The organism is Amycolatopsis sp. NPDC059657 (assembly GCF_042734395.1).
GTDB lineage: Bacteria > Actinomycetota > Actinomycetes > Mycobacteriales > Pseudonocardiaceae > Amycolatopsis.
On record NZ_JBHWEB010000016.1, the window covers coordinates 54,722 to 112,392 of the forward strand.

Here is a 57,671-nt window from a genome sequence, read left to right on the forward strand (position 1 = left end):
CGAAATCAAAGCCCTGTCAGGCCCATACGATCATAAGGAAAAACGAGATGCCGAATTGGCGATGCGCCATTAAGAGTGGTTTGTGATTTATTTACAGCATAGCGTCCAACCTGCATGTACCACCTCCTGTGCCGCTGCATGGGAAGACGCGCGAGCAAGCCCGGATTCACGCCTGCCGAAGGTCGGTCACCGAAGGCCATCCGGCCTAGTAGTACTTTGACCCCGAAGTGGCAAATGGAGGAACTGTGATCCCGGCTTTCGCGGTGACGGTCGCGCTCTGTGCAGCTCTCGTAGCTGTCTGGAGTTTCGTCCAGTCAGCCCGCAACAAGGCCCCCGACCGGGCCCTGCTCGGCGCACTCGCGATCGTCGAGCTACTGCTGATCGCCCAGCTCGTGGTCGGCATTGTGCTGCTCATCGGCGGCCAGCGCCCCGCGAGCATGGCCACCTACCTGGCCTACCTGATCGGCTCCCTGCTGGTACTGCCCGTCGGAACCATCTGGGCACTAGCCGAGCGAAGCCGGTCCAGCACGGCCGTGCTGGGCATCGCCTGCCTGGCCATCCCGGTCATGGTCCTCCGACTGAACGAGGTCTGGCATGTCTGAGCAAACCCGCGTCACAGGCGGCTCCCGAGTACTGGTCGCCGTCTACGCCATCTTCGCGCTGGCCGCCACCTCCCGCGCCGCGGTCCAGATCACCACCAAGTACCACGAAGCCCCGCTGGCCTACCTCCTGTCAGCCTTCGCGGCGGTCATCTACGTCGTCGCGACAGTGGCACTCGCCAGAGCCTCCTGGTGGCGCGTAGCGCTGGCCGCCTGCGCGGTCGAGCTACTCGGCGTCCTGACCATCGGCACCCTCAGCATCTTCGACGCGGCGGCCTTCCCCCACGCCACGGTCTGGTCGGCCTACGGCCAGGGCTACCTCTTCATCCCCCTCGTCCTGCCGGTCATCGGCCTCTGGTGGCTCCGCCGCACCCACCGCACAGAACCCGTTTGACCGCCCGGTAGGCTTGGACGCACGGGTCGTTAGCTCAATTGGCAGAGCTGCGGACTTTTAATCCGTAGGGTTTCATCGGCCCCTTTGTCGTCGGACTGCTACTCGCAGGCGTTCTAGCTGCTGTTTTTACTGCTTCCGTCGAGTCGATTGACCGCGTCGCAGCTCGTGCAGTGCTCCATCTGTGCTCCAGTGTCGACGGGTTGCTGGACGAGCTCACAGCATGGCGTGCGTGCCTGGCTTGCGCCGTACCGCACGGCCCGCTTGCAGGTCGGTCCACAGAGCCTTGCTGCCAACGTTGGCTCGCCCTGGGCCTCGCCACGCCGGTACGGTGATCAACGCGGCGACGCGGGCCGACCGTGAGGTCGACGCCTATGCGCGCTCAATCCAAATCCCCGACCGTCCCCTGGCTCGGCCCCCTGCCCCTTCACTACCAGTCAGGTTTCCCAAACCCTGACCTGCGATGATGGAGATCCACTAAGCAAGCGCTGCAATTGGCCACCGTTGGGCGCCGTTCACTGTCACTGCAAGCACCGCGGAAACGGACTACGCCCCATGATCAACACGTGAAGGGTCAGGTCGCCAGTCGATAGACACGGTGATCGACACACCAGAACTCGACGTGAAGGTGGCCATGTCACCGGTGACGGTGGTTTCCACAAATGGATTGGACTCGGTCAGGAAAACAACCCAGACGAGTTCACGCTTGGCGTCGAGCCGTCCGAAGAAGCCCTCCGAGCCGTGCGAACCCTCGCCGCGCACGAGGAAGCCGCCGGGGATCGGGGTCTCGTTCGTGATATCGACGTCGGACACCCAGTCGGGGTCCTCGGCGAGCATCTCCGCCAGGTCGAATTCGTCGCCGAGCTCGAATCCGCCCGGTGCCTCCGGGTTCGCGTCCAGTTCGCGGGATACTCCGGAGGCATGGTGGATCGCGTCCTCGATCGGCAGCTTTCCCTTGCGCCACAACGCCACGATCGGCGAATCCGCCATGTCCGTCACCTTCTCCGTCGCCTCCTGCCGCCGCCGCATCCCGGCGCTTCCGGCGTCGGCCGTTCACTGAGTCCGTTGTCGGGCACGGGTACGCCGTCGAGCCGGTTTCGTGGGCTGCGCATGCGCTCCCGGAACTTGTCCGCCCACGTCTTCCCGGTCGTGGAGTCGGGATGCACCGCGTCCGGATCGACCCGCGTGATCGCGACCGGGCGGCCGACCTCCCTTGCCGCGTCCAGCCTGCGGTTGTCATAGCTCACGAGCTGCCCATCCACCTCGATCACGTGCAGCGGCGACCGTTCCCAGTCCCAGCCACCGTTGCGCATGATATCGGCGTACTCGTTCTGGGTGATCGTGCGCTGCGAGAAGTTGATGTCCGCCGGGTCGGCCCACTCGATGTCGCCGGACTCGGTCAGCCCGAGTGCATCGGTCCATCCGATCGGGTTGTGCACATAGGCGTGTGGAGACGGGCCACCGGGCAGTCCGAGCGGGTCGCCACTGCCGTAGCGGCCTGCCGCCGGGTCGTAGTAGCGGTGGTAGTTGTAGTGGAGCCCTGTCTCTTGGTCGTGGTATTGGCCGGGGAACCGCAGCGGGGTATACGCCCGGTTGGTCAGTGCGCCGACGACTTCGCCCCAGAGCGTGCTCTCCTGCCGCCAGCTCAGTTCCCCATGAGCGTCGACCAGCTCGGTCGGCGTGCCGGCGATATCGGTCACGATGGCGTAGAACTGCCGGTCCACCCACTCCTGGTCGACCGGCGCCCGTTCGACCTGGGTGAGCGGGCGGAAGCTCGCCGGGTCGAATTCCCAGGTCGTGGTCTGGCCCGCCGAATGCGTCTGCTCGGCGAGTACGACACCGTCCCAGGCGAACTCGACCTGCTCGGCGACCGAGCCGTCCGGGGCGAGGCGTTGCTTGGCGATCCGCCGGCCCAGCGGGTCGTACCGATACCGCCACCTGGTCCGATCGGGGGTGGTCACCGCGACCAGACGGTCGTCGGCATCCCACTCGTAATGCCAGGTGTCCGGCTTGCGCGACAGTCTCTTCTTCTGCCGCACCACCATCCGGCCCTGTGCGTCGTGCTGATAGTGGATGTCCCCGGCCCGGCGGATCAGCGTGCCACCGTACTCGAGGGAATCCTGGCCTGGCGCCGACGGCCGGGTCGCTTGTGTGAGGTTGCCGGCGACGTCGTAGGCGTAGCGCTCCTGCCAGCCGGTGCCCTCGACGGCGAGCACTCGCCCGGCCGGATCGAGGTCGAAACGGCGGGTGCCGCTGAGCTGGTCCTCGATCGCCGATACGTGATCGTCGGCGCGGTAGTGATACCGCCGCTGCTGGATCTGCCGGGCTTGCGCGGCAGATCCGCCGCTGACCGCGCTGACCGTTTGCGCGACGAGCCGGTGGTTCTCGTCCCATGCCTGCGCCAGCATCGTGCCGGTGTCGAGCAGCCGCTCAACCTCACGACCCGCTGGGTCATACCCGAAGAACAGCGTACGACCGCCGGTTTCCAAGCTGGACGGCTTGCCGTTGGCCGCATAGCCCCAATGACTCTGGGCGCCGGTGGGGGTACGGCGCTGGACGCGACGGCCCAGAGCGTCATACGTGGAGGAAACGGTTCGCCCGTTGACCGTTTCCGCGAGCACCTGCCCCAGCGCGTCCCGCTGATACCGCAGTTCGGCGTCGACGTTGCTAGCGTGCATCAGCCGTCCCGCGGCGTCGTAGCCGATGGTGGTGACGGTGTCCCCGCACCGTCGCTGCACGATGGCGCCCATCGCGTCGCGGACGAACCGCGTGCTCTGTCCCGCGCCGTTGACCCGCTCGGTCAACCGGCCGGCGGCGTCATAGGCGTAGGTGACTGCCCGGCCGTTGAAGTCGGTCTCCCGCACCAGGTTTCCGGCGTCGTCGTAGTCGTACTGCCACCGCAGGCCTTGGGCGTTGGTCACCGAGACCAGCCGGAGGGTGGCGTCGTAGCCGAATTCGAGTCGCGTGCCGTCCGGGCCGGTCTCCGCCGCGGGCAGGTTGAAGTGCGTGGTTTCAGTTCGCGTGACCTGGCCGTGTGCGCCGATGTGTTCGACCCCGTTGCCTTCGGCGTCGTACCGCCACCGCTCCGCGCTCCCGTCCGGGCGGGTGCGGGAGACCAGCTTGCCCTCGACGGTCCAGGTGAACCGGGTGGTGCCGCCCAGCGGATCGGTGATCGCGGCGACCCGGCCGAACTGGTCACACTCATAGCGAGTGGTCGCGCCGGCCGCGCCGGTGATCGCGACGGGGATGCCCGCGTCGTTCGTCTCGATGCGCCGGACACCGCCCAGCGCGTCGGTCACCGCGACCCGGTGTCCGCGGTCGTTGTAGCGGTACCGGGTGGTCGCACCCGCCGGATCGGTGGCCGCGACCAGATTGCCGCGATCGTCGAACTCCTGCCGCCACACCGCGCCGTTCGGGTCGATGAAGGTCGTCAACCGGCCGGAATCGTCGTATTCGGCGAGCACCTGCACACCGTCAGGACGGGTCGTGGTGACCAGGTTCCCGACTTCGTCGTAGAGGAACCGCGTCGTCTGGCCGAGCGGATCGGTGCGCGAGAGCAGGCGGTCGTGCTCGTCCCATTCGCAGGTGGTGGTGTGGCCGAGCGCGTTGGTCTCGGCCACGATCTGACGCGCCGCATTGAGCTGGAACGTCGTGGTGTGGCCGAGTGCGTCGGTGAAGCGGGTGGTCAGGTTCTCGTAGGTGAAAGTCCCGTTGAGGAAGCCGCCCGAGCCCACATTCGCCACACATCGGCCCTGCGCGTCGTAGAGATACCGGTACCACTCGCCGTTGCGGTCGGTCCACTGGGTGATCCGCCCAGCCAGGTCATAGGTGAACTTGAGCGACTGTCCCGAGGAGTTGGCCACCTCGGTCAGCCGGTCATCGTGGCCGTAGGCGTACTGGACGACAGTGACGGCGGCATCGCGCATCCGCAGTTCGGTGACGCGTCCGCCTGCGGTGTCGACCTCGAGGTGGTAGCCGCCGGAATGCCGCACGGCGGTGAGCATCCCCGCCTCGTCGTGGTCGAACTCGATGCTGTTCCCGTTGCGATCCACGATCGCGGACAACGCGCTTTCGCTCGCACCGGTCGCGAAATGCAGCGTGTGCCCGTTGTCCCGCCTCCGGATCGCAAAGCCGGTGTCAGTCCGCCACAGCGGCCATCGGGGCCCGGCCACAGGCATGACCTCGCCGCTGACCGGCGGGTCGGGATAGACCAGCAGCATCCCGTCCTCGGCGACGAAGACCACGCCCTGCTCGTCGAACTCAAGCCTTTGGTCCACAGTGGACGCCCACGAGCGGCCGAACAGCCTGCCCGCGCGGTACGAGGAAACGTGGGTTCGCCGCAGCACCAGCGGAAGCACACCGGGCAGCTCGATGTCAGTGTGCCCCAGCACCATCTCACCGGTGACTACGTCGATCGGGTCGTTCTCGCACCGGCGCTCGGTCTCGGGGGTCTTGGTGTCGTCAGGATCCTTCGGCCGATTCGTCCCGGTCTTGTCCTTCGCCGACGAAGACGACGTGTCGCCACTGCGCGTCGACGACGGCCCTGTCTCGTCCGGCGTATGCGAGGCCGACGGGCTCGTATCGCTCTTAGGGACGTCCGGGCCGTCGGTCTTCTTCACGGCCTTCGCCGCACTGGGGCTCGTACCGCCGCCCTTGCCGAGCTTCTTGCCCAGCTTGGACAGCTTCTCGATGATCTCACCGAGCTTGTCGATGATCTTCCTGAGCTTCGGAGCCACGTTGCCGATCGTCTTGACCAGCTTGCGGATCAGATCAGAGACCTTACTGATCGCCTTCGTGATCGCCGTGGTCGCTTGAACCGCCACCAGCGGGGTCGCGAAGCCGAGGGTGCAAGCCTCTTCGAGCGCCCAGCTGATGAGCTTGCCGACCAGTTCGGCGACCAGGTCACGCACGGTCTCCCGCACCATGGCCACGACCTGGCCCATCACCATCACGCCGGTCGACACCCCGTCGGCCAGCGTGGCAGCGCCCTGCATCGCGTCCACCTGCTCCGCGACCTCGCCGCGGTAGGCGTCACCCGCCTGCCCCGACCACCCCGCGGTGCCGTTCTTCGCCTCGTTCCCGAAGTCCCCGGCGACCGCATTGACCTCTTTGGCCACATTCGCCCAGGTATCCGAGTACGACTGGATGACAGGCGGGTCGCCGGCAAGCCAGTCCAACGCCTCCTTGAGCGGCTGCACATGCTCGATCAGCCACGAAACCCCATACTGCGCCAACGTCCCGATCGGGTCGATCGCCAGCGACAGCACCTCCAGGCCCACGCCCAGCGCGCCAAGCCCACCCTCGACCCACGAGCCGTCCTTGACCCCGCTCGCCAAGTCGACCGCCGACTCGGCGATACCGATCCCGGTGACCGCCGTCGTCTGCGACTTGGCCTGTGCGACCAGTGGATTCCCCTCCGGCACCCGCAACCCCCTTCGACCCCGCTACGACGCCATCCGAACCTAACCGGTTCCCCGACATTCAAAGCCTTGATACGACTCCCGACACTCCGATCGGCGACAAAGTCGACTTGCACGAACTGTGCAACCGGCCCGGGCAACGGCCGACCAAGTGCCACCGTCAGCACAACAGCGCGAGGGCCTTCACCAGTGTCTCCAGAACAGTCCGGCGTCCGCGGCAATCTTCGCGAAGTCGCGAGCGCACAGCCATCGCTCATCCGCCCAAACACCAAGTCGGACGAATACGGTGACCGATTTGACATCCCTGCTTCGGTTCCATTCGACGGTATTGCCGGATGACGGCCTACGAGACGCGCTCCGTACAGGCATCTGGCGCAGCAGGTCGAAGATCGTGTTCAGCCGAGACCCGGCGCCTACGAGCAAGCGCAGCCGGGCGTGAATCGACTCGGGTCAGCGCCTTCTCCGCGGCCGGAGCCGCATCAATATGCATCTCGGCGGCAACCATCCCATTCGTCGGCGCCACCCAATCGACCAGATAGTCTTGTCTATCAGTTCGACGCGTTGGCAAAGTCAACAGGAATGACACCAGGACTCGTGGGCGCTACGTGTACTCTCGATGTCATGCAGGCGGACTTCGCAGACCACCCCGGGTCGCTGGTGACCGCGGCCGAGATCGCACGACTGGCCAACGTGACACGGGCTGCGGTCTCCAACTGGCGGAAGCGGTATCCCGACTTCCCCACACCCACTAGCGGAACCGGCCGCACCGCCAGATTCGCGCTGACGGAGGTCGAAGCATGGCTGACCCAACAAGGTAAAAGGGACGGCGGTCCTTCACCCGAAGTTCTCGTCTGGCAGGCGCTACGCGCCCAGTACGGCGATGAACTCGTCCGAGCACTCGCCGATGTCGCCGAAGCACTCGCGACCGGCGCTGCCGGTGACCTGGCGCCGGGGACGCGCGCCCGGCTGCTCGATCTGGCTCGAGAGAGTTCACCAGCCGAGGTCATCGACTCACTGATTGACAGGTTCCTGGCCTCCCCCGGCCGCGCCGGCTCCGAGCCGATGTCCACGCCACGCCTAGTCGCGGCGGTGCGCCGGTTCGCAGGCCCCGTGACGGGAACGGTGTTCGACCCCGCCTGCGGGATCGGCTCGTTGCTGCTCGCTTTCGGGACAGCGGCTGAGATCTCGTTGACGGGGCAAGAAGTGGATTCCGCCGCAGCACGCCTCGCGTCTTTCCGCGCCTCGCTCTGCAACGAATCCGACTGCGTAATCAGGACTGGCGATTCACTGCGAGACGACCTGTGGCCGGAGCTTCGCGCAGATCTCGTTGTATGCGAAACGCCGGCGAACATCAATGACTGGGGACGCGACGAACTCCTTCTGGATCAACGGTGGGAATTCGGCGTACCCACCAAGGCGGAATTCGAGCTGGCCTGGCTCCAGCACTGCTACGCCCATGTAGCACCGGGCGGCAGAGCGATCCTCGTCATGCCTGCCTCGGTAGCTTATCGGAAGGCCGGTCGCCGCATCCGGGCCGAACTTGTCCGCTGCGGTGCCCTCACCCAGGTTGTCGCACTGCCGGGGGGCATGGTCGCGTCACATCAGCAACCGGTGCATCTCTGGTTCCTGACCCGACCGGTGAACGCGGAACTTCTCGGCTCCCATGTCCGCATGATCGACCTGGTTGACGAAGACCCAGACGCCACGGCCGGGCCGGCCCCAACGCAGGTGGTCGACGTGCCTGTGATCGATCTGCTCGACGACGAAGTCGACCTGACTCCGGCCCGCCACGTGATGGCGGCACGAACGGATCATCTCACCGCGTACCAGGCTGCTCGCGAAGAAGTGGTCGCGCGCATGGATGAGCTGCGTGGTCTTCTACCGACAGTCGCAGCGGGTCCGGGCTCTCTCGACGGCGCGGTGATCCGGGTCGCTGATCTGGCCAGGGCAGGGCTCGTCGAGATCTCCGGCGAGTCGGTGGCGGCCACCAGCGATCGGCTCGACACCGACTTTCTGACGGGGTTCGTGCGGAGTCTAGCGAACACGAAACGAGCCACGAGCGGCAGCGGCACATTTCGCGTGGACGTCCGCGGTGCGCGGATTCCCCAGATGAGCATCGCCGACCAACACGCTTACGGCGCCGCGTTCCGCGGTCTCGACGAGTTCGAGAGATCTGTGGCGGAACTGGCGCAGTGGGGACGGCGCGCTGCCGAACTGGCTCGCGACGGGCTGACTCGCGGGTCGCTGCTCCCGGAGCGCGACGACGCCGACTAGCGCCTGCCGGTGGACGGCAAGAAAGGACTGGCGATCCCACTCCACGAGACAACGAGCGCTTCCCTTGCCCTGGTACACGCTACGAAAAGCAGGCAACGCTCCTTGAGCAGGTCACTCTCGTGCTGCTGCGGGTCGACGTCGGCTGGGGCTATTTCCTTCGCGAAAGGCAGCGCCTTCTCGGTCACACCAATCACCGCGACGCAACGGAATTCCAGGCCTTTCATCGAATGCATGGTGGCCAGTCGGACTCCTTCGACGTCGGCCCCCGGCTGATCCTTCACTCGCACCGAGACGATCCCGTTAGCCTTGAGTTGGTCGAACACCTTGTCCAGCAAGAGATTGAAGCGGGAGCACACCGCGATCTCGCTGGGAAGAACTCCCTGCGCGATCCACTCACCAACCCGCTCGGTAAGAGCGGCCACTTCGACTTGCTCGTTCGGGTATCCGGTTGCCTCGGGCCGCGTGCCGTGTAGGAGGGACCGGTAACCGGCCAGGCTGTCGCTCCCGTCGCCGCTGAGTTCGCCGACGCTGGAACCATCGAGGACGCCGGTCGACCAGACGAGGATTTCGGCGGTACTGCGATAGTTGATCCGCAACCGGGAGCTGCGGCCGGTGACCGAGATGCCGACTGCGCGCAGCGACACGTGAGAGTCGTAGATCCGCTGGTGCGGGTCACCGGTGATGAAGAGATCGTCGGGCCCTGTTTTGACGGCGGCACGCAGCACCCGCCACTGAGCCGGATGCAGATCCTGGGCCTCGTCGACGACCACGTGATCAAAACGATGATCGCCGCTGTCACACAGAATGTCCGCGGCTTCCGCGCAGATCTGCAGATGAGTCGCTTTCCCCGCAGTACGTAACTCTGCCGTGAATGCCTCGACAGCCGTCCAGACCTGCGCACGTTGTGCCGCACGCAGGGAAGACCCACGGCCACGACGCTCGACTTCGAGATACTCGCCCTCGGTTCGCACGTGCTGGGCGAGCACGACGTGCCGGAACTCTCTCGCGAGGAACTGCTCTGTCCACGGCAGGTTCTGTTGCTGGCAAACGCGTCGCCAGATCTGCCGTTCGTCGGCGTCGGTAATAGGAGACGGCGAACGTCCAGCATGGTCCCGGACGATCCGGTTCGCGAAGGCATCGACGGTCGTGATCTGCACCCGAGCGAGTTGCTCGTCGTCGTCGAGCAACAACGTCAGGTTGTCGCGCAACGCCCTGGCGAGGGCGTTGGTGTAGGTGGTGAGCAGCACTCGGCTGTCAGGAGAGCGGGACAGCAGGTGCTTCACCCGATGCAACGCGACCACGGTCTTGCCAGTGCCGGGGCCGCCGGTCACTTGCGCGGAACCGTTGAAGGACACCCGGTAAGCCACGCGGCGCTGGGATGGGTGCAGGAACACCCGCCAGGCCGCGAACGGCTTATCCAAGATCTCGGCCAGTTCGTCAGGACTGGATACCAGCGTAATGCGCGTCCTGGTATTGGCTATTGCCCTGGCCAGACTGTCCTCTGTCTCGGAAGGCTCCTCGGCAGGCCTGCGCTCGGCGACCACATCGCGGTAGACCTCCTCGGGCGAAAACCCCTCGGCGAGGAACTGCAACACCTCGAACTGGTCTTCCGGCAGCAAGCTGCCGAACGCCTCCAACTGCGGCCGGTCACTGATGGCGCGCGCCGCGCGGAGCACCTGGTCGTCGACACCGAGATCACGCAGCACCGTGTCGGAATGCTGGGCGAACAGCAGCACGGACGCGTTTGCGGCAGCCTGCTCCAAGGGCGGCGTCAGCTCCTCGATCGCAACGACGTTGCGAACTTCGAGCGCTCGCGTGGCCGTATTCTGCGTGTAGAGGCGCTTTGCGGCCCAGCTGTAGGCATCATCGTGAGGAACGACGTTCAGCAGCAGGAAGATGTCGCTGCCGTCGTCGGGCGCAAGTACGACACCGCGCCAGAAGTCGGTGACGCGGATGGTCCGCATCCGCGGGTCGCGCGCCTTGTCGACAGATTCCAGATGCAGCCCTTTGTCGGCGTGCAACCCGGCGACCGTGAGCAGCTGGAATTTGGCCATGGCCTTGCGTACCCCGGCCTTGATCTGCTTTTCCAGCCGATCGTAGGTCTCCCAGAAACTGCTGGCGAAGGCGAGCTGCGGCATGATCGGCTACTCCGTCGGCTGGTCGACTCGAGCGGGATGACGCGGACCGTGTCCCGGTGGCGGGTTGAGCGTGGAGGTGTAGTTCTCGCCGTCGACGAGCGGGTTGGTGGGGCTGATCCCGGCGGCAGCCATACGGTCGTACTCGGCGAGGATCAGATCCTTGGTGCGGTAAGTGCCGTACTTGGCCTCATCCTTGCGCTTGACGATCGGAAAGGTGTCGAGGATGTAGTCGACGTCGTCACGGTCGATCCCGTAGAGGTGGAAGAAAAGCGCGTCGAGCTCGGCGCGAATGATGGCGCGCCGAGCCTCGTCCCAGATGAAGGGCTCTGCCGTATCACCCAAATCCTGAGCGAACGGCGCCATGTCGTGAGCTGTGTAGACTAGCTCGACAATTCGCCTACTGATTCCTTCACGATTCCCAACAATCTTCACAGGGGGAATAACAGGAAGCTGGTTCATAGTGAAGAAACTCAACGATGTTCCGCCGAGTTTCTGCCGGACCACGTAGTCGAGGGCAAAAGTTGCCAAAATAGATTGAAGCAACTCGCCATTCTTGCCGGGAATCATCAGTAGATACTTGTGACCTACAGCCGTTCGCGGAAGCGCTCCGGTAACCAGTGTTCTAACATCGGTCACACGACAGATGTCACGCCAGCCGATCAGCCAGTCGTTGGTCCACCCCCTCGCATCAAGTCGACTGACAACCCCAAGATCCATGATCTCCCGACCGTTCTTGTCCAGTTTGCCAGTCGGCACGTCATGCTCAGGGGCCCAGTAGCGAGGGAAGACTACCCCATCTGGGTCCTGTTTTTCCTCAAGAGCGAGATCACGAGTCGAATCATCCTTCGCGTAGGTCGCCCAGCGATGGTCATAGTGATGAAGCATCTTCGCTTCGTACAGCGGGAGCATACGCTTTGAGCCCTTGATAAAGATATTGCCGGAAAGCATCCATCCCTCTCGCTCCAACTCGGCGTACGTACGGAAGAACCGGGAATCGTGAGCCATGTCGAACATTCTCAGGAACGAAATCTCCCATGGGTTGCTACCGCCTCGACCGTGTTCGTCCGGCTCCTTGACGAGGATCGGGACGTTGCTGTAGATGCCGAGGGTGATCTCAGCGTCGCGGCGGGAGCGGAAGATCGGGCAGGTACCCGTGTTGGGGTTGAGCAGGGTGATCTCTTCCGGCGACAAGGGGAACGTCTTGTCGGCATCGTCCAACTCCGCCGGGTCGTGGAGGAAAAACGCAAACTTCGCGGCAGGTTCGTGCAACGCCCGCCCGGCGACTGAAAGCACGCAGAACTTGAACGACCGATGAACACCCGGGAAAAGCGGAGTAGCATTCTCGAAGTCGTACAAGGCCGTGAGCGACCCGTTCAACACCAAATCCTTGAAGAAGTACTGGGTTCTGGCGTCGGTGGCAATCCCGGTTGGCACGATGACACCAGCACGTCCTCTATCGCCGGTCAAGATGCGTGCGGTCTCCGAGAACACGGCATAGGTGTTGAGGTTGCCTTTTCCCGTAAGCGGAACCCGGCCCGAACGCCGCAGGAAGTGGCTCTCGGCATAGACCGCGCGCTTCGCATCGGCATACGCGCGGAACAACGTCAGTGTGTCCGGGTCGTCACGCAACGCCGCGATCAGCTTCTTCCGGGCATCCGCCTTGCCCACCGCGGCGATCTCGGGCGAGCGCTGGGCGAAGAACTCCTGCTCCTTCAGCTCCACGCTGTCCCACGGCGGATTGCCTAGAACACAACTAAAACCGCCTCGCCAGCCTTGCCCAGGCAACTCGTCGTCGGCACCCGCGGCAAAGATTTCCGGGAATTCCAGATACCAGTGGAAGAACCGGTACTGATCGCGCAGCCGCACGATCTCGTTGTGGGTCTCCGGTGACGCGCCAGCCGCAGACGGATCCTCGAGCGCTCGGAAGACTCCCTCGGTGACCGCCCGTGGGCCGTCCGCAGTCTTGATCCACATGAACGCGGCGCACCAAGCATCCGCGAGATGCAAGGCGTTGACATACTCCGGCGATTCAGTCCAAGACGTGTAAGCCTCCGCCTTCTGCCGCACGTCACGGAGTTTGCCAGAAGCCTTCCCGGTGATCTGCCGCACGCTGGCCGCAAAAGCTGTGTTGGTGACCTTCATCGTGGTGTTCTCAATATCGAAGAGGCTGAACTGACCCTCGCGCTCATCGATGTTCATCTTCTCGAGGGTTTTGGCGAACTTCTTGTCATCGCCTTCGGTGGCGATGAACGCACTGTCCGGGATGCCTTGCCGCAGTAGTGAGGGGGTCGTGCCGAGCAAGGCGTTACCGCACTTGAGGTGAGCATCCAGAAAGTCGAGCGGCTTACCCGGAACGAGGGCTTCCAACCAGAGCGACACCTTGGCCAGTTCGACCGCCATGGGGTTGAGATCGACGCCATAGATACAGCGCGCAATGACCTCGTGCAGCGCGACGCGCACCGATTCCGTGACGGGCTCGGGGTTTCGCTCGCGTACCGCGGCGATCCGCTTGGCGATTCGGCGGGCGGCGGCGACCAGGAAATGCCCAGAACCGCAGGCGGGGTCACATACCGTCAGAGACAGCAGCTCGCTCACTATGGCTTCGGCCGGATCAGGCTGCCCAGCAACCGAAGCAGCAAGCTCACCACGTTTGACCGCGTCGTCAATAACCGGGTCAAGCGTCGAGTCCAACAGGCATTCGATCAACGACGACGGCGTGTAGTAAGAGCCAGTCGTCTTACGGGTGTTGCCTGCGAGTTCGACCAACTCGAAGGTGCGGTCCACCGCGCTGTGCCGCGGGACAAGTTCCAGCAGCGACTCGTAGATGGATCCCAGTTCTTCGGCGTCGAGATGCCGGTAGTCAACAGCCCGGATTCGCCGCGAGCCGACATCGCGAACCTGCGCGAGGTGCCGAATCGCGGTCAGCAGGTACTCGTTCGAGCACGCGAGACCGTCGATGACCGCGTCGGCCGGCGTCGGGTCGAAGATGCCACCAAGGCCGGGCAGCCCCAGCTCGGGACGGCCGTTCTCGTCACCGAGGGCGGCCAAAACGACACGCAACGCCTGATACAGGTCATCATGAGCTGTGCCCCGGCGACGCCGTGCGTGGGCTCGCAATCTCGCTGTCGAGAAGTAGGCGGCGTAGCGTTCTCGCGCTTGCGCTGTGGCTTCCGGTGCGTGCAGCACATCCCGGTCCTCGGCGACGAAAACGAACAACAGCCGGTAAACCAGCCTGAGAAGTCCGTTGTGGAGCACCGAGACATCCACGTTCTCGCGCAGATTGACATTGGCGGGATGACGGAGAAAGCCGGTGCCCAAAGTGGTGATCGCCGCCTGGACGCCGTCGCGGAGCTGATCGAGCGCGCGAGTGCCGGACGTGATGGCGTCGAGACGCCACTTTTCCAGCCAGCAGGTCGAGGGCGTGGCGCCCTCGGCGGTGGCGAAACGCGAGACGTGCAGCAGCCGGTACAGCAGCACGAACTCGCTGAACAGCTCGCCGTCGAAGATGGCTTCCAGGTCGAACTCGACGTACGACGCTGTCGCCAGCGCGCTGGAGTCGCGCAGCAACCGGAGCTGCCGTCCGTTGGTGAGCACCCCCCAGAGGTGTGCATCAGTCCGGTTCAGGCACTCCTGGACCAACGACTGCGGCGGGACCGTGCCCGCACCGCCCGGCCTTTTGTCCAATGACGACTGCCACGGGGCGAGATGCAGAGGAACATGGTTCCAACGGTGGCTAATGGCGAAGGTCTTGCTGCCATCGTCAGAACTGATGCCGGAGGCACCCAGAGCGGTCAGCTCACCAAAGCCGAACTCCGCGAAAAGTGGCAACAACCACTCGGAGATCGCACGGCCGGTGGGGTCGGCAGGCGTGTCCTGTTCCGGTGCGACGGGTAGGTGCGCGCGCAGCTCGGTCCAGGCAGCCTTGAGGTAGTCCCAGCGGCGCTCAGCGTCGTCACGCACCGACCGCGATCCGAGCACGCGGTAGTCGACGGGAGCGCACCCCTTGACATCCTTGCCTTCGGCTATCCGCAGAAGCATGTCGTGAGGCAGCAGCCCGCCGATGGTGTCGACGGCGGGGAAAACCTGATTGCGGGTGACAGCGGACATCAGGCGACTCCTCCAGCGACCGGCAGGTAGACGTAGGCACCGAGGACGTCGGCTGGCTTCTGTGCCACCACCTGCACACCACGGACGATCTCACCGGAAGCGCTGCGTACCCGACGATGAGACGCGAGGAGCTCGGCAGCGAGTTCGTCGCCGAAGGACTCCAGATGCGCGTTCGTTTCCGGCAGCCCATCAAGTACTCGGGTCATGGTGCGTTTACCAAACGCCGGGTCGGTGTTCTCGTCAGCCGTCAGGTCCAGCAGCGCCCGAGCGTCGTCCGGAGCAAGCCACCGGGCGTTCGCAGGTGCGCCCTCGAAGGCGAGCAAGCGAGCGTCCTCCGCGACCAGTTGCCGCTCCCCCGACCGTGACGGCAGCGTGAGGTGGAACCGGTAGCGGACGACCAGAAGTGTCGTCCTGGTCTCGACGCCCTTCGTCCGGACCACCCCGCATCGGCGGGCCGGCCGCGGGCCGGAGACCTTTTCGTCAAGCGCGGAATTGAGAACGTACCCGGCGAGCGCACCTACCACCGGATCAGTACGCACGAGAGCAGCTTCACCTCGGGCTACCGCGGCACTCGCGCGGAAGGGAACCGGCCGCACCACGTCACCTCCGACAACGGGAGCAAGCGCGTCGCGAAGCCCGACCGGTGCGCCGGTCAGGTCGGCGGTGAAGTTGTCGCCGTCGGTGCGGAGCACGGCTTCGAGCGCACCGAGTGACTGCCGGACAAAGTCACGAACCTCGCCCGCACGACCCAGCGTGTCCCGGACAGCCGCCACCTCACGGGCCACTTCCTCGGGCCGGATCGTTCGCTGGGCGAATCGCGAGCGAGAGGCCTTCTCGCGATCGGCCGCGGACTGCCATTCCGCCTCGACCACGGCTGATCGTGCTCCGATGGTTTCCACCTCGAAGAGGCTCGCCTGCTCCGGGCGGCGGTTGCGCATCAACAGCCACTCGACGACCGCGTCGGTCACACCGGACGACATCGCGTCGGGCACTGACACCGAGATACCCAGATCTTTCCAGATCTGTCGATGCTTTCTGATGAGGACTTCCAGCACCTTGCCGTCGATACCGTTGTCACTCCCGTACAGCGTGACAACCTTGACGATATCGGTCTTCTGGCCGTAGCGGTCAACACGTCCTTCTCGCTGGTCGTGCCGAGTCGGATTCCAGGCCAGGTCATAGTGGACGACAGCGTCGAAGTGGTGCTGGAGGTTCACGCCCTCGGACAGGCAGTCCGTGGCAACGAGAACTCGGCGGGCGCCGCTTGATTCTTCGGCCAGCTCTTCGATTCGCTGGAGCCTCTGTTGCGGAGACAACGTTCCGGTCACAGCGCGGACGAAGGTCTTCTTCCCCAGCGCCTCCGCGAGATGTTCGGCTACATACTCAGCGGTCGGGATGTAGCGACAGAAGACGATCGGGTGGTAGCCCTTGCCCAGCAACGCTTTGATCTGCTTGACCAGAGCAGCAAGCTTCCAGTCCTCCTCCGCACCTTCCAGAGTCGCAGCTCGATCGGCGAGCTCCGCTAAGCGTGCGCCAGGCTCACCCAGCTCGGCGCCGGGAGCTACGTCGAGTCCCTCCAACGCGTCGCTGTCGGAGGAGTCACGAGTCAGCGGCGCACCGAGCAGGTCGGCTTCCTCCGCGGTCAATGCCGCGGCCGTTGCCGACCGCGTGCGCAACGTCTGCGCCGCGGCACGCGGCGAGGAGACCAGGGAGCGCAGGAGCGCGATCGCCGACCACCAGGCGATGCGGGCCTCTCGCTTTCCGTGATCACCCGCGGCGCTGACACGTTCCCCCGCGTAGGCGATGGCGTCGTCAAGCAACGCTCGGTAAGCCGAGGACAACCGGTAGGTTTCGTCTTTGAACTCCCGGTCTGCCGGGAACGCGGTGTCTTCCCGCAGACTGTCGTCAGCTAAACCGTCTCGCGCGGAGAGGAACTGCCGGACGTCAGCCCGCTTGCGCTGCACGAAGTGGGCAGCCAGCAGACGCCTGCCCGCATCGGTGTCGAGTTCCGCCGCGGCCAGTTCCGGCTTGACCAAACCAAGCAATGCGCGAAACGCGCTTTCCTTGCCGCTGTGAGGCGTTGCGGTCACCAGGAGAAGATGGCGATCGGCATCATCGGCGATCCGTTGGAGAAGTTCGTAGCGAAGCTGGTTCTGTGCCGAAGACTTCTCGTCGGCGGCGACGCAGCTGTGGGCCTCGTCCACGATCACCAAGTCGGGGCAGTGCTTGACGAAGTCGTCGCGGTGCCGGGTCGACTTGATGAAATCGGTGGAGACCACCACGTGCGGGTGCCTGTCGAAGAGCGATTGACCGAGATCGAGCTTGCGCTCCAGTTTCGACACCGTGGAGGCGAGTACCAGCTCGGCGTCAATGCCGAACTTGGTCCGCAGCTCCTCCTGCCACTGCTCGGCCAGCGCGGGCGCACACAGTACAGCAAGCTTCCGCGCACTGCCTTGAGCAAGCAATTCACTGGCAATCAGCCCGGCTTCGACGGTCTTGCCGATGCCGACGTCGTCCGAGATCAGTAGCCGCACGGTCTTCTGCCGCAAAGCCATCATCAGGGGTACGAGCTGATAGGCGCGCGGCTCGACGGCGATCCCGGCGAGGGAGCGGAAGGGCCCCGCACCAGATCGGAAACCGATCCGCAGTGCCGAGCGCAACATCCCGGCCGCCAGGTCGTCGCCCAGGTCGTCCGGGGACGGTGGAGGGAACTCGGCAGACCGGACGTCCTCGAAGGCTGGGAAGACAGCGGCAACGTCGTCGTCCGAGCCACCGAGCGGCCTCAGCACCAGCATGTCATTGGCGCTTTCCGGCAGGACAACCCAGTCCCTGCCGCGCGCGGAGACCAGCGAGCCCGCGGTGTAGTCACTCATTTGTGTCAGGTTCTCTTTCGTCGTCAAACGCCTGCACCGCGCCCAAAGTAGCGCTCGCACTCGGCCACGATGGCGGACCAGTCACCGTCATGGGGGAATCTCACGACGTCCCACCCCGCGTCTTCAAGACGATTCGCCGCTTCCGCGTCCCGCTGCGCAACCTGGGGGTAGGAGTGCACCGGTCCGTCGACGAACACGGCGACGTTGACACCAGGCAAGCGGTATACGAAATCAGGCCGAGCAAGCGCTTCCGTGACGAATGTCTGCGTTTCGTCAGGGAGCCGCAGGCCGTTCTCCTTCAACCAGGCGATCAGCCGCTTCTCTAATTCGGTCTCCGCCTGACCGGAAAGCCTCTCGAGCTGCTCCGTGCGGGACTCACCTTGACCAGTGGTGGCCGCGCGGGCACCGGCCAGTCGGAGCAGCAGTTCGCGCACCGAATGGCGGTCGATCACACCGTGACTGGCCTGGTTGCCGTAAGTGAGCAGACACTCGTAGCAGCCACGCGCACAGAGCCGGTCCGGATGCGGACCACCGAGATCTGTGCCGTCGAGGGCGAAGTGACAGATCTCCAAGGCTTTCTCGGCGGCTTGCCGAAGCGCATCCCGATCGGATTGCAGCAACTTCAACACACCCGCACCACCTTCTGCCGCTTCGGTGAACAGGAAACGGTCGCGAGGACCACCGTCGGGCGGAAGCAGCTCGCTGGTCAGCTCCGAGTCTTCAAGCTCGAACGCTGCTTCGATACCGCGTTCCAGTGCGTACATCAGCGACAACGCGACCGGCTCGTCGAGCGGGGCAGCGAGCTTGACGACCAACACGTTGCGGCGGTCCTCGACGTACGGGAGGACACGCTTCCTGCGGCGCTTCTCGTTGCCGTCACTGTCGATAACGGGAAGCTCGCTCGAATCCCCAGACGCTTCGCCGGCTTCGCGTTCGTTGAGCCAGCGGCCGTCAGCCGGGTCGAGCCAGAAGCCTGGCGGCTCGTCTTCACGCGCTCGCACCCGGCCGATGTTGGTGATCCGCACTGTCGCCGAGTCTCCATAGGTCACAGTCGCGATCAGACCATCCACATCGGACACCAACGCATCTCTCCGGCCAGGGCGTGCGCCGTGGTCGTGGAAACGGTAGGACGTCACCAGTCGGAAGCCCGCCCTGCGCCGTTCCTCTTCGTCTGAAGAGATCCGCTCACGCTTGCGAGTGAAGACCGTGTGCAGTTGCAGCAGCCCAGTCGTGTTCTCCAGCAATGGCTCGTCGCACATCTGGCAGCGGCTGGCCGATTCCTGGACGTCGTGGTGGTAACCGCAGGAATCGCAGCGCTTGGCGCTCGTGGTCACCAGATCACCACTCGCGTCCGGTGTCAGCTGGATCCGAGTGACCTGGTAACGACTTCCTTCGTGATAGATCAGCGCGCCCGGGCCGAATTCGCGAACGGCCAGGAATCGAGGGCGTTGCAGGTAGTCGCCGTCACGGTAGCCACGCCCCGAAGTGGGCACGTAGGCAGCGAGAGGCAGCCGGGGGAAGGAATAGCCGGGCAGGAATCCCTCACTTGCCAAGTACCGGTAAGGGTTGAAATCGGACAGCACTGATTTACTGTCCGAGCTGTCGTTTTTGAGCAGATTGAGTTGCGTTTCCGCCTCACGTCGACGGGCGCCGGCAATGTCGTGGTCGCGCTTGGACAGTGTGTGGTCCAGCACTCGACGGTTCTGCTCGGCCTGATCCACCAGCGCGGCCCGGAACAGGCCGCGCCAACGGTCAAACGCCTTGTCGAACTGTTCGCCGGCGGCGCGGACCGTGTCCTCGATCCACTGCGGATCCCACCAACCGGTATCGGCGAAATCTGCGCGTAGCTCGCCGAACACGCGGTGAGCTGCTTCAACGGTACGCCGTTGCGCGTTCAGGTCGAGACGTTTTGCGTCGATGTCATCGTGCAGCCGCAGCTGAGGGTCGGGACGCCGGGCGTCTTCGTTGTGGCTGACGTCGATGATGTCGGGAATGGCTCGCCCGAGCTTCAGACCCGACTCCGCGAGCCAGATAGCATGCACGTGCGAGCGCACCAGGTCTTCGTTGGCTAGGTCCAGTCGTGGCCGGGTAATGATCCCGGCGACCATCCGGTCGGATCGGCGGAAGTAATACTGGTCGTGGCTGTTTCCGGTAGCGCAGTAGGTGGTCACGAGCGCGGGCTGGCCAGACCGGCCTGCTCGACCGCTACGCTGTGCATAGTTGGCGGGCGTCGGCGGAACATTCCGCAACATCACGGCATTAAGCTCGGAGATGTCGACTCCGAGTTCCATGGTCGGCGAACAGTAGAGCAGTTTCAAATCCCCTTTGCGGAACGCCTCTTCCCGCTGCTCGCGGGTTTCCGGATCGACCTGCGCAGTGTGCTCCCGCGCGGCGAGGCCTCCGAGTGCATTACCGGCCTCACGATAGAGATCCCGGAAGAAAGTGTTGACGCGGGGGCCGTCGCCGCTGGCGTAAGTTCGGGTCAGCGGGTCGTGGGCGCCGGTTTCACCCGTCCCGGCCTGCCACACCAAGGTTCTCGCCGCGACCCGATATCCGGTAACCGTCGAACCCGCACTTCGCTGAAACCGGCCAGAACGTTGCGGAGCGATATCGACCCGCTCGACGAGACCGGCGTCGGCGAGCAGGTCTAGGAGTTCCTTGATCACGTGCGCGGCATCGTCGGTCGACAGGTCTTTGAAGTGCTCGCGCCGGAGGTACTTGCCGAACTTCCCCCGGCCGGAGACAAAGAGACTCGTACGGCTCATACCTGGGCGGGAACTTCCGGGGAAAGCCGTTCCCACCTGCGGTTGGTCGTTTTTCGACAGCACCCACGGATCGACGAGGCGCTCTTCGCTCGCGCGCTGAAGGGAATCGAAGTCGTCGCGGAAGTACTGCACATCGATCGCGAGGTTCCGACGCAGGTGGTCGAGCAGGGTCCGGAGAATCTCCACCCGGCGACTCGGTTCGGCGTCTCGGATGCTCGGGTGTTTGCCTAGCCACCGATCGCTCGCGTCCGCGAGCCAGTCGAGGTCCTCGTATCGGATTTGGAGCAGCCCGGTCTGCTCCAGGTTCGGCATAGTGATCCTCCAGCCACGCTGGAGGTCGAGGTAGAGCCGGAATGCGATGACATCCTGCAAGGTCTTGGCTGCGTTGCGCTGCAGCGCGGGGGCAAGGCTGTCGGAGCCCGCGTAGTCGACTGGAGCAAGGCCGAGCGCACCGGCAACCCGCGACGCGAGTTCCTCGTGCCGGATACCTGCTTCTCCGGCGGCCACGATGGCACGGTACAGCGCCCCGCGTAGCTGCGTGATCTGCACAAAGTCGTTGAAATGACCGGCCTGTAACGACGCGTCCTGGCGATTGTCCACGAAGGTGAGCAGTTTGCGGGCCTTTTTGCTGAGCGCCCCTTCGGGAACGGCCTTGAGCGAGCGCACGATCGACGTGGACACGAGCGACGTGGCCGAGGACCGCCCCTCCTGGTCCAGGGTGGCCAGCTTGGCGAAATCCTTGCCGCGCGTCTGCTCGTAGCTGACCGAACAGTGCAAGCAGAAGAGGAAAGGCGCCGGAATGAACGCGGCGGCAAGTGCGCCCGGTAGTTCATTGCCGTAGGGGTCGACATTGACGGCGACCGGGAGCCGAGGCCGATACGACTCGCGAACGCTTTCGTCACCATGCTCGTCAGTTTCCAGCCAGGATTCAGGCAAACGACGGTCGCTTATCGCTTCTTCCGCGGTACTGGGCCAAGGCCGAGCAGCGTCGATGTACAGGTAGCCATCACCCGCGCGTCCACCCGTTGCGGAGGTGTCACGCCTGGGCTGATAGCAGACGTTGCCGTCCTTGACCGTCCGCCAAACCGTCAGGTATTCCTGGCCACATTCGCGGCAGAAAGCGAGAGGCAGCAGAATCTTGCCGTCCGAACCAGGCTGAAATCGCTGGTAGTCGCGTGTCAGATGGCGTGTCGGCTTGTCCTCGAGCGTGACGTAGACGGTGTCGCCCTTCGACAGGAACTGGTGCAACCGAAAGGCGAACAGCGGACGGTCAGTGACAGGATGCCTTGCTTCCGAGCCGGCCTTGAGCGTTCGCTGGATCGCCTTCTTGCAATCGCTCTCACTGAGTCCGCTGGTTTCGGCGAGCTCGCGAGCAGCCTCCTCGATCTTGGCAGGTTTCTGTCGGACCAGCCGCCCAGACTCGTCCCTCCGGAGTCCGAAACGTGTTTCGATCCAACAGGCAAGGGGGTCGGCCACGAGATTCGCATACGCGCGTGGTGTCTCGGTTGCCCGCAACCGGTCGGCCGGTACAGTGTCGACTCCGGTATCGGTAGCTCGCACGAGCGTCTCCCCGATGACGTTGTCCGGGCGCACCTCGGTGCCGAAGAGCATCGTCGCCACTTCGGCGACCACTTTCCGCTGGTCTGCGAAGGTATCCTCGCTCGACATCGTGGCGGACGTCCCGACACACTGCAGGCGGTCGGCCTCACAGGCATCGCGAACCCGGCGAATCAGCAGCGCGACGTCGGCCCCTTGACGGCCACGATAGGTATGCAGCTCATCAAAGACCAGGAACTCCAGCCCTTTCGCCATTCTGATCAGCGATTTCCGGTCGTCCGGCCGGGTAAGCATGAGCTCCAGCATGACGTAGTTGGTCAGCAGGATGTCCGGTGGATTGTCGCGAATCTCCTTGCGCCGTTCGTCGGTCTCCTGGCCGGTGTAGCGCGCATAAGTAACGGGTTCGTGGCCTTTGCCGTAGCCGTCGAGAAGGTACTTGTCGAGCTCCTTGAGCTGACTGTTGGCCAGGGCGTTCATCGGATAGACAATGATCGCGCGGACTCGCTTGCGTGCGGCGGGCCTCTCCTCGGCCCGTTCCTTCAGCACGCGGTCGACAATCGGGACGATGTAGGAAAGGGATTTACCGGATCCAGTTCCGGTGGTCAGAACGTAGGACTCACGCGAATCAGCGATGTCGATTGCCTCGCGTTGGTGACGATGCAGGGTAAGCGGACGCCCGTCGCAGACGGTGCCACCCTCGGTCTTGCCCGCTTGGAAGATTCGCGCACATTCGCTGTGCAGTACCCCGTCGTCGCCGGTCAGTTCGAGCATGGTGCCGCCGGAGGCGAAGAAAGGGTTCAACGACAGCCACGGATCCGGCCATTGGGACTTGCTGTCCAGATCTTGCGTGACGAACGCTGCGATGTCTTCATCGCGAATGATCGTGCCACCCTCGGTGAACGCCCGATAGTCGTCGATAAGTTTCTCGTGAACAGCGAAAACATCCATTCCGGACGTCGCCGAGGTCCCGACAGAGGCGATCACCGGTACGCCATGCCTCGCTTCGCGGCTCGTCGTGAGCCAAGCCACCGGATTCAGTGAATCCCATCCCGAGACTATGGCCTCACCTACCGCGAGCGGCAGCAATACCTCTCGCACCGCCACGGCGTCCGCTGGCCGGCTGGCCGGGCTTTTCGCCAGTAGCTTCTCAATCAGCAGGGCCAGCGTCTCCGGCGTATCCGAACGCAGAAGCTTGATCGAGGGCGGTTGTTCCTTCAGGTGCTTTTCACCGAGCTCGTGTGCCGACTCGCTATGGAACGGCGGTACACCACTCAAGAGCTCGAACAATACGCAACCCAATGCGTAAAGATCGGCGGCCTGGGTGACCGCCGAGGCTTCGAACTGCTCGGGTGCCATGTACCGAGCAGTACCGACCGTGACGCCGCTACTCGTTACCTTTTCGCCTTCGACGTCATCGACGATCCGGCCCATGCCAAAGTCGAGGACTTTGACGCCGCCACCTTGGACCAGCATGACGTTGGCCGGTTTGAGGTCACGGTGCACGACATTCTCAGCGTGTGCGGCTGCGAGCCCGTCGGCAATCTGGGCACCGAGTGCCGCAACCCAGGGAATGGGCAGCTGGGGGTGCTCAGAGACAAGGTCTCGGAGGGTGCGGCCGTCCAGAAACTCCATCGCCAGGTAGGGCAGTTGGTCGACGCCACCGTCCATAAGACGAGGGATATTGGGGTGATCGAGCTTGCGCATGATCCGGACTTCGCGCTCGAACCGCAGGACTGCTTTCTCATCTGGACTGGAGTCAAGGAGAGTGCCCGACCGGTCTCGCAGAATGAGTTTCACGGCAACGGCTTCCTCGTCCGCGCTCTCGAGATCTTGCGCGCGGTACACCTCCCCCATATTGCCTTTGCCGACTGGAACCAGCAGCCGGAACCGGCCAGCCACGACATCCACCCTCGCCGTCACCCTCTCGCCCCTCCCCTGTACGCCAACGATCGACATGCCCGCTCGCTCTAAGTCGTCAGCACTAGCCCATTTGCAACAACCGTACACGACAAGCGACTCTGACGGAACGAGTAATCTGTTGGCACTGTCAACATGCGCAGCGGATGGCTGCGGAGAAACGCTCCACCAGGAGATGATTACTCTGCCATCTCATGACGTGTCTCTTCCGCAGTTCGCGAGGTGGTTGGTCGGCCGGTGGCGGATCGTGGCTGAGACCGCGACGTGATCGACCTAGTCAAGCCGGGTTCGATCACTCAAGACCCTGGACTTTCAAGATCTCAAGCAGCCGGGTTGCAGCGTGGGCGAGGGGGATGGCTTCCTGCTCGATACGGCGGAATGGGGTGGGGCCCGCGGTTGCGATGGTGTTGTACGCGGTGGTCTCGGTTTCGGTCAGGTGCGACAGGGTCTCCGGTGACGGTTTGATGAGGCGGCCTGCCTTGTCGTGGTTGACGCCGTGCTGGGCGTAGTGGTGCAGGTCGGTGGCGTCCATGAGGATCGAGATCACGGGCTTGGCAGATGCTCCGTCCGGTGCTGGCTCAGCCAGCGCGGTACGGAACTGGTCGAGAATCGCGTACCCGTCCGCGTCGATGTCGCCCCAGTAGACGACGTGATCCGCGGCGCGGATCCAGGGCACGTTCGCGAGCAGAGCGGCTGCGGCTTTACCACCACCTTCAACCACGATCGTGTCCTTGACAGACGGGAACCAGAGGCGGGAGTCGCGGTTCTCTACAACTAGGACGACACGAGGCCGGTAGGCGATGTCGTGCACGTCGCCGGTGGTCCAGGCGTCGTGCCGGCGGCGGCCTGACGCAGCGTGGTCAGGGTCGACATAGGTCAGGTGCATGACGGTCAGCCGGGGCCGGACTTCGTCTCGAACGTCGCGTCCTGCGACGTCGCGCAACAGCCCGCCGTGCGTATCAAGCCATTTGGTGTGCATACCGGGGACCGGGAGTTGCCTCAGGGTCCATGGGCTGGCGTCGGGGTGCTGGCGTAGCCAGGTAACGGCGCTGAGCAGTACCTCCACGTCGATAGCCCGAAGACGGTAGACGGCCCGGAGCGTGGCCGGGGCAAGGATCGCGCCGGTGGATCGCAGCGCCGACGCGAGCGAACGGGCACGGTTCACGTCCACGGTGTCGGCTACCAGCGAGACGGCACCGTCCAGATCCGCGATGAGCGTGGCAGGGAAGTCGCCAGCGACTTGTCGGATGGTCACCGCTTTGCGAACGACTTCCACGCCGGTGGGGAGCTGGCCGGAGAATTCGCGCCACTGCGTGTGCCAATCGTGCCAAGCGGTGTACCCGAGTTGCTCGACGGCTTTACCGGTGGACACACCTGGGCGAAGCGGAACGGAGAACACGACCTGTTCGCCAACACCGAAGTCCGCGCATATGGCCTCCGCCCACTTCTGATCGATCTTGCGGCGGACAGCCGCGATGGCGTTCTCCGGAGAGACGAGTCCGCTCATGCGTCCGGAACACCGACCAAGGGCTTCGCCCAGGACCGGCCCTGGGCGTTCTTGAGGACGAGGTACTCCGCGTCCACGTGCGGTTCGATCGCGCTGTGCTTGTCATTGGGGGCGCCGATGATGAGCTGGAAACCGAGACCGCGCCACGCGCCGATGGCCCGGCCGGTGAAGTGCGCGTCCGCCTTGATCAGTGCCTCGTCGAGGAAGACGGGAGCGTAGCGGGGACGTGTGGCGCCCGCGTCACCCAGTTGGTATCGCAGAGCGGCGCCGACGATGAACGCGACCAGCTCCTGTGACTCGCCGCCGGACTTCTCGCCGATGTGGTCGTACACAGCGACATGCTCGTCTTCGAGATCGCGTTTCTCGGCGCTGATCCGGACATGGTTGCGCACGTCGACGAGGTCGGCGAAATCCGGCGCGGTGCGTCGGATACGGTCGATCACCTTGGCCATCCGGTGGTAGGCGCGTTCCCGGTCGTCGTCGGTCGCCGCCTGGTCGATGAAGGCGCGCACGTCGCGCAGCTCCTTGCGGAAACGGGCGCGCACCGTGGAGTGGCTCTCCTGCGGGTCGATGCGCAGCCGATGATTGTCGTCGGCGAACGGCAGCCCGGCGAGGATGCGGTTGACCGGGTCGATCCGGTCGCGGATTTCGCGTACAGCAGCAGCAAGCTCGCTGTCCAGGCCGGTCAGATCGTTGCCGGACAGTTTGAGCAAGCTGTCCCGCCACTCGCTCTCAAGGTCATGCAGGCCGTTGGTTTCCAGGTCAGTGAGCAGGCGGTCGAAGTCGCGGTAGGAGGCGTCCGGGTCGGTGCCGAGATTAGGGTTCGGCCAGCGCTCGCGGAACGTCGAGAAGATGTCGAGCAGGGCATTCCTCGACCTGCCTATCGCCTCAGCTGCTGACTGGCGGTCGGCGCGGAGCCGTTCGGCGGCGCGCTTCAGTGCCGCGTCGAACTCCTCGAGAGTCCCTTCCGGTGCGGCGCCGTCGGGCTTGCTGTCGAACAGCGTCTCTAGGTAGGCCTGGTGTTGCTGGCTGACATCGGTCGCTGTCTCCGCGGCCGTGTCGAGTGCCAGCTGGGCGCGGTCCACCTCGTCGACGGTCGACTCCCAGGCCTTGTCGAGCCTCTCCACTGCCTCCTTCTGCCTGCCGACGCGCTCGGTCAGTTCCCTTACTTTCTCCTTGAGCTCATCCACCTGGCTCTGCAGCTGGTCGATCTTCGGGTTGTCGAGGCGGACCTCCTCGACAACGCGGTTCCAGCGGTCCCGCTCCGCCTCGACCGAAGAGACATCCACCTGGTCCCAGGACAATTCGGTGAGGATCTGGTAGGTCGCACGCCGGTCTTCGAACAAGTCGAGATTCTCCACCGACCTCGACACCGAGACCACGGCACTGTCAAAGCGTTCCCGCGCGGAGCCGATTCGGTTCTCGAGGTCGGCGAGCATCCTGCTGTTGGTGAAACCGAGCAGGTTGGGCCTGCCTTGTCCACCGTGCGCACCCCGGCCGCCTTCCGATGTCTGGCCGGTGATCGTGAGTGCCTTGGAGTACTTCGCCAGCAGACCGGGCGCCTCGACGCAGACGAAGTCGAACCGGCGGGCGAGCTCACTCTTGAGCCAGGCGGTGAACGGCGACGGTCGGTAGTCGAGCCGACCAGGGAGTGTTGTGCCGTCAAGTCTGACCTCGTCGCGCAGACCGGTACGCACTCCCTCGAACTGGACCCGCCGGACGGTCGGCACCGCGTTGATCGCCTCACGGAACGAACTCAGGCCGCCGATGTCGATCAGCAGCCGGGTGGCGAATCCGCCGAGCGCCAGGTTGAACGCGTCGCGCCACGGCTCGAACTCCGTCCGTACCTCGATCAGCTCGCCGACGAACGGCAGGTCGTCGGGCGTGAGCCCGGCGGCCTTGGCCAAAACCGCGCGAGCCGCGTGCAGCTCGGTCGGGATATTGCCCTTCCGGGCCTTGACCGCGTTGTGCTCGGCTCGCAATGCGCCCAGTTCGCGTTCGGCCTCTCTCTTCTCCGTCATGGCTTCGGCGAACTGGTTCTGAGCGGTTTTCCTGGCGTCGGTGTCAGCGACGAATCGACGCGCCGTCTCTACCAGCGCGGCGAAGTCGTCGCCGGTCGCCACGGTGACGTCGATGGTGGCGAGCGCCCGGTCCAGCCGTTCCCGCGCGCGTTCGACGTCATCCAGTTTCTGCTCTACGCCGCGGATCTCCCGGAGTGCGGTGTCCAGGCGGTCGCCGCCGGACGCGCGCAGTGTCGTGGCCACCGCTTCGCGCTGCGCTTCGGCTGCCTTGACCAGGGCGTTGGTCTCCGACAGTTCCGCTTTGGCCCGGCGGTGCCGCAGGGACAGGTCCGCCTCCGCCGCACGCAGCAGGTCGAGACGGCGTCCATGGCGCCACAACGCGGCGGGTGACGACGTGTCGGTGAACAATCCGAGTTCTTCGATCAGGTGCAACCGGTCGAACGATTCGTCGATGGTGTGCCGGTGTTCGCGGATCGGGGTCAACGCCTTCACCTGCTGGCGGGCGGTGATCATCCGCTTCCGGGTACCGGATAGCTCGTCGAACTGCTGTACCACCGCGTCCGCGGTGGTCAATGTGGACGGTTCCTCAAGAACCATCGTCTTGTACAAGGCGTCGACTGTGGTTATCTGCTGCCCTGCTTGGATCCGGCCCAGCAGCGCGACCGCCTTGTGCCCATCGCCCGCGGCGCCGATCCCGAGTGCGGTGTGCAGCCGCGCGGTGAAATCCCGGTCGGTACCCAAGTAGGTCAAGCCGGTGCCCTCGACCTCGGTCTTCGCGAACTTCGCGCGTGCCGGGCCTTCCAGGTTCGGCAGGTGGTATTCGCTGTCGCAGGTGGCGCGCACCGCTGTTACGTCGTCGAGTACGCGAGCGGACGAGGGCACGTACCAGGCCCGCACAGCGGTGAACTCGGCGCCAGTGTGGTCCGCCCAGGTCATCGCGATGGCCGACCAGGTGTCGCAACCGTCCCCACGCAGCACCCGCGACGTGGTCTCGCCATCGGTACGGGACTCGTCGAGCTTTCCGCGCGCATAGGACAGGATATTGCGCTGGTCCTTGCCTCGCGGCCTGCCGACCACACCGCCGTTGGACGCCCCGTTGAAGGGGGTCGTGTGCGGCATGAGCAACGCGATGTAGGAGTCCATCAGGGTCGACTTGCCCGACCCTGAACCTCCGCTGAGCAGGGTCGGGCCAGGCGCGAGCCGGACGCGGTGATAGCCGTCGTAGCCGCCCCAGTTGACCAGTTGCAGGTCTTGCGCCACCCACTGCTCGCCCCGCGATGCCGCCGGGATCAACCCGAACAGCGTGTCGATCATACTCACGTCGTGGCCTCGTTCCGCTCGCGCAGCCACTGCTCCAGTTCGGTGAGCTTCGCGGTGCTCAGCACGACCTCCACCATCGGGGTGATCCGGTATCGACCGTCGGACTCCTCTGTGAGGAGACCTTCGGTGACCAGCCGCTCCACGGCTTTGCGGACCTCCTGCTGGCTGCGGGCCAGGTTGTGGTCGTTCGGATCGGAGTAGGTCAGCACGGTCTGCTCCAGTTCCTCGACGTCCACCCGGGCGGACGTCTCGCCGGTGCCACGTTCCCGCTGGAAGATGGTTCGCAGATGTACCAGCACCAGGGTCTCAGCCCGGGTGTAGGAGTCATCCTTGAGCAGGATCGGCACGTCCATCTCCACCGAGCGCACCTGCTGCTTGTAGGCGACACCCCGGTCATGGTCGACCACGAGCCGCACGAACAGGTCGTGCAGTCGTGACTCGAGGATCTGCTGGTTCTCCAGCAACGTGCGCCACTGCGCCGCGTTTTTCTCGGCCAGCAGGAATTTGCGCCGCAGCAACTGGACCAGCACCCGCCGGACGTCCGCGTCAAGGGTGCCCGCGTCGCCTGCGAACAACTCGGTGGGATCGTCCTCCATCGAGATTGGGACGATGAACCCGGCAGCCGTATCGTCCGACCACTCGCGGCCGCTGTCCGGCTCACTCATCAGCATCGCTCCCGTCCGTACTCACCGGATTCGCCGCCAGCACGCCGCCGAGGGCGAACCGGCGCCGGGTCTGGTCGGGCCGGACCGTGTCGACGACCGCGACCTCGGCCGTCTCGGTGATTCCGGTGTCATGGGCGATCTCCAGCAAGCCGAGCAGGTCGACCGGCCGCTGGATGTCCTCGGCCGCCGCACGAAAGGCCGCCGCGATATCCACGCTCTCCGCATCGCCGGCGAACGCCGCCAGGTGCGCACCCAACTCGGCGTACCTGGGGCCACCCCATGCTCGAGTATCCGCGGTCGGCATGTCCTCGGCCTCGTCCCATTCCCGCAACGGCGCGGGCGGTCGCGGTGGCCGCAGATCGCTCATCTTCTGCCGCAGATGTCCGATGTCGGCCACCGGCAGGCGACGCAGCGGTTCGACGGCCTCGCCCCGGCGTGAGCCGGGAACCCACTTGTGGAGCCCGGACATCACATCACGCAGCAATTCGTCCACCTCACGATCCCGCATCGGATCGTGGTTGCGGACCTGGGTGGTGATCACATGTGACGCCTGGCGCTGCGCCGTCAGTACCTCCTTGACGCCCTGCTCGATCCGGCGCGAGATCTCGGTGAGCTCCCGCCGCTGCTGCTCCGGCAACAGGTCGGTGAACCGGTGCCGCAGCACCACGCGCAGCTGACTCCACAGGTCATCGATCTGCGCCGGGTCGCCGATGAGACGCAACGCCCCCGCGAACGCGCGGCCCTCCTGTGTCGCGTCCAGGATCTGCTGACCGCGGGCCAGGTACTCGCGCAGCACCTCACCGGTCGGCCGAACATCGTGCCGCAGCTCGGCGACGACATCGCGTTGGATGGCTTTGATCGACTCAGCCACCCGGGCGAAGTCCGCAGGCAGCTCCCGCGCCAGGTGCAGCACGTTCTCGGCAGCCTCGAGCAACTGCTCGTCCTCGACGGTCTCCACGGCACCACCCTGCTCCAGCCGGGTGAGCTCCTGCTGCCGTTGCTGGATCTCCTCGTTGAGGCGTGCCATCCGGGCCGTGACGTCCGGGTCAGCGTCCTGAGCGAGCCGCTCGATCGCCTCCAGCAACGTCCTGACCCGCGACTCCGACACCCTCGTCCGCACTCCGCCGACTCGCCCGGCGACCTCGAGAGCGCCCACGCCGAACGCGGACAGCCGGTACACCTCGACGTCATCATCGGACACCTGCCGCACCAGCCAGCCCGCCTGCACCCACTGCCTGCACAGGTCCCGCGCGTTCCCGGCAGGCAATGGCTGGTTGTCCTCGTCGCCGTAGCCCGCGGCCCGCAGCTGGTCGAGGGCATCATTGATCTCCGCGTGCGAGTCCGCCACCGACACCATCGGCCGCTCCGCGGTGAACACCATCGCCAGCACCGTCACCACGAACGGTGCGTGCGTCTGGTGGAGCAAGGCCAGCATCGGGTTCTGAAACGCCCGAAGCGCCCCCTGATATGCACCTTCTACCCCTCGTGTACCCATCACCACGCAGCGTACGACACAAGTACCGCACCGTCAGCTTCCACAACTGCGACCATCGGCCCTCCGGTGGGCTGCAAGCCCACCGTGTCGCGGTGGCAAACCTTTGCCTCAAGCATGGTTTCTGCGCCTCTACCCATGTAACTGATCGCCGCCTCTACGCCAACGTCTGCAGGCCGCTGGCCAAGTCGGCCTGCACGAGTTCATCGCCGCCGCGCCGGGAACCGCGACAACGATCGCCACGCCGGCCGGGCTCGCCGCCAGCAACTCGTCACGTTTCGCCGGTGTGGCATCGAGAAAATCCAGTAACGCCTGGACTTCCAGAGTTTCGAGCAGGCGTTCGCCGCACTCGACCTTGCTGACCTGGCTGGGATCGCACTCGATAGCCGCGGCCAACTCGCGCTGCTGTTTGCCGGACGCAAACCGCAGCAACCGCACCTCTGCACCAGGCTGCCATCGGGTCGCTGTTTCCCGTACGTCATTGGTCCATGACCTCCGGCTCCTCGTGGCATGGCCGGCGTTCTGTTAGGCCGCGGGCGGTTGCTGGCGGGTTTTGCGGGGGACGAGTGCGGCGGAGGCCTCGGCGGTGCCGCGGGCGAGTTCGGGCAGGATGTGGGCGTAGGTGTCTGCGGTGATGGTGATGCTGGAGTGCCCGAGCAGCGCCTGCACCTCCTTGAGGCTGGCTCCGGCGGCCAGCGCGATGGTGGCGGCGGCATGGCGGAGGTCGTGTAGCCGGATGGGTGGGAGTCCGGCGGCGTCAGCGAGTTCCTGGAAGACGTCGGTGACCTTGGCCGGGTGTACGGGTGTGCCGTCGGGGTTAGTGACCACCAGTCCCGATTCCTGCCAGGCGTCGCCTGCAGCGAGCCGTTGCCGGTCTTGGTGCTCCTTGTGCTCGGTCAACGTCTCGGTGGTGGCGTTGTCGAGGGCCACGATCCGGCCGGAGGCTTCGGACTTGGGCTCGCCGAACTCGACCTTCCAGCCGAGCTGGACCAGCGCGGAGGAGATGGTGATGTCCTGGGTGTCCAGGTTGGTTTCCGACCAGGGCAGGCCGCAGGCTTCGCCGCGGCGAAGACCGCGGTAGGCGATGAGGTGATACAGCGGGTAGTAGGGGTGGCCATAGGCGTGGTCGAGGAACTCCCCGACCTGTTCAGGCATCCACACCATCACCCGGGATGGCTTCTTCCCCGTCTCCTCCCAACGACGAACCCGCTGGGGCGTCCACAGCAGCGCCTTGGGGCGTTTGCCGGAGGGCAGTTCGACGTAGGAGGCGGGGTTGAAGGTGATCAGCGGGACCGCTTTCCGGCCGCGTTTGAGGCGGATGGCGGCGTTGAGCGCGGCGCGCAGGGTGGCGCGGTAGCGCTGCATGGTGGCCGCGCCCATGGTGCGCATGCCGTAGACGCTGGCGCGGACTTGTGGGTCGTCGCTGGTGCGGCCTTCTTCGATGCGGTCGTTGCGTTCGGCCATCGCGTCGAACATGCCGGAGATGTGGTCGATGGTGAGTTCGTCGAGCCGGTAGTGCCCGAGGTGCGGGATCAGCCACAGTCGGAGATGGCTGCCGTAGGAGCGTTTGGTGCCGCCCCGGAGTTTCTTCCTCCCAGCAAGCCAGGTTTCCAGCCACTGCTCGACGGTGGGGATAGCGTCGGGGTCGGTGCCGACGTCGAGGCGCTTGGTGACCTCCTCGGGGGTGGGGAGGGGCTCCTTGGCGCGCAAGGCGCCGTCGATGAGATCGCCGATCAGGATCCGCTCGGCCGGGCCGCGATGCGCGCCGAGCTCGACCAGATCGGCGACGTAGTCCAGTTCGGCCTGCGCTTCGGTCTGCCCGGCGAAGCCTCCGCGCCGCAGGATCCGGCGTTTGCCGTCGGCGCGGCGCGGGAGTTCGGCTTGGTAACACCAGTTGCCGTGTTCCGAACTCCAGGCGCCGCTGCGGCGTTTCAGTTTCGGGCAGGTGACGCCGATGATTTTGCCGGTGTCGGGGTCAGCACAGGCGCAGCGCTTGTAGGTGCGGCCTTTGAGCCGAGGGGAGGTGCGTGGGGGCATTGCGGATATTCCTTTCACCCAATCCGTTGGTGGTGGCAGCGGATATGGACGCTTGCGTGCACCCGGAGGGCAAGCCGTTAGGACGAGTGTTTTTCTTCCAGCCCAAGAAGTTCGGCGATGTGGGCGACGGCGACGACGTAACGGCGGCCGATGCGCGTAGCCGGAACCGGGAAGTCACCGGACTTCGCGAGCTGATAGGCCTTTGTCCGACCGACGCACAGGATGCGCGCGGCGGTCAGCAAGTCCGTTGTGACGCCCAACGCGAGCAGACTCGCGCACGACCACGGCGGCGGTGAACTATCCGCGCGTGCCGGGGCGGCGAGCTGGTCGAGGTCGGTGATCGCGGGCACCTCCGGCCCGGCGCTGGTGGCGGCGGGGCGGTGGTTGGTGGGTTCTCGCCGTCGCCCGCTGCGCCCCATCGGGCCGGTGGACGGTGTGCTGGGGGCAGGACGGTCACGTCGGGCCGCCTGCGGCCCAGCTGGCGGCCTGGCCTGCCCCAGGCGGGCCGAGCTGTGCGGCACCGAGCGCGTGGTGGTGGTGTCCATCGGCGTTGCTCCCCGGGGTTAGCTGGCGAGGTGGCGCGGTTGCGCGAGTAGGCGGTGCCGCAGCGCGCGCCGGGTGTCGGTGGTGGGGTTCTGCGCGGCCCAAAAGAGTGCGGTGGTGACCAGGGCGCGGTGGGCAGGCTGCGCGGAGAGCACCCACTCGTCGGCGGGCCGAAAACGGCCGTCCTCGTCATGGGTGTTGAAGGTTTGGTACCCGGTGTATTTGAGATTCGTGAGGACGCCTGCCACGGTGTCGGGCTGCCAGCTGCTGCCGGGTGGCGGGTAGCAGTCGGGGTTGTTGTTCAGCCGCACGGTGATCTGCTCGATATCGAGGCCGGTGACCGCGCGCCAGTAGAAGATGTTCTGAACGACCGGGGCGCGGCGTGGGTCCGGAGTCAGGCGGGTGCGGGGCCGGCCGCTGGCCGAGCGGGAGCCGGACACCGTCATGGTCAGGTAGCCGTACGGGGGCTGGTGCAGGTTCCAGCCCTGGCGGATCAGGGCGGCGGTGGCCTCGTGCGCGCGCCGCGTGACGGGATGCTCGCCACCCTCGACGGCGGTGGTGTGGTGCGACGCCGGTTCCGGGTCGGTGGCGTGGCGGCGGGCGGCCAGCCAGTCGCGAACGCGGTGCCACCAAGGCCGGGGTGCCGGGCGGAGAGGTCGAGCGGTGCGTGGGATGGGCATTGTTTGTGCCTTCTCTCCAACAAGTCTTCGAGGCGGACGGCGGCGCTCGGGCGTCGTGGAGCGCCACCGAAACGCGGTAGGTTCCACGCCGGAAGGCGTGGCCAGGCATGCGAGGCGCCACCGGGTACCGGAGGCTGTTCGGCTACGGGGAGCGGCGATCTGTGCTCTGCGCGCGCTCGCCGGACAGGTCGGTCGAAGGCGGGCAGCGGTGGCGGGTGACGGCGCGGCGGGCGGCGGCCGGGCGGCGGTAGTGGCGGTCCCAGCCGCAGTCGCGGCAGTGCACGCGGGTGCTCACGCTGCCCACCCCCGCGCAGTAGGCTCCTCGTCATTGCCGTCTCGGCGATCGCGGGGAATACGTGGCAGGCCGGGTGGCGGCGCGAGTCGACGAGCTGGCGGTGCGGGCGCAAGCGAACGCCTGAGAACGATCACATCCTCGTGCGCGATCAGGTGCAGCGGCAGCCCGGCGTCGCGTTGTTTGCGGATGAAGTCTCGCTGAAAGAAGCTGCCGCGCGCGACCAGCTCGTGCTCGGCAACGCGGGCCAGTAACGCGACCGAGCGCTCCACCGGGACGAGCCCGGCGTGGATACCGCAGGCGAGGATCTGTGACGGCAGGTCGATCAGCTCGGAGTGCTCCCGCCACGGCCGCACCGTGATCGCCACGTGCCCGCCGGGGCGCAGTACCTGGGCGCAGGCGGCGAGGATGCGGGTGAACCCGGACAGCAGCCGGTGGTGGCCGATGTTGGCGAGGTTGCCGCGGTCGAGGGTGTTGCCGTAGCGGTGGTGGTACTTGTGCACTTTCCCGTCCCCGGACGGGTCGCCGGCCGTGCTGACCTGACCGTGCAGGGACGGCCCGTACGGCGGGGAGGTCACGACCAACGCCACCTGGCCCCGATACTGCGGCGGGAGCAGCGTCGTCAACTGGCGCGCGTCGCCGGCGACGACCTCACCGTCGTGGTCGTAGCCGCGGTCGCGAGCGAGCTCGAGGTTCGCGCGCGCCACCGTCACCCAATGGGGCTCGTACTCGATACCGACCGCGCGGCGTCCGGCGTCGATCGCCTCCACCAGTGTGGTGCCGATTCCGCACATCGGGTCGAGCACGATGTCGCCGGGGCGGGTGTAGTGCCGGACGGCGTGCGCCGCCACGGCCGGCAGCATCTTGGCCGGGTGCGCGGTCGACTCGGCGACGAACCGGCCTTTGCGTTGCGCTGCCGGAGAGGTCTGCGCTGTTGCCCACACCGAGAGCGGCAACTCGTCGGCCAGGCTGGTTCGCACAGCCGATGGGTCGACGGGATCGGGCGAGGCGGTGTGTTCCGAGTGAGCAGTGTCCGCGCCGGAGGTGTCGGTGTCGAGGGCGTTGATGACCTCGCGCGGGATGCGCACGGTCGGCTCGTCGGCTTCAGCGGAGGAGACCGCCGAGCCGGGAGTAGTAACGGTGGTGGGGCCGGGATCGGCCGGGGCGTGCGGCATGGTGCACCTGTCTTTCGAAACGGTGGAAGGGGTATGCGCCGCGGCGGGCGCGAGGCGGCGAGTCATCGGATCTCTGTCGCGTGAGCAGGTCCGTCTTGGGCCTGTTCTGGCGGCACGGACGGCAGGTCATGGTGGTCGTGCGGCTGGCTGAAGATCAGCAGATCCCCATGTGCGATGGCGTGTGGGGCGGGCAGTCCGCGGACCTCGGCGCGGTGCCGGGCGCGGGCGTAGTCGTCGGCCGCGGCGGGTGTCGTGGCTGGGTCGAGGTGACCGTCTCGGATGGGGGCGTGAAGGATGACGATGTGCTGGAGGTAGAGCAGGTCGGCGTTCTGCCCGGCCGCGACCATCGCACCCGTCGGGTCGACCAACCTGCCGTCGTACCAGTCACTGTGCGTGTACACGGCGAGGATGCCGCCGACGGTCAGCAGCCGTGCCGCGGCGAGCGCCACCCGGTCCAGTGAGCCGTCGCGAGTCTGGTGCGCGGGCAGCGCGGTGATGATCAGGTCGGCGGTTCCGGCAGCGTCGCCGACAGCGGTGTCGACTGCTTCGACCGGGCGTGCCGCAGCGAGCGTCGACTGCGGCGACGCCCCGGGCGCCGGGTGCGGTCGGTCGGTGACGAAGTCGGCCCAGAACGGCCGCGACGACTCCGCCGGACCGGCGCCGTCGGCGGGGAGGTGGACGATCTCGCAGTCGCGCCCGAGTGCCCGGACAGCCTCGCGCGCGGTCGCGAGTTCGCCGGCGGCTGGCGGCTGCGTCGGCCCGATTGCGTCGGCCGGGTTCGCGTGGTCCTCGGCCGGGGTGGGCCATGGGAGCAGGAGCACCCGGGCATCGGTGTCTGCGAAGCCTGCCACGACGGTTTCCACGATCGGCACCGGCCACTTGGCGTACGGGTCGATCGGGTCGGGGCCGCAGGACCAGACCGAGGCAGGGGTCGGTGCGGCCGCGGTAGTCGCCCGGGTCCGGGTGGTGGTCGCAGTGCGCCGCGAGCGGGTTGGCGAACCGGTGCTCCAGGTGGGTGTGGCAGCGCCGGGGTAGGGCGCCCGGTCCGCGCTGCGGCGGGTGCGCGGTGCTCGAGTGGGTTCGCGTCGGGCCCGTGGGCGGTCGGCCGGGGGCTGCGAGCGGTGGGTCATGAGAAGCCTCCTGAGGAAAGGGCGGCCGGCGCGGTGCTGGCCGGTGGTCGTGCTGTCGCTGACTAACTCCGGAAAAACGGCCTCCCGGGGACGGCACGTCGGCGAAAAATTAAAAAGTCACCGCGGACCACATTCCTGACAGTCAAGCTGTCGAGGGTTTCAAGAAGAGAAGCGCGAGAGCAGTTCGCGCATTCGAGGTCATGCCTCCAGGAAGCCACGCGACCCACTCCGGAGTCCAGAACAAATTTCTTCGAAGCCGCAGCCCGCAGAGGCGCCTCAAACCCCCAACGCGACACAGGGCACGTGGGGTGCCACCCTCCCAGCAGGGGCCGACGAGGGCGTTCAATGCAGATCAGAGTGCATTTCAAAGATCAACCAACGGAGGCGCCGACAGCCTGCCGACGTCATTTTGCCGTGGTCATTGAAATTCACATGCTCGGCGATGAGGCGCTTTTGGGGCGCTCTTGAAATGCTTTTGGTGCGCCCGTGAAACGGTTTGGTGGCGCTTTTGAGGCGCTGCGGATGGCTTCCTTGTGGTGCTTGCGATTCCCGCACCATCAGGAGAGCCACCATGGATTTGTCCTTGCCGGAAAACAACCCCGACGCCGGTGTCTCCATTCGCCGCACGCCCGCGTATCGCGGGGACCCGGGCGTATTCGACGCCGCGCGCACCACGTTCGACTGGCTGGTGACCGGGCCGCACCCGGTCGCCCTCGACGGCCGCGACATCCCTGGGCTGCCACCGGTCGAACTGCCGCTGGACGAACTCGGGCGGCTCATGCTCGCCAAGGACTGCACCCAGGACACCCGCGACACGGTCTGGGCGGAGCTGATCACCCGCTCCCGCCGTGAAGCCGGCGCCTGGACGGTGGCCTGTGTCGGGCTGGCGTTGCCGGTGCTATTGCCGATCGCGGCGCGCCTGACCCGCCGCTTCCGCGGCGAGGTTCACGACATCCACTCCGCGGTTCTCGACGGCTTCCTTAGCGAAGTTTGCACAGTCGATCTGACCCGTCCCGCGATCCTGGTGCGGCTGCGCTGGGCCGCCTACCGCGCTGGCCACACCGCCCTGCGCGAGGCGCTCGACAGCCCATCCCCCAGCCGCAGAATCGGGTACTGGTCGGCAGAGCCGCATCGCCCGCGCGGGCATCCCGACTTCGTTCTCGTCGCCGCTGTCAACGACGCGGCCATCACCGCAGACGAAGCCGCATTGATCGGCTCCACCCGCTTCGGCGAACTCTCTCTGACCGAGGCCGCGCAGGCGCGCGAGCAGAACTACGAGGCGACCAAGAAGGTTCGCCAGCGCGCCGAGGCGCGCCTTGCCACGTATCTGGCCGAGCAAGCCCGCGTTGCCGACGCGCCACCGCCGGAGCCTGCCCAGATGCCCGCGCACCCCGCGGTTCACCGGAGCTCGACTCACCGCGTCCGGCTACGCAGCGTCACTCGCACGGCGCCGGTTCTCGCGGAAAAACTTCGCCGCCCGGTGTCCTCAGATGCCGCGAAATCCGGAGTTAGAGGACGCGGGACCCGACTGCCCGCACGCGTCCGCCATCACCGCACATCCCGGCCTGCCTCGCGGCCGAACTCCGCTCGGGAGGTCCGCTCATGCGACTGACTCACCGCCGCACCCGCACCCTGCTCTGGCTGCCCGCACACCCGGGCCGACAGCACCGCAACGCCCTCGCCCACGCCTGCCCCGCTACGCGGCACGTCACCTGCAGCGGCGCCGCGCGCCCGAGTGCTCGGACCTCTCTCCATGCCTCGCCCGTGTCGCCCCGGGCGGGCACAGCGCGCCACTCGCGGCTGCTGCCGGCGCTGTGGCTGGTGGTCGCGGGGCTGCTGTTGACCGGCTCGGCCGCGTCCGCGGAGACGGTTCACATTGTCGCCTTGGCCGGCACGGTCGATGAGGTTCTCAGCAACATCCGTAAGTGGATCATGGGGATCTTGGCTGGGGTCGCGGTCGTGTTCCTGACCGTCGGCGGGCTGCGCTATCTGATGGCCGCTGGTGACCCTGGCGAGATCGAGAAGGCCAAGGGTGCGTTCAAGGCCGCCGGCATCGGCTTCGGCCTCGCGGCGCTCGCGCCGATCGTGGTCGAGATCCTCAAAGGCATCGTGGGCGGGGTGTGAACCCGATGTCCACACGTCTGTCGCGCCGCACGAGCGGAGCGTCCGCCCGCGTCCTGGCTGCGCCGCCCGACACAGCACCCGGCTCCCGGATTCGGTCCCGGCTCGTGGCCGTGCTGGTGACGGTGCTGGTCGGCGTGCTCGGGCTGGTCGTCGCCGCCTCGGCTACGCCCGGTACCGAGGCGGCTGGGGCAGGTCGTGCGCCACAGCAGCCTCCGCCGTTGCCGCTGCCGCCGAACCCCGGGTGCGTGCCGGGCACGGGCGACCCGGCGTGCATGCTGCCCACGGGCACGCCGCGCCCGACGGTTCCGGCGACGCCGCTGCCGCCGATCACCGCCCTGCCCACCCCGGCGCCGCCTGGGGCGTGCTTCCCCGGGTCGATCGCCCCGGAGTGCGGCGGGCTCGGAGGCACCCCGCCGACCACGGCGACCGTGCCCCCGCCGTGTGCGGGTCCGAACTGCATCCCGCAACCCGCGCCACCGTCCCCGACCGCGCCGGGCACCGCCCCGGCGCCTGGCCAGCCGGGCCACGGCGCTGCCGAGTGCGGCGTCTTCCATCTCGATGGCTGTGTCACCAACGCGATCACCAGCTTCTTCCGCGGGGTCGTCGAGGACGCGCTCAACCCGCTTCTGGACCTGCTCGGCAAAACGCTGCTGACCACGCCGGAGCCGAGCTCGATCCCGAGTCTGAACGGGTTGTGGACCGAGTCCTGGCACATCCTGCTCGCGGTCTACGTGATCCTCGTGCTCGTCGCCGGGTTGATCCTCATGGGCTACGAGACCCTGCAGACCCGCTACACCGTCAAGGAGATCGCGCCCCGCCTCGTCGTGGGCTTCCTCGCCGGAACGTTGTCGCTGTTCGTAGCGACCAAGGGCATCGAGCTGGCCAACGGTCTCGCGCGAGCCGTCATGGGCGAGGGCCTCGAACCCAACACCGCCTTCGTGGCGCTGACCGAGATGGTGCTGTCGGCGCTGCATGACGGTGGACTGTGGCTGATATTCATCGGGCTCGCGCTCGCGATCATGATCATCGTCCTGCTGATCACGTTCATCGTGCGGGTGATGCTGACGATCCTGCTGATCGCGGCAGCCCCGATCGCCTTGATGTGGCACGCCCTGCCACACACCGAGGGAATCGCGCAGGCGTGGTGGAAAGCGTACGGCGGCGTCCTCGCCATCCAGATCGGGCAGTCGCTGGCGTTGGTCACGGCGTTGCGAGTGTTCTTCACCCCCGGTGGGTTCACGATGTTCGGGCCGAACCTGTCCGGGCTGACGAACCTACTGCTGTGCCTGGCGCTGATGTTCGTCCTGATCAAGATCCCGTTCTGGTGCCTGGCCCCGCTGCGCTCGGGTCGCCGGTCGCTGCTCGGGTCGCTGGTGCGCGGGGTGATCGCCTACAAGACCATGGGCCTGCTCGGTGGGCTCGGCAGTGCCTCCGGTGGCCGTCGCCGCGGGCGACCTCCCGGCGGCGGTATACCGGCGGATCCTCCGGCGACGCGCGCGGGCCAGTACATGCTGCCGATGAAGGTCCGTCGTACCCGCAACCCGGCACGGACCACGCGGCGCGGCTGGGACGACCCAGCCCGCACGGGGACGGATCCTCAGCCGGGGCCGGGCCAGCTGTCGCTGTTCACCAGCGACGGGAATACGGTCGGCCCGAACCCGCGGGCGCTGCCACCGGACTCGGTGCCGAACGCGCTGCCGCGCGACCAGCTGGGCTTGCCGATCACGGTGCGCCGGGACGCCGAGCGCACCGGGCGGCGGAGCCTGGCCGACGATCTCGCCGCCGGGCGCGCGGCTCCGGCCCCGGTGCGGCAGTCGGGTCTGCTGACCAGTGACGGGCGGGTCAACCGCAACGCGCGTCCCCCCGCGCGCCTGCCGCGCGCGCTGATCGCGCCGAGCGCGGGGATGCTGCCGATCCACCTGCGCCCCACGCCTGCGCATCGGGCGCGGCACTCGCTGGCCGACCACCTCGCCTCCCGCACCCATGTGGCACCGCAGACCGGGCCGGGCCTGATCACTCCCTCCGGGCGAGTCAATCCGGCTGCCCGCGCGCACCGGCGTCCGCCCCGCGACGCCTACACCGGCAACCGGCCGTTGGCCTCAGGGCAGTACCCGTTGCCGCTCGGCGTGCAGCGCCAACGCAAGCCCGCCCCACCGCCCGCGCAACTCCAGCCTCGACGCCCGGCCGCAGGGACCCAGCTCCGGCTCCCGCTCGATCTGCCGCGCCGCTCACGCAAGCAGTAAAGGACCCATCGTCATGTCGAACCCTGTTCGTATTCCCGCCGATGTCGACCGCCCGGACCGTGTCCTCGGCCCGCTCACCGCGCGGCAGCTCGCGATCCTCGGCGTCGCCGGACTTCTGCTCTACGCCCTCTACACCCTCACCCACAGCGTCGTGCCGCTGGCGGTGTTCCTGATCCTGGCCGTGCCGGTCGGTATCAGCGTCACGGTGCTCGCGCTCGGGCGGCGCGACGGCATGAGCCTCGACCGGCTCCTCGTCGCCGCGATCCGTCAGCGTGTGGCCCCTCGCCGTCGGGTCGCCGCGCCCGAAGGTGTCCGCGCCGCCCCGGACTGGCTCACCGAATACAGCGCCCGTGACGAGGGTGTGGCCCCGGTCCCGTTGGAGCTGCCCGCCACCGGCGTGAGCGAGACCGGGGTGGTGGATCTCGGCGGCGACGGGCTCGCGGTCATCGCCGTGTGCTCCACGGTGAACTTCAGCCTGCGGACCCCGGGCGAGCAGGAAGCACTCGTCGCCTCCTTCGCCCGCTACCTGCACTCGCTGACCGCGCCGGTGCAGATCCTGGTGCGCGCCGAACGGCTCGACCTCGCACCCCAGATCGCCGAGCTGCGCGACCGGGCCGGCGGGCTTCCCCACCCCGCGCTCGAGGCCGCGGCCCGCGACCACGCCGACTACCTCTCCGACCTCACCAGCCAAGCCGACCTGCTCCGCCGCCAAGTGCTGCTCGTGCTGCGGGAGCCGCTGCGTACCGGGCCCGGCACCAGCGCCGGTCCCCGGCCGCCGTGGCGACGCCGCGCGGACGTGGCCGCGGTCGATGACGCGGCGCGGCAGGCCGCCGAGCAACGGCTGGTGCGACGCCTGCACGAAGCGGTCGACCTGCTGTCCCCTGCCGGAATCGTCGTCACCGCCCTGGACGCCGCAGCCGCCACCGGTGTGCTCGCCGCGGCCTGCAACCCCGACACCTACCTCCCACCCTCCGCCGGGCTGGCCGGGGCAGACGAGGTCGTCACCAGCACCACCACCTTCACCGACCTCTACGGCCCCGACGACACCACCGCGCCGGCACCGAGCACCCGGTTGGCCGCCCCGGCCAACCGTTCCCGCTCGGCGGGGTCGGGTCCGTGGCTGTCCGAGGACGACGACTGGGACTACGACGACGAACTCGCCGACGAAGGCAGGTGACCACGATGATCCGCACACACACCCCGCGCGCCTGCGCGTCGGCCGGGGCGTTCACCCCCGACTCGCTCTCAGTCGGCGCCCGGCACCTGGAGGTCGGCAACGAATGGGTCGCCAGCTTCGGGGTCACCGGCTACCCGCAGGAGGTCTACCCCGGCTGGCTCGCCCCGCTGCTGACCTACCCGGCACGCCTCGACGTCTCCGTGCACATCCAGCCCGTCGATCCGGCGACGGCGGCCAGCGGGTTACGCAAGCAACGCGCCCGCTTGGAGTCGTCCCGGCGGCACAACGCCCGCACCGACCGGCTCGACGACCCCGACCTCGACGCGGCAGCCGAGGACGCCGCCGAGTTGTCCCGGCGCATCGCCCGCGGCGAGGGACGGCTGTTCAAATTCGGGCTCTACCTGACCATCCACGCCCCCGACGAAGACACCCTCACCGAGGAAGTCTCCGCGCTTCGCTCGTTGTGCGCGTCACTGCTGCTGGACGCGAAACCCGCCACCTACCGTGCTTTGCAGGGCTGGGTCACCACCCTGCCCCTCGGCCTGGACTCCCTCGGTCTAAAAAGGACATTCGACACCGCCGCCGTGTCGGCCGCGTATCCGTTCACCTCACCGGATCTCCCACCGACCGACCCGACGTCCACCGCCCCGTCCGGCGTGCTCTACGGCTACAACGTCGGCTCCGCGGGGCTGGTGCATTGGGATCGGTTCGCCTGCGACAACTACAACTCCGTTGTGCTCGGCCGTAGCGGCGCGGGCAAGTCCTATCTGGTCAAGCTCGAAACACTGCGCAGTTTGTACCGGCGAATGCGGCCACCGTCGGACCACGTCGACGACGGCGGATGGGCCTCAGACGGGGTGCAGGCGTTCGTGATCGACCCCGAAGACGAGTACGCCCGGCTGGCGTCGGTCGTCGGCGGCACCTACGTGCACCTCGGCGCGGGCGGCGTGCGATTGAACCCGTTCGACCTGCCCATCCAGACCAGCGCGAGCGGACGCCGGACCGCACCGGCCGACGCGGTCAACCGACGGGCACTGTTCCTGCACACCGTGCTCGCCGTCCTGTTCGGCGCCGAGATCACCGGGGCGGAACGGGCGGTGCTCGACACCGCCATCCTCGACACCTACAACCGGGCGGGCATCACCGGCGACCCACGCACCTGGACCCGCCCCGCCCCGCTGCTGCGGGACCTGCGCGACATCCTCACCACGAGCGGGAACAACGGGGATAGCGTGGCCGCCGATCTAGCCGCCCGGCTGCACCCTTATGTCGACGGGGCGTTCAAAGACCTGTTCGACGGGCCGACCACCACCACACCCGACGGGCACCTCGTCGTGTTCTCGCTGCGAGACCTGCCCGACGAACTGAAGGCGATCGGCACGCTGCTCACCCTCGACGCCATCTGGCGCCGCGTGTCCAACCCAGCGCACCGACGCCCGCGGCTGGTCGTGGTGGACGAGGCGTGGCTGTTGATGCAGCAGCCCGAAGGCGCGAAGTATCTGTTCCGGATGGCCAAAGCCATGCGCAAGCACTGGGGCGGGCTCACCGTCGCCACCCAGGACACCCCCGACCTGCTCGCCAGCGACCTCGGCAAAGCCGTCGTCTCGAACGCGGCCACCGTGGTGCTGCTGCGGCAGTCGCCGCAGGCGATCGACGAGATCGCCGACACCTTCGACCTCGCCGCCGGGCAACGGCAATTCCTGCTCTCCGCCGAACGCGGCTGCGGGCTCTTGGGGTCGGGAACCGAGTGGGTGGCGTTTCAAACCCTGGCTTCGCGCACCGAGAATTTTCTGGTCACGACAGACCCGGCGGAACTGGCGGCATTCGCCGAGAAAGACCCTGCCCGCACCGATTCCAGCCTCAGCGAGGCGTACGTCGATCTCGGCCCAGCGGATTCCACGACCGCTCAGCGTGGCGACGAATTCGACGACACGGGCTCGGTCGACCTCGACTCAGCCTGACCAACCAACCCCTCCTTTCTCGTCATTTCGGAAGGTGTATCTCGTCATGCCACTACCCATAACTTCGGTTGCCCGGCAAGGCTGGGTCGGGAACTACCTGCGCGACCCCGGCACCTCCCTCCAACATCTGCTCGCCGCGCTGCGCGACTGGGCACTCGCGTGGAGCCCGATCGTCGCCCCGCTGCTCGCGCTGGCGATCGCGGGCGCGGTGACCGGGCGGCGGTGGTGGCGAGCCCGCTGCCAGAGCACGCTGCACCGGGACGCGCGGCGCATCACCGTGCTCGCCCCACCCACGGTCGACCCGGCCGGCGGCGCCGCGATCTGGTCGAACCTCGTCGGCCTGCTGCGCCCCGCCTGGAAACGATTCTTCACCGGTCAGCCGCACGTCGCGCTGGAGTACGTGTTCGGCGAGCACGGCGTCACCATCGGGCTCTGGGTCCCCGGCGTCATCCCGCCCCGGCTGGTCGAGCGGGCAGTGGAAGCGGCCTGGCCCGGCTCACACACCCGCACCGCCGCAGCCACGCCACCCCTTCCCACCCCTGCGGCGGGGCGACGACAGATCACCGTCGGCGGGCAGCTACGGCTGCAGCGCCCCGAGGCGCTGCCCATCCGCACCGCCTTCGACTCCGACCCCATCCGCAGCCTGCTCGGCGCCCCAGTCGGCCTCAGCCGAGACGAGCACGCCTGCGTGCAGGTGCTGGCCCGCCCAGTCGCCGGACGCCGAGTCGCGCAGGCCCGCCGCGCCGCCCGCCGGGTACACACCGGGACCTCGACACACCTGCCCGGACGGATACTCGACCTGATCACCCCAGGCGGGAACGCCACCCGCAGCGCACACACCCCCGGCGCCGGCCGCATCAGCCAAGATCCGCAGACCTCGCTGGAGTACTCCGCGCAGAACAAGGCCATCGTCGCCAAACAACGCGGCCCGCAATACGAGACCGTAGTGCGCTACGCGGTCACCACTCACCTGCCCGCCGACGCGGCCGACGGCGAGATGCGCCAAGCACGCGACGTCGCCCGCGGACGAGCGCACGCCCTGGCCTCAGCGTTCGCGCCGTTCGACGAGCACAACCGCTACCACCGGCGCCGCCTGCGTCACCCCGCCCGCGAGCTGGCCACCCGCAGGCTCGGCCGCGGCGACCTGCTGTCGGTGCCCGAGCTCGCGGCGATCGCGCACCTCCCCCTCGACGCCGAGATCCCCGGCGTCGAGCGCGCCGGAGCCAAAGCCGTCGCCCCACCACCCGGGATCGCCACCCCCGGACCGGACGTCAAACCCCTCGGGGTGACCAACACCGGCCACGCCCGCGACATCGGCCTGCGCGTGCCCGACGCCCGCCACCACCTGCACGTACTCGGCGCCACCGGCTCGGGAAAGTCAACGCTGCTGGGCAACATGATTCTCGACGACGCCGACCATGGCCGCGGGGTCGTGCTGATCGACCCAAAAGGCGACCTGGTCACCGACATCCTCAACCGACTCCCCCGCACCGCAGCGGACCGGGTGGTGCTGTTCGACGCCGACTCCCTGCACCGCCCACCCTGCCTCAACCCCTTGGAGGGCGGGGAAACCGACCGTGAGGTCGACAACCTCGTCTCCGTGTTCCGCCGCGTCTACTCCGCCTTCTGGGGACCACGCACCGACGACCTCATGCGCTCGGCCTGCCTCACCCTGCGCGCGCAGGAAGGCGTCCCGACGCTGGCCGATCTGCCCAAGTTGCTTGCGAGCGAGGCGTTCCGGGCGCGCGTCACCGCCGGTCTGACCGACCCCGTGCTGACCGGGTTCTGGCAGTGGTACGACGAGCTGACCGACTCGGCCCGCTCCCAGGTCATCTCCCCGTTGATGAACAAGCTGCGGGCGTTCCTGCTGCGGCCCTTCGTGAAGGAAGCCATCGCGGGCGGACGCTCCACAGTGGACATGGCGCAGGTTCTCGACGAGGGCGGGATCTGTCTGGTGCGGATCCCTAAAGGCTCGCTCGGTGAGGAAACCACCCGCCTGGTCGGGTCCCTCGTCGTCGCCCGCACCTGGCAGGCCACCACCGCCCGCGCCCGCGTCCCGCAACGGCTGCGGCCGGACGCGTCGATGGTGGTGGATGAGTGCCACAACTTCCTCAACCTCCCCTACCCGCTGGAGGACATGCTGGCCGAGGCCCGGGGTTTCCGGGTCGCGATGACTCTCGCGCACCAGCACCTCGGGCAGCTCCCGAAAGAACTGAAGGAAGGCATCTCCACCAACGCGCGGTCGAAAGTGTTCTTCAACGCCTCACCGGAGGACGCGCGGGAGCTGTCCCGGCACACCGCTCCGCGGCTGTCCGAGCACGACCTCGCCCACCTTGGCGTCTACGACGTCGCGGCCCGGCTGGTCGTCAACGGAGCGGAAACCGAGCCGTTCACGATGGCGACCACGCCACTGCGTGATCCGGTTCCCGGGCGGGCGCGGGAAATCCGGGCTGCGATCCGCGCACGGCGCACCGCAGCCGCACCCCGTGCAGCCAGCGAGCGCGTCGCTCCCGTGCCACCCCGGGCCAACGACCCCACCGACGCCGCGACACCCGTCGCACGGCGCCGGCCCGAGCCTCGGACGCGCAAGACCGACCCGCGCCGCGCCCGCCCCTGAATCCCGCGCTTCCGTTTATCCACAGCACTTGTCCACAGCCTGTGAAAGAGGTCCGCGTTGATCACCACCACAACCCAGCAGCACGCACTGCACCAGCACCTTCCTAGCCGGACAACCGCGCGGGCGGCGAACTCGGTCGACCACCAAGCCGCCCTCGCCACCCGCCTCACCGCCCGCGACCGATGGATCCTCGCCCTGCTCCATGAACACCGGGTACTCACCAGCCAGCAGCTGCAGGACGCCGCATTCCCTTCCGGCCGCTCGGCCCGACAACGCCTGCGCGATCTCTACCTATGGCGGGCGGTGTCCCGCTTCCAGCCGTTCCAGCAAATCGGGCGCGCACCGATGCACTACGTACTCGGGCCCGCCGGCGCCGGAGTGCTCGCCGCCGAGTACGGGCTCGAGGTCAAAGACCTCGGCTACCGGCACGACCGGGCCATGAGCATCGCGCACAACCAACGCCTGGCCCACACCGTCGGCATCGGCGACTTCTTCACCTCACTCATCGCCCGAACCCGATACCGGCCAGCGGATTCCACCCACGGGCACTCCGAGGCTGTGACGGCGTGGTGGTCCGAAGCCCGCTGCGCGCGGCACTTCGGTGACCTGGTCATCCCCGACGCCTACGGACGCTGGCACACCACCGACACCGAGTTCGAGTTCTTTCTCGAGTTCGACACCGGCACCGAATCCCTGACCAAGCTCTCCCGCAAGCTGATCGCCTACGAACGGCTCGCCGAGGCCACCGGCATCGCCACCGCGGTGCTGTTCTGGTTGCCCACCACACGCCGTGAGGCTGGGGCCCGCGGCGCGCTCGCCCAGATCCACGCCGGACTCGACCACACGGACACCGTCCCGGTCGCCACAGCCGCCGCCGACCTGCTCGACCCCCGCGCACCACATCCGAGCCCAGCCGAAACCGTCTGGCTGCCCCTGACCAGCACCTCGCGCCGCACGCCTGGGCGGTTCGACCTCGCCGGCCTGCCCGACGCCTGGCCGGGCCTCGCGCCACCCACCGCGAGCACCTACGACGAGAGCGAAGGCCCGGCCGCGGACGAGGGCGCGACGGCCGTGCGTCGACTCCCGCCACCGACGCCGATCCCGCCACCCGCCAGCCCCAACCGGATCCGCCGAACCGATCCCTAACCCACCTCGTGGAGGTGCGCTCCCGTGTCCGTCCTCGCCAAGCTCGCCGCCGCCGCGGCGGTCGTGTTCCTCCTGCCCGTCGTGATCATCGTGCTCGCGGTCGGCGGCGTCGCCTCGGTGTTCTCCAGTTCCGGTTCCGGCCAGGGCGTGTGCGCGCCGGTCGGGGCCTCGGCCACCAGCGCGGCCGGGTACGGGCCTGAGCAGATGGGCAACGCTGCCACCATCGTCGCGGTCGGCAAGCAGATGCAGGTGTCTGAGTACGGGTGGGTGATCGCCGTCGCCGCCGCGATGCAGGAATCCGGGCTGCGCAACCTCCCCTACGGCGACCGCGACAGCCTCGGTCTCTTCCAGCAGCGGCCGTCCCAGGGCTGGGGCACCCCGCAACAGATCCTGACTCCCACCTACGCCGCCACCCAGTTCTATCAACACCTGCTCGCACTGCCGAACTGGCAGCAGCTGGGCGTTTCCGAGGCCGCGCAAGCCGTGCAGCGTTCCGGATTCCCCGGCCGATATGCCAATCACGAGCGCGGTGCACGGCAGATCGTCGGCGCGCTCACCGGCGTATCGTGCGCCACCACCGCAGGTGCGGGAACGGGGGACTGCAACAATATCCAAGCACCCACGCCTGCCGCGATGACCGCGATCAACTATGCGTGCGGGCAACGGGGCGTGCCCTACCTGTGGGGAGGAAACGGAGTACAGGACGGCGGGTTCGACTGCTCCGGCCTCACCAAAGCCGCCTATGACGCCGCCGGAATCTCCTTACCCCGCACCGCGCAAACCCAGTATGCCGCAGGCCCACGCGTCCCTGCTGGACAACCACTGTTGCCCGGCGATCTCGTCTTCTACGGCGCACCAAGCAAAATTCATCACGTTGGCCTGTTCATCGGCAATGGGCAGATGGTCCACGCTTCAACCTGGGGACAACCGGTCAAGATCGCACCGTACCGCAACGACAAGGGCGACGACTACCTCGGAGCCACCCGCCCATCCCACTAGGTTGCAGCGCCTCGAATCCTGACGGTGCTGTCGCGGATCTCGTCATGGCACCCGGCTCTTGGTTGCCGTCAAGCTCGACTACCACCGATACGACAGCAAGCAGCCTTAAGGTCGCAAGAAGGCGACGGTGAATCGCAGGACGTGTATTCCCATCCAGAACAGAACAGGAACCGGCGCGGCCCCGAGGAATATCGACAACCAATGCGCCTTCTTGGAACGACAGGTTGCGTATATCAGGTAGACAATCGCGGCATTGTTGATCGGGATCAGCACAATAGTCTCATCAACGCGACCGGGAAGCTTGTTGACAAGCAGCAGCACCAATTCGGCGACGAACACTCCGCAGAGTGCACCACAGCTCAAACTCGCCTTCCGCTGGTCTGACTCCACCACGGAGCGGGTCAATGCGGCGAGCATGGGAGAACCTACGATGCCGACGGCCAGCCACACGACGATGAAAAACATGGTGAAGCTGCCGTCGCCAAGGTATGCGGCCGCGTAGTAGCCCGCGCAGATCGCGACAGCAAAGGCCTGCGTCGCGAAGACGCGCAACCAAAACCCATGCGTGTCGCGGTTGAGGAGAAATGGAAGCAGAATGAGGAGATAAGGGCCGAACCCATTGCCCGCCTCTGCGACTGCCGGTGACGCATAGTCCACAATTTTGGACAACGCGCCAACCGGCAGTCCGATTAGCACCAACGTCGCGATGACTCCCCAGGGGCGTCGATTTCGACGCCCCTGGAGAGCACTATCAAGCGAATTGATCATGCCTCAACTTAGCACTGGTGCCAACACTCCCAGTGGCCGACTTTGGCACCTTCACCGTCTGGAACCAGACTCCGGTTCCGTGGTTGTACGTCTGCTTGCCACAGCGAATGAATTAACCGTGCGTTTCCCAGGTAGCCCAGAAGTACGCTCCCGTGTCCCAGGTATCGCCGACGCTGCTGGCAGCGCGGCAGGCGTCCGAACGGTGGTGGTTGTCAACGGACATGCGCGCCACGGGCACAAAGTAGACCCGGGTGGTGTAACGAATTCCCGTTCCATGTCAATTGAACGCACACACAAGACGGTCGTCTTTTTTGGATTATCGCTTGACATGGAGGCGGCTACGAAGCGTCCATAGTCGTGTAGCCCGAACCACCGGATGCGCACCGGCGGGTGGGCGCCCCTACCGGGGCAGAAAATTCAATCCCCTGCTACGTATGGAGATTCGTCATGTCCCGCAACACCAAGAAGTCCCGAACCACCACCAGGACCGCACCCACTGCCGATCGAGGTCTGCACGTGGTCGCTGACAACGACGGCCCGCCTAACGGCAAGCGGACCGCCGACGACAAAGTTTGGACCGCCCTACAAGACAACCCAGGCGCGACGACCGCCACAGTCGCGTTGACGGCCGGGGTCGGTCGTTCCACCGCCGCGAAACTCCTGGCCCGCTGGGACGACGAAGGCACCGTCACCCGAACCCCGGGCGAAGGCCAGCGGTCGCCGGACACCTGGACCATCCCCGCGTCGGGCGGCGACGACACCGTGAACCAGCCCGCTGTAACGGATACGGCTTCGGGCGCGTTGGCTACAATCGGAGACGACGATGCGCCCGCCGACAGCGCGCCCGACGCAGACACCGGGATTGTTGAGGAGAAACCGTCCGAGGCGCCGAGCGCAGCGGCTGAGGAGCCCAACACGGCCACCGATACCGGCGATGCGGACCCCACCGTCGAGGATGTTGCCGACACACAGGCCGCGCCTGCCATTAGCGACGAGCAGCAGCCCGCTGATTCGGCGGCCGACGCCGAGTCCGCCGCTGCGGCAGTGTCGGAGAAGAAGCAGCGGCTGCCCAAGGGCGGGCTGCGCGGCTTGGTGGAGGACTACCTGGCCGAGCACCCTGATGACAGCTTCGGCCCGACCAAGATCGGTAAGGACCTCGAACGGTCCGGCGGCGCGATCAGCAACGCGCTGGACAAGTTGGTCGAGGATGGTTACGCGATCAAGACTTGCGAGGCGCCGAAAAGGTTCCGGTACAAAAAGCAGACCGCCGACACCAAGTAGCCCCTTGTAATACCGGCCCGGTGATGCGTTTATCGCGTGTCGCCGGGTCTGCGCACGTGGCAGGACGGGGTGAGCAGGCCGTGATCACGACCAATGCCGTAGCCGAATAGGGTGCGCTGTGCGCCGCCCACTCCCCGGCCAGCCGATTCCGGCTCCGCCTGGTCGTGTTCCGCAGCCGCCACCGCTCCCGCCACGATGACCAAGGACAGCCTCCGCACGATGAAACAGAAGCACACATTCACCCTCGCCGCACTTGGCTGCATCCTGCTGACCGCGACAGCCTGTGGCGGTGCTCCCAAGGAGTCACCAATGGACCGCAACCAGCACAAGCAGCAGCAGTTCGCCGAACTCGTCCAACGGCCCGACATCGATCAAGCCACCGCACGGTACAGCGAGATCTCAACGAAGATCCGAGATGCGTTGTCAGCAGCGTTCCCCGCGTTGAAATGGCAGCAGACCACCCAACTCGCGGGCGCCGCCTGCGGATCGGACTACCCCGGACTCGACGCTGACGGCGAAGTGCGGGGGCTGCCGAACTGGATGGCCGAGGGCAACCTGCCAGATGCCCAATGGGAGCAAGCGGTCTCGATCGTGCGAGACGCCGCACGTGGCTACGGCTTCGACGGCGGCCAAGTCGTCGTCAACCGGCCCAACGATCACGAGATCGACTTTCAAGACCAGTACAAGGCCGAACTCAACTTCGGCACCGCGGCCAACACCACGCTGCTGATCCGTACCGGTTGTCACCTCACCACTCAGGCGAAGCAGCGTGGCCCGCGATAGAAGTCGGTCTTGGACAGTCGTGTTCAGCTCCACGGCGGCCGCGCAGGGGCAGTGCCGTACGGCGGGATCGGCAACCGAGACGCGGGCGTAGGGATCGGATGCGGGCTGCCCGAACGACGCGCGGGACAAGAGTCGACACCAAACCTAACCCGAGTCATCATCGCCGTCGGCGAAGAGCAGTTCACCGACGAACAGACTGTCGACCCCGCCCTCGCCGAGTTCGCCGCTGAACTCGGAATGCTCACGCTGTCCGGCCGCATGCGGACCTGGCCGATCCGCACTCCAGCGTGGAAGGCCTTCCCGCCCGGTCTCATCCGAACGAGAAGACCTTCCACCAGCGGCGAACGAATCCTAGTAAGACTTATACAACCTCAGAGAATAGACATGGTCATTGCACTCCCAAGGAATGTTCGTGTCCCACTGAAAGGCAAAACGTCCACAGGTCTCCCGATATCCCGTTTCTCGGTAAATCGTACCGCCGTTACACTGAGCATACGTCCTCAGGGACGAGATTCCGCGCACGGATTTGTTGGCTCCCCTAAGGTCGGAAAACCCCCACCCCGCACTATCGCATTCAGAATCGGCAACGAGATCAGCTCTCCAGCCAGCACCCTGCGCGGTGTTCTCGTAGACGTGCGCGAGTACAATGCTGGCGCGCAGGGTAGACCTTTTTGCTTGCGCGATTTCACGAGTGGGACCACATGAATTGTCGACCGTCGTCGCCTCGGGACTACCAAGGGTCAGCCGGGCAACCGTAATAATGCAGTACTTGCCAGCACCGGCAGCCTGCGCGGATACTGGTAAAACGGAGAGCATTCCAGTAAGCACGACTGCCACACTCAGAAATCGACGAAATCTTGACCGCACGGTTTCCTCCCCAGGAACTGTGTCAGTGATCATCGAGGCACCGACTTTGTCAGGAGAAGCGGCGCCCGCGCTACGGCCAATCAGGTGATCCACATATATGAATGACTTCGCACGTCACCGCGACGCGACTGCAAATTGCACCCCGTGGCAGCAATCATCGCCCAAGAAGCGGGAGCAAGTCCGGGTGCGGCTGGGACAGGTTCGGCTGGGGCATCTGTCCGACGGGCAGCCGGTTCATCTGTCCGATGCTGATCGGTCCGGTGAAGTCAATTCCGTACGCTTCGCCTCGTGTCACTACGATTTCGTGGTCTTCGGGGCTGATCCCAACGCCGATCACCGCGATGTAGGACTCGGGCAGGTCGTTCGTGATCGCGAGCCATGCGCCGGCGAACCGCAGCAATGCCGCGGATACTCCGACGCCGGCCACTGTCCATGACACACGAGGCCAGACCTCAATCTGACTAGCCTGCGACTCAAGATGGGCACGGACCCTGTGCCCCAGAGCGGAACGTAGTTCTGGCGGGCTGCCTGGTTCGACAACGTTCATCAGCTTGCCGATTGACCTGCTCAGCGCATCCCGACCCGGAGCACCGCTGGCATCAGCCGAGGCCACGCGCGGCAGGGTCCCGATGAGAGCTGCCTCGCGCCCATCGTGCCCTCGATGCCCTAACCAGACCGGAGAGACCGGCGAGTTGTCAACCGACTCCAACCATTGCTGCCCCTCAAGAGCCTTCAGGTCATAGACCTCGAATGCTAGTGACGGTACCGCCTGATCTGTCAGTCCCATCCGTTCAGCCACGTTTCCGCTCCCAACGCTGTGGTTATCACGGACCCTCGTCGGTCCGATACCAGCAGGTTCCGAACTTGATCTCAGGCCCAGCAACATGGTGCGTCTAGATCATCCCACACGAGACGGTCGTCTTTTTTGGATTATCGCTTGACATGGAGGCGGTGACGAAGCGTCCAGCTGCACACCCAAGGCGGCTATCTCTCCAGCCGGACGGTGTAGCGGTCGGCCGTCAGCCACACATCCTCCAGAACCGCCCTGACAAGCTCGGCGGTTCTTCGCCACTGTCCTCGGTGCCGGAGCTGTCGTCGCGCACGCCCCACTCGGCGCTCCAGGACACATACGTGTCGGCCCGGGTCGTCGTCGAACACCATCCGGTTCAGCTCGATCTCCGCGATCCGCTCCCGCTTCGCCGCCGTGACGGGTGCTGCATCCAGCGGACGTGGGCCCGGTCCGATGGCGACCTTAGCCTCCTAGGGTTCCCGGGCACTGCTGCTGACGCGATTCGCTCATCCCAGCAGTATCGATCCCGTGTAGGCGCGGACACGGGTGCAACGCGCCGAATGGCCGGATCCGACGGAGGCCCCGAAGGTCAGCAGCAAGCCGCCAATCGCGCGGTGCCGGGAACATCGCAAGCAGCACGCGCGTTCAAACTTGGCTGGTTCATTCCCGCTGCCCCGTGGAGGAAAGCCATAAACGCCGAGCCGTACGTTCCGAACCTGAAGACGCTGCGCGAAAAGATCGACCAGGACACGATCCTTCTGGCTTCCCTGAACAAGAACTCCGACGCCTATCGCCGTTTGCAGACACGCATCACCGACCAAACCACCCAACTGCTCGACGGCGAGGACACCCTCGAAAGGCGACGCCAGCAGTTGGCCGCCGAGGAAGCCATCAAGGCAATGCCCCGCCCTGCAACCGAAGCGAGCGCGGCCGCCTGGACAGGGCTGTTCTTCACCGTGCCCGGCCTGCTCGTAGGGTACTTCGGCTGGGGCACGTGGTGGCTGCTCCTGGCCGCTGCCCTGCTCGTCTTCGGCGTGCCCAACCTCGTCGACGCCATCAGGCTTGCGATCAAGAACAGCTGACCGCACCCGAGAATCCGATCGAACGTGAGTGGGGCCTAACGCAGATAGCGCGGCAGGCCCCACTCACGTTTCAAACACGTCCGGTCCAGTCCACTCCTTATGCCGGGACCGGGGTAAAGCCGAACTCCCGCAGTACGCGGCCGTTCTGCGCGTCGTTCCACGCCGCCGTGATGAAATCGAGCGCGTCCTCCGGCATCGCGGTCGGGTCGGCCCAAACCAGCTCGGTGCACTTATGCGGCTCGCGGATCTCCGGGCTGCCGTCCCACGATCGGGTGGTGAAGAAGATGTCGACCCGCGGTTCCTGGGAGTTGCGGAACATCGTGCCGCCCGGCCGCAACGCTCCCGGGTCGAGAACGATGCCGAGTTCTTCCGCGACTTCGCGCACCGCGCACGCGGTCGGGGTCTCGCCGAGGTCGACGTGCCCGGCCGGAAGCCCGAGCTGCCCGTCGGCGTAGCCGCTCCCGGCGCGGCGCATGAGCAGGATTTTTCCTTGCTGGACAAGGAAGACGTGCACGGCGAGGGGATAGCGGTCGTGCTTGGTGTCGAACACGTACTCCTGCTCGGGCACAGGGAATCTCCTCAGCTGGCGGTGGCGAGGGCTTGCGGCTGGACGTCGCGTGATCCGTCGACATACACCGTAATGCCCTTGCACCCCAGCTCGAACGCGGCGGCGTACGTGTCGTACACGTCGATCGAGGACGCCGAGGCGGGCAGGTTGACCGTCTTGGACACCGCCTCGTCCACGCAGGCCTGCACCGCGGCCGCCATCGCCAGGTGCCCGGCCGGGCTGATCTGCGTCGCGGTCGCCAGCACCGCCCGCAGCCGCTCGGGCAGTGTCGGGTCTGCCGGGAGCCGTCCGTGCGTGGAGACGAAGCCGAGTATGTCAGTGCGTCCGGCTGCATTCAGCGCCGCGACGACGTCGGCGCGCTGGTGGCCGGGCAAGTCGTCGGAGAGCCGGAACAGCGGCTCGATGCCGGTCGAGGCGCGCACGACCGGCGCGGAGCGGCCGGTCGGTGGGACGGCGATGGTGGAGGAGTTGCGCAGCAGCCCGGTGGTGGCGATCTCGTCGGCGAGGGCGGTCCAGTCGCCGCGGGTGACGCTGTCCACCTCGAGGTCGGCGAAGCGGCGCAGGAACGCGGGGTCGGCATAGCGGGACCGGCCGCCGAGTACGGCAGGGCAGGCGCCGCGGGTGCGGGCGAGGTCGACAGAGGCGAGCTTGGAGGTGTAGTTGACCAGCGCCAGCACCTCCTGCGCCAGCCGCCGACCCTCGACGCTGTCGTACGGGAGCCCGGCGGCGACCAGCAGGTCGGCCAACCCGCACATGCCGACACCGATCTTGCGTTTGATGCCCATGACCTGTGCCGACAGCGGCGACGGGTAGTGCGCCAGGCTCGCCTCGATCGCGGCATCCAGCGCCCGTACCAGCGTGCGGGTCGTGTCGGCCAGGGCGCCGAGGTCGACCGGGACCCTGCCGTCGCCGGTGTAGAAGCGGCCGAGGTTGAGGTACCCGAACTGGCAGGTCTCCCCGGCGATCAGGCCGACCTCCGCGCACGGCGCGGTCGAGACATACGCACCGGCCTCGGGGGTGGGGTTGGCCTCGTTGAGCCGGTCGGCGAACAGTAGGCCCGGATCGGCGCAGGCATGCGCGGCCTCCGCCGCGGCGATCAGCAGGTCTCGTTCCCACCCGGCGCCGCCGAGCGCGGCGCGCATCTGCACGTCGGTGACGAGCAGCGAGATGTTGAACTTCCACGCCTCGTCGCGGGCGTCCGCGCCGACCTTGCAGCCGATGAACTCTTCGGCGGCCGGGTGGTCCAGGGACAGGATGGCCATGTTCCCGACCGGGCGGTCCTCACGCCCGGAGTTCGCGCCGGTGACGGCGATGTCGTTGAGGTAGCGCAGCACCCCGACCGGGTCGTCGAGCTCGTCGAGGGCGAACCCGGTGCCCATCCCGGCCCGGTGGTAACCGTCCACGATCGTCTTGACCTGGGCGAGGTCGCCGCGCAGATCCACCGGCGGCACTGCGCACGCAGCCAGCGGCCGATCGAAGTGCCGCCCGGCGTTGGTCATGATCGGGGTGGAGAACACGATCCGTTTGGTATCCAGCGCCCAGCCGAGCCGCTCGCCGAACGCGGCCGCACCGGCCGGGTCGAAGCGGCTGTCGGCGTGCTCGAGCGTGGCGACGATGCGGGTCACCATGTCCTGGGCGGTCTCATGCTCGGAGATCATCCGGCCGGACCGCAGGTATGACTCCAGCTGCGGGCTGGTGTGGAACGTCGACTGGTACATGACGGCAAGGCCCTCCTCGGGTGCGGATCATCAGGTCCTTGTCACACAACCGCCGACGATCATCGGCGGGCAGAGGGATGCGCGGTCCCCGCGCGTGGTGTGCACGTCATGCACATTCGTTTGACGCGCCGGAAAATCGGTTACGGTGAGATGGCTGAGCTGGAGGTTTCCGGGGAGGAGTCCGATGCCCTCGACCGCGCACCGCGGGGTCGTCTCGGCCCTGATGAGCCAGCACCACACGCCCGGTGAGATCGTGCGGATCGCGCGGATCGCCGCCGGCTGGAACCAGGCCGAGCTCGCGCGCCGCTGCGGCTACTCCCGCAGCCAGATCTCCCGCTGGGAAACCGGCAGTTCCCCTCTGCGTGACGTCGAGACCCTGCGTGCCCTGGCGCGGGTGCTGTTCCTGCCGGTGGAGGTGTTCGGGCTGGCTCTCGCCCACTCCGCCGGGGTGTCCACCAGGCATGAGGCCTCGCCAGACCATAGGGTGAGCGGCGATCCGATGCCCGTGTGGGAGGAGCAGGACCCGATGCGTCGTCGCACCTTGCTCGCGGGGATGGGCGCCCTCGCCGGCAGCGCGGTCCTCGGCACCCCCGCGAACTCGGCCGCCGCCGCTGTGGCCGACCCGATCTCCGCGTTGGAGAAGG

The 57,671-nt window shown here is 66.7% G+C and carries 37 protein-coding genes (1 of these 37 cut by a window edge); 15 read left to right on the plus strand and 22 right to left on the minus strand.

Going from position 1 to position 57,671, the window contains the following annotated elements; translation table 11 throughout:
• Nucleotides 1-245: 245 nt before the first annotated feature.
• Both ACFV15_RS11435 and ACFV15_RS11440 read left to right on the plus strand, forming a co-directional pair.
• Complete coding sequence (locus ACFV15_RS11435) at nucleotides 246-602, plus strand: hypothetical protein (protein ID WP_378350110.1); 357 nt, start codon at nucleotides 246-248, stop codon at nucleotides 600-602.
• A complete protein-coding gene (locus tag ACFV15_RS11440; RefSeq protein WP_378350111.1) occupies nucleotides 595-993 on the plus strand; it encodes a hypothetical protein in 399 nt (132 codons plus the stop codon). The genes ACFV15_RS11435 and ACFV15_RS11440 overlap by 8 nt, the downstream gene beginning before the upstream one ends.
• A gap of 543 nt (nucleotides 994-1,536) precedes the next feature.
• On the opposite strand, the gene ACFV15_RS11445 is transcribed toward ACFV15_RS11440, so the two are convergent.
• Together ACFV15_RS11445 and ACFV15_RS11450 are read right to left on the minus strand one after the other, a co-directional pair.
• The gene (locus ACFV15_RS11445) at nucleotides 1,537-1,980 is read right to left on the minus strand and encodes a hypothetical protein (protein ID WP_378350112.1); all 444 of its coding nucleotides are present in this window, start codon (nucleotides 1,978-1,980) and stop codon (nucleotides 1,537-1,539) included.
• 5 nt (nucleotides 1,981-1,985) lie between these two features.
• On the minus strand, nucleotides 1,986-6,413 hold the full coding sequence (locus ACFV15_RS11450) for a DUF6531 domain-containing protein (protein ID WP_378350113.1): 4,428 nt from the start codon (nucleotides 6,411-6,413) through the stop codon (nucleotides 1,986-1,988).
• Nucleotides 6,414-7,031: 618 nt separating this feature from the next.
• Here ACFV15_RS11450 and ACFV15_RS11455 point away from each other — a divergent pair.
• Nucleotides 7,032-8,684 (plus strand): N-6 DNA methylase, encoded by a 1,653-nt coding sequence (locus tag ACFV15_RS11455; RefSeq protein WP_378350114.1) that lies wholly within the window; start codon nucleotides 7,032-7,034, stop codon nucleotides 8,682-8,684.
• Here ACFV15_RS11455 and ACFV15_RS11460 read toward each other — a convergent pair.
• The 16 genes from ACFV15_RS11460 to ACFV15_RS11535 all read right to left on the minus strand — a co-directional run bounded on the left by ACFV15_RS11460 (nucleotide 8,681) and on the right by ACFV15_RS11535 (nucleotide 37,476).
• Nucleotides 8,681-10,822: a UvrD-helicase domain-containing protein gene (locus ACFV15_RS11460; protein WP_378350115.1), complete on the minus strand. Its 2,142-nt coding sequence runs from the start codon at nucleotides 10,820-10,822 to the stop codon at nucleotides 8,681-8,683. The two genes, ACFV15_RS11455 and ACFV15_RS11460, sit on opposite strands and share 4 nt — an antisense overlap.
• A gap of 6 nt (nucleotides 10,823-10,828) precedes the next feature.
• On the minus strand, nucleotides 10,829-14,929 hold the full coding sequence (locus tag ACFV15_RS11465) for an Eco57I restriction-modification methylase domain-containing protein (RefSeq protein WP_378350116.1): 4,101 nt from the start codon (nucleotides 14,927-14,929) through the stop codon (nucleotides 10,829-10,831).
• Complete coding sequence (locus ACFV15_RS11470) at nucleotides 14,929-17,802, minus strand: helicase-related protein (RefSeq protein WP_378350117.1); 2,874 nt, start codon at nucleotides 17,800-17,802, stop codon at nucleotides 14,929-14,931. The genes ACFV15_RS11465 and ACFV15_RS11470 overlap by 1 nt, the downstream gene beginning before the upstream one ends.
• A gap of 23 nt (nucleotides 17,803-17,825) precedes the next feature.
• On the minus strand, nucleotides 17,826-23,978 hold the full coding sequence (locus ACFV15_RS11475) for a protein kinase (protein WP_378350157.1): 6,153 nt from the start codon (nucleotides 23,976-23,978) through the stop codon (nucleotides 17,826-17,828).
• A gap of 355 nt (nucleotides 23,979-24,333) precedes the next feature.
• Nucleotides 24,334-25,548, minus strand: a complete 1,215-nt coding sequence (locus ACFV15_RS11480; protein ID WP_378350118.1) for a Wadjet anti-phage system protein JetD domain-containing protein — start codon at nucleotides 25,546-25,548, stop codon at nucleotides 24,334-24,336.
• Nucleotides 25,545-28,889 carry an ATP-binding protein gene (locus ACFV15_RS11485; protein WP_378350119.1) on the minus strand — a complete coding sequence of 1,115 codons (3,345 nt, stop codon included), beginning with the start codon at nucleotides 28,887-28,889 and terminating at the stop codon, nucleotides 25,545-25,547. Before ACFV15_RS11485 ends, ACFV15_RS11480 begins: the two co-directional genes overlap by 4 nt.
• Nucleotides 28,886-29,554 carry a DUF4194 domain-containing protein gene (locus tag ACFV15_RS11490; protein ID WP_378350120.1) on the minus strand — a complete coding sequence of 223 codons (669 nt, stop codon included), beginning with the start codon at nucleotides 29,552-29,554 and terminating at the stop codon, nucleotides 28,886-28,888. Before ACFV15_RS11490 ends, ACFV15_RS11485 begins: the two co-directional genes overlap by 4 nt.
• Nucleotides 29,547-31,049, minus strand: coding sequence for a DUF3375 domain-containing protein (locus ACFV15_RS11495; protein ID WP_378350121.1), 1,503 nt, complete (start codon nucleotides 31,047-31,049; stop codon nucleotides 29,547-29,549). The genes ACFV15_RS11490 and ACFV15_RS11495 overlap by 8 nt, the downstream gene beginning before the upstream one ends.
• Nucleotides 31,050-31,178: 129 nt before the next feature.
• Nucleotides 31,179-31,484, minus strand: a complete 306-nt coding sequence (locus ACFV15_RS11500; protein WP_378350122.1) for a helix-turn-helix domain-containing protein — start codon at nucleotides 31,482-31,484, stop codon at nucleotides 31,179-31,181.
• Nucleotides 31,485-31,571: 87 nt separating this feature from the next.
• The gene (locus tag ACFV15_RS11505; RefSeq protein ID WP_378350123.1) at nucleotides 31,572-33,083 is read right to left on the minus strand and encodes a tyrosine-type recombinase/integrase; all 1,512 of its coding nucleotides are present in this window, start codon (nucleotides 33,081-33,083) and stop codon (nucleotides 31,572-31,574) included.
• A gap of 77 nt (nucleotides 33,084-33,160) precedes the next feature.
• Complete coding sequence (locus ACFV15_RS11510; protein WP_378350124.1) at nucleotides 33,161-33,628, minus strand: hypothetical protein; 468 nt, start codon at nucleotides 33,626-33,628, stop codon at nucleotides 33,161-33,163.
• An 18-nt stretch (nucleotides 33,629-33,646) separates the two neighbouring features.
• A complete protein-coding gene (locus tag ACFV15_RS11515) occupies nucleotides 33,647-34,306 on the minus strand; it encodes a recombinase family protein (RefSeq protein WP_378350125.1) in 660 nt (219 codons plus the stop codon).
• A gap of 142 nt (nucleotides 34,307-34,448) precedes the next feature.
• The gene (locus tag ACFV15_RS11520; protein WP_378350126.1) at nucleotides 34,449-34,601 is read right to left on the minus strand and encodes a hypothetical protein; all 153 of its coding nucleotides are present in this window, start codon (nucleotides 34,599-34,601) and stop codon (nucleotides 34,449-34,451) included.
• On the minus strand, nucleotides 34,598-35,773 hold the full coding sequence (locus ACFV15_RS11525; protein WP_378350127.1) for a TRM11 family SAM-dependent methyltransferase: 1,176 nt from the start codon (nucleotides 35,771-35,773) through the stop codon (nucleotides 34,598-34,600). Before ACFV15_RS11525 ends, ACFV15_RS11520 begins: the two co-directional genes overlap by 4 nt.
• A gap of 62 nt (nucleotides 35,774-35,835) precedes the next feature.
• The gene (locus ACFV15_RS11530) at nucleotides 35,836-36,624 is read right to left on the minus strand and encodes a hypothetical protein (RefSeq protein ID WP_378350128.1); all 789 of its coding nucleotides are present in this window, start codon (nucleotides 36,622-36,624) and stop codon (nucleotides 35,836-35,838) included.
• Between the two features lie 621 nt (nucleotides 36,625-37,245).
• Nucleotides 37,246-37,476 (minus strand): hypothetical protein, encoded by a 231-nt coding sequence (locus ACFV15_RS11535; RefSeq protein ID WP_378350129.1) that lies wholly within the window; start codon nucleotides 37,474-37,476, stop codon nucleotides 37,246-37,248.
• Between ACFV15_RS11535 and ACFV15_RS11540 the strand changes: the two genes are divergently transcribed.
• The 8 genes from ACFV15_RS11540 to ACFV15_RS11575 all read left to right on the plus strand — a co-directional run bounded on the left by ACFV15_RS11540 (nucleotide 37,475) and on the right by ACFV15_RS11575 (nucleotide 49,170).
• Complete coding sequence (locus tag ACFV15_RS11540; RefSeq protein WP_378350130.1) at nucleotides 37,475-38,515, plus strand: sigma-70 family RNA polymerase sigma factor; 1,041 nt, start codon at nucleotides 37,475-37,477, stop codon at nucleotides 38,513-38,515. The genes ACFV15_RS11535 and ACFV15_RS11540 overlap by 2 nt on opposite strands.
• Nucleotides 38,516-38,667: 152 nt before the next feature.
• Nucleotides 38,668-39,027, plus strand: coding sequence for a pilin (locus ACFV15_RS11545; RefSeq protein ID WP_378350131.1), 360 nt, complete (start codon nucleotides 38,668-38,670; stop codon nucleotides 39,025-39,027).
• A gap of 5 nt (nucleotides 39,028-39,032) precedes the next feature.
• Entirely contained in the window at nucleotides 39,033-41,270 is a 2,238-nt protein-coding gene (locus ACFV15_RS11550) for a hypothetical protein (protein ID WP_378350132.1), read from the plus strand.
• A 13-nt stretch (nucleotides 41,271-41,283) separates the two neighbouring features.
• Entirely contained in the window at nucleotides 41,284-42,447 is a 1,164-nt protein-coding gene (locus tag ACFV15_RS11555) for a PrgI family protein (RefSeq protein WP_378350133.1), read from the plus strand.
• A gap of 5 nt (nucleotides 42,448-42,452) precedes the next feature.
• Entirely contained in the window at nucleotides 42,453-44,408 is a 1,956-nt protein-coding gene (locus ACFV15_RS11560; RefSeq protein ID WP_378350134.1) for a VirB4 family type IV secretion system protein, read from the plus strand.
• 46 nt (nucleotides 44,409-44,454) lie between these two features.
• On the plus strand, nucleotides 44,455-47,025 hold the full coding sequence (locus tag ACFV15_RS11565; protein ID WP_378350135.1) for a helicase HerA domain-containing protein: 2,571 nt from the start codon (nucleotides 44,455-44,457) through the stop codon (nucleotides 47,023-47,025).
• A gap of 57 nt (nucleotides 47,026-47,082) precedes the next feature.
• Nucleotides 47,083-48,171 carry a replication-relaxation family protein gene (locus ACFV15_RS11570; RefSeq protein ID WP_378350136.1) on the plus strand — a complete coding sequence of 363 codons (1,089 nt, stop codon included), beginning with the start codon at nucleotides 47,083-47,085 and terminating at the stop codon, nucleotides 48,169-48,171.
• Nucleotides 48,172-48,195: 24 nt separating this feature from the next.
• On the plus strand, nucleotides 48,196-49,170 hold the full coding sequence (locus ACFV15_RS11575; protein ID WP_378350137.1) for a C40 family peptidase: 975 nt from the start codon (nucleotides 48,196-48,198) through the stop codon (nucleotides 49,168-49,170).
• Between the two features lie 105 nt (nucleotides 49,171-49,275).
• On the opposite strand, the gene ACFV15_RS11580 is transcribed toward ACFV15_RS11575, so the two are convergent.
• The gene (locus ACFV15_RS11580; RefSeq protein ID WP_378350138.1) at nucleotides 49,276-49,938 is read right to left on the minus strand and encodes a DUF6518 family protein; all 663 of its coding nucleotides are present in this window, start codon (nucleotides 49,936-49,938) and stop codon (nucleotides 49,276-49,278) included.
• A 447-nt stretch (nucleotides 49,939-50,385) separates the two neighbouring features.
• Between ACFV15_RS11580 and ACFV15_RS11585 the strand changes: the two genes are divergently transcribed.
• Entirely contained in the window at nucleotides 50,386-51,219 is an 834-nt protein-coding gene (locus ACFV15_RS11585) for a hypothetical protein (RefSeq protein ID WP_378350139.1), read from the plus strand.
• 219 nt (nucleotides 51,220-51,438) lie between these two features.
• Nucleotides 51,439-52,002, plus strand: coding sequence for an LppA family lipoprotein (locus ACFV15_RS11590; protein ID WP_378350140.1), 564 nt, complete (start codon nucleotides 51,439-51,441; stop codon nucleotides 52,000-52,002).
• A gap of 1,021 nt (nucleotides 52,003-53,023) precedes the next feature.
• Here ACFV15_RS11590 and ACFV15_RS11595 read toward each other — a convergent pair.
• Nucleotides 53,024-53,668 carry a hypothetical protein gene (locus ACFV15_RS11595; RefSeq protein WP_378350141.1) on the minus strand — a complete coding sequence of 215 codons (645 nt, stop codon included), beginning with the start codon at nucleotides 53,666-53,668 and terminating at the stop codon, nucleotides 53,024-53,026.
• Between the two features lie 551 nt (nucleotides 53,669-54,219).
• On the opposite strand from ACFV15_RS11595, the gene ACFV15_RS11600 reads away from it, so the two are divergent.
• Entirely contained in the window at nucleotides 54,220-54,741 is a 522-nt protein-coding gene (locus tag ACFV15_RS11600; RefSeq protein ID WP_378350142.1) for a hypothetical protein, read from the plus strand.
• Between the two features lie 97 nt (nucleotides 54,742-54,838).
• Here ACFV15_RS11600 and ACFV15_RS11605 read toward each other — a convergent pair whose 3' ends face one another.
• Entirely contained in the window at nucleotides 54,839-55,309 is a 471-nt protein-coding gene (locus ACFV15_RS11605) for an NUDIX domain-containing protein (protein ID WP_378350143.1), read from the minus strand.
• Between the two features lie 11 nt (nucleotides 55,310-55,320).
• Nucleotides 55,321-57,027: a hypothetical protein gene (locus ACFV15_RS11610; protein WP_378350144.1), complete on the minus strand. Its 1,707-nt coding sequence runs from the start codon at nucleotides 57,025-57,027 to the stop codon at nucleotides 55,321-55,323.
• A 184-nt stretch (nucleotides 57,028-57,211) separates the two neighbouring features.
• Between ACFV15_RS11610 and ACFV15_RS11615 the strand changes: the two genes are divergently transcribed.
• On the plus strand, nucleotides 57,212-57,671 hold the start of the coding sequence (locus tag ACFV15_RS11615) for a helix-turn-helix domain-containing protein (RefSeq protein WP_378350145.1). It continues 926 nt past the right edge of the window; the window shows 460 of its 1,386 coding nt (coding positions 1-460); its start codon is at nucleotides 57,212-57,214; the stop codon falls past the right edge of the window.

Coding starts and splice junctions, on each gene's coding strand:
- ACFV15_RS11440 (WP_378350111.1), top strand. CDS start 595: ATGTCTGAGCAAACCCGCGTCACAGGCGGCTCCCGAGTACTGGTCGCC.
- ACFV15_RS11445 (WP_378350112.1), bottom strand. CDS start 1,980: ATGGCGGATTCGCCGATCGTGGCGTTGTGGCGCAAGGGAAAGCTGCCG.
- ACFV15_RS11455 (WP_378350114.1), top strand. CDS start 7,032: ATGCAGGCGGACTTCGCAGACCACCCCGGGTCGCTGGTGACCGCGGCC.
- ACFV15_RS11460 (WP_378350115.1), bottom strand. CDS start 10,822: ATGCCGCAGCTCGCCTTCGCCAGCAGTTTCTGGGAGACCTACGATCGG.
- ACFV15_RS11465 (WP_378350116.1), bottom strand. CDS start 14,929: ATGTCCGCTGTCACCCGCAATCAGGTTTTCCCCGCCGTCGACACCATC.
- ACFV15_RS11470 (WP_378350117.1), bottom strand. CDS start 17,802: ATGAGTGACTACACCGCGGGCTCGCTGGTCTCCGCGCGCGGCAGGGAC.
- ACFV15_RS11475 (WP_378350157.1), bottom strand. CDS start 23,978: ATGGGGGAGGTGTACCGCGCGCAAGATCTCGAGAGCGCGGACGAGGAA.
- ACFV15_RS11480 (WP_378350118.1), bottom strand. CDS start 25,548: ATGAGCGGACTCGTCTCTCCGGAGAACGCCATCGCGGCTGTCCGCCGC.
- ACFV15_RS11490 (WP_378350120.1), bottom strand. CDS start 29,554: ATGAGTGAGCCGGACAGCGGCCGCGAGTGGTCGGACGATACGGCTGCC.
- ACFV15_RS11495 (WP_378350121.1), bottom strand. CDS start 31,049: ATGGGTACACGAGGGGTAGAAGGTGCATATCAGGGGGCGCTTCGGGCG.
- ACFV15_RS11505 (WP_378350123.1), bottom strand. CDS start 33,083: ATGCCCCCACGCACCTCCCCTCGGCTCAAAGGCCGCACCTACAAGCGC.
- ACFV15_RS11510 (WP_378350124.1), bottom strand. CDS start 33,628: ATGGACACCACCACCACGCGCTCGGTGCCGCACAGCTCGGCCCGCCTG.
- ACFV15_RS11515 (WP_378350125.1), bottom strand. CDS start 34,306: ATGCCCATCCCACGCACCGCTCGACCTCTCCGCCCGGCACCCCGGCCT.
- ACFV15_RS11525 (WP_378350127.1), bottom strand. CDS start 35,773: ATGCCGCACGCCCCGGCCGATCCCGGCCCCACCACCGTTACTACTCCC.
- ACFV15_RS11540 (WP_378350130.1), top strand. CDS start 37,475: ATGGATTTGTCCTTGCCGGAAAACAACCCCGACGCCGGTGTCTCCATT.
- ACFV15_RS11535 (WP_378350129.1), bottom strand. CDS start 37,476: ATGGTGGCTCTCCTGATGGTGCGGGAATCGCAAGCACCACAAGGAAGC.
- ACFV15_RS11550 (WP_378350132.1), top strand. CDS start 39,033: ATGTCCACACGTCTGTCGCGCCGCACGAGCGGAGCGTCCGCCCGCGTC.
- ACFV15_RS11555 (WP_378350133.1), top strand. CDS start 41,284: ATGTCGAACCCTGTTCGTATTCCCGCCGATGTCGACCGCCCGGACCGT.
- ACFV15_RS11560 (WP_378350134.1), top strand. CDS start 42,453: ATGATCCGCACACACACCCCGCGCGCCTGCGCGTCGGCCGGGGCGTTC.
- ACFV15_RS11565 (WP_378350135.1), top strand. CDS start 44,455: ATGCCACTACCCATAACTTCGGTTGCCCGGCAAGGCTGGGTCGGGAAC.
- ACFV15_RS11580 (WP_378350138.1), bottom strand. CDS start 49,938: ATGATCAATTCGCTTGATAGTGCTCTCCAGGGGCGTCGAAATCGACGC.
- ACFV15_RS11585 (WP_378350139.1), top strand. CDS start 50,386: ATGTCCCGCAACACCAAGAAGTCCCGAACCACCACCAGGACCGCACCC.
- ACFV15_RS11590 (WP_378350140.1), top strand. CDS start 51,439: ATGAAACAGAAGCACACATTCACCCTCGCCGCACTTGGCTGCATCCTG.
- ACFV15_RS11600 (WP_378350142.1), top strand. CDS start 54,220: ATGGCCGGATCCGACGGAGGCCCCGAAGGTCAGCAGCAAGCCGCCAAT.
- ACFV15_RS11610 (WP_378350144.1), bottom strand. CDS start 57,027: ATGTACCAGTCGACGTTCCACACCAGCCCGCAGCTGGAGTCATACCTG.